This window comes from Rheinheimera lutimaris (assembly GCF_013283795.1).
Lineage (GTDB): Bacteria > Pseudomonadota > Gammaproteobacteria > Enterobacterales > Alteromonadaceae > Alishewanella > Alishewanella lutimaris.
In genome coordinates this window covers 1-57,671 of record NZ_JABSOD010000005.1, presented here as the reverse complement: position 1 = coordinate 57,671, position 57,671 = coordinate 1, and the positions used below count along the sequence as shown (strand labels likewise).

Sequence of the window (57,671 nt, the reverse complement as noted above, 5' to 3'; positions counted from 1 at the left end):
ATCTTGTATGTCGGCAGCCTGGATCACAATAAAGGCATGGATCGCTTACTGGCATTGTTACCTGCATTACAGGATAAAAAACTGGTGATTGCCGGCTCCGGCCCCTGGCTGGATAAGTTGCATGCTGCTGCCAGACGTTTCCCTAATGTGTTGGTGGTGGGGCCGAAAGACAGCCAGGCATTAAAGCAGTTATACAGCCAGGCGCGGTGTTTTATCAGCTTGTCACGCCACGAAGCCTTTGGCCTGGTTATGGCCGAAGCGATGGCCTGTTACACCCCGGTTATTGCCAGCTATACCGATGGTGCAGCAGAGCAGATTAACCACGGCGACAATGGTATTCTTATCAGCCAGCAGGGCACAGAGCAGCAACTGCTGACTGCGCTGGAACATGCATTGGCGCAGTTTTTTGCCCAATCTGATGCGCAATACCGGCAAATGCAGTTGGCCGCCCGCCACAGTGCAGAGCAATATCTGTTGGGGCGCGTGGTCAGTGAATTACAACAGCTTTATCAGGATGTTTTAAGATGAATGCAAACAACGCCAACAGCATAACGCCGGACAGCGCTGTGACCACAATACAGCCGCCACAGGTGAGCATAGGGCCGGTGCAGGTGTCCGCTTTTGCCGGCATGGCGCAACTGCTGGCTTATATAGTGCGCGACGATGGCAGTGTGTATGCCGGTTCAGCCATTGCCATTAACCCGGAAAAAATTCTTACCGCCATACGCGAGCCACAAATTGCGGCGGTCATTGCCGCAGCTGATATCCGCTATGCCGATGGTATTGGTGTGGTAAAAGTGATGCGCAAGCGGTTGAAGAAAAATGTACAGCGTATCCCCGGCTGCGAGTTGTGGCAGCAGTTGATGCTGCGTGCAGCACAGTACAAGGTGCCGGTGTTTATTGTTGGTGCTACACCAGAGGTTAACCGTCAAACGGAAACTAAGTTACTACAACAAAAAGTAAACCTGGTGGGCGCGGTAGACGGTTACTTTAAAGATGAAGCGGCACTTATTGCGCAAATTAAGCAAAGCGGTGCGCGCATTGTCAGCGTTGCTATGGGGTCGCCGAAGCAGGAGTTGCTGATCCAACGCATCCGTGCACAGCACCCTGATTGTTATTATATGGGCGTTGGCGGTACTTACGATGTATTTACCGGCAATGTAAAACGGGCACCTGAACTTTGGTGTAAGCTGAATCTGGAATGGGCTTACCGGCTGTTATCACAACCCAGTCGCATTGGCCGGCAACTTGGTTTGCTGCGCTACGTCTGGTGGTATTGGACCGGTAAAATTTAACGCTATGGAAGCCAACAACATGAGCACGCAATCGTTACCGCTGATCAGTGTTTATATGCCGACCTTTAACCGTGTGCAGATGGCAATCCGTGCTATTGAGTCGGTGCTGGCACAGGATTACAGCAATATTGAGCTGCTGGTAGTGGATGATGCCTCTACCGACGATACCTGGGCGGTGTTAACCAACAAATACATTAATGACGAGCGCATCCGCTTTTTTCGCCAGGCCAGCGGCCAGGGCGCCTGCGCTGCACGCAACCGTGCCATTACTGAGGCCAAAGGGGAATTTGTTACCGGTATAGATGACGACGATGAGTTTTTACCGCAGCGCTTAAGCAATTTGTATAACGCTTATGATGATAAATACAGCTGTGTCTGCTCCGGCTACATTTGGGATTACGGCACGCTGCAAAAAAAGCTGTATGCTGAGCGCCGGGTGGTTGGCTTAGCTGAATTGCTCGATTTACATACTTTGTCTAACCAGGCTCTGGTGCGTCGTGAACGTATGCTGGCCTTAGGTGGCTTTGATACCGGGCTGGCAGCATTTCAGGATTATGATATGTGGGTCAGGGTAGTGCAGGCATATGGCCCGGCACTGCGTATTGCGGATGCCAGCTACAAAGTAAATGTTGGCCACGAACTGGGGCGTATCACCAATTCGCCGAAGCGCTTGGATGCGCACAAGCAATTTGTCGCCAAGCACCGTGTGCACATGAGTGCGCGTAACCTGCAAAACCAGATGTTTTACCGCCAGACGATGGAACAAATTCCGCTGACCTTGTCACAACTGCTTAGCAGCAGCCGTTACGGTTTGGTGCAACTAAAGTGGCGCTATTTTATTAGACATAAGCTGGGCGTGCTTAGCCGCTGGCGTATTAAAGTGTTTAGTAAGGGATTTACCGGGTTGTTTAAAAAATAATGCCGCTGTCGTTACTATCACCCGCACTGCGCGCAGCCTGGCTAAACAGCTGCGATAAACTGCTGTGCTGGCTTATACCGCTGTTTTTAGCCGTCGATTGCCTTAATGGTGCTGTACTGCAATGGCATGGCACCAGCTATGGTTTGTCGGTGTATTACAAACTTATAGTGTTACTGCTGATGGTGTTGGTGCTGTTGTTACAGCAGCCAAAACGCTTGGCGGCACTGCTGTTGCTGCTGTTACTGCTGTTGGCAGGGCCGGCAATGCATTGGCCGCAGATGGCCACACACTGGATGCTGGCCGACATGCAACTGGCGATTAAAGCGCTTAGCCCGCTGTTGGCATTAGCCTGTTTAGTGTCATTACAGCAACGCCGGCCGCAGTTGGCAACGCAGCTGTTAACACAAACGCTGTATATCAGTGCGGCGGTGCTGCTGCTTAATGCTCTGGCCGGGTTGGCGGGGTTCGGCTTTACGGCTTATCAGCCGCTGGATGGTGTGGCGCAATCGTTTCTGGGTATTAAAGGCTTTTTCTATTCCACCAATGAATTATCGGCGGTGCTGCTGGTGATCAGCTGCGGCTTGTTGGTGCTGTGCTGGCCACACTATAAAGTCGCTTATGTTTTGGTGAGCAGTTGTGCGCTGGTGTTGGCGCTGTTACTGCTGACAAAAACCGGATTGTTCGGCGTAGTAATGCTGGTTATTTTTGTGCCGCTGTTAATGCAGGGAGCCGTATTTTGGCAGCGCCAGCGCCGTGCTCTTGCCATAGCGACAGGGCTGTTATTGCTGTTACTGATGCTGCTGCTGTTAAACGGTGAATACCTGCTGAGGCTGCTCGGCATTTACGACAAACTGAGTTTTGTTTATCAGCAGCGTGGTCTTAGCGGCATATTGCTGTCCTCCCGCGATTATTATGCCGGCCGCATTTGGCAAACCGCAGCAGACAACTACAGTGAATGGCAGCGCCTGGCGGGAGTGGGGCAAGGTGGTATTGCCTTGTATTTGAAGAAATATTTTGCTGAGCTGGACTGGTTTGATTTACTGGTGTTTCACGGCATCGCCGGTTTGCTGACATTTTTGCTGGTATTTGCCGTATTTATCCGCCACAGCTGGCAGCAGCGCTTTAGTGGCGCCGGGCGCAGCCTGCTGCTGTTAAACCTGCTACTGCTGTTGGTATCGTCGTTGGCGGGGCATATTTTAACCTCCGGCATGCTGTGGCTGCCCTGGGCTTTATGTAATGCCTTATTGCTGCAAAGTACGGCCGGCAAGAGGAGTGCTGATGAAAGATATTCTTGAACCGATGATGTTTCCGCATAATCTGGTGTTGTATGCTCTGCTGTTGGCTTGTATTTGCTACCGCAAAAAAGGCCTGTGGTTGCTGCTGGCATTTTATTATCTGGCCGGTAACAGTTTTGTGGCTAATCAGGTACGGGCCTGGTACGGCAGTTACAGTGCAGTGTATACGTTAAGTGCAGCCAGCAATGTGGTTGTGCTGGGCTGCGGCGGGTCACAGCAGACCCTGCCGGCCTGTGCTAAGGCGCGTTTACAGCAGTTATCGGCGTTAATGCCGCAGGGTGGCAGCGTGATTATTACTACCCGTTACTGCCGGCCCTATGTCGATTACTTGTTGTCTATGCCGGGCAATTTCGCCATCGATTGTTTTTTTGGCGGCGACAATACTTATAAAGAATTTAACAGCCTGGCTGCTAAACCAGAGCTGAAACCAGACTACATTCTTACCAGCGATTTTCATGCCTGGCGGGTAACACAGCTCACCGCACACCATGGTTTCAGTGCCAAAGTGGTGGCCACTTCCAGCCAAACCTTTCGCCGTGTTAATTGCGGTATAAATTGTCCGGTGACGGTTAACCTGACCAATTTTGATTTTTACAGCAAGCTAATGGCAGAGTTTGCCAGCTACAGTGTGTTTGTACTTACCCGCAGTTGGACAGACTGGTATCAACCGGGCAGCGATTTATAGCCCGGAGCCAGTACGCTGCGGTTGCGGGTTATGGTAAGCCAGATGGCTAAGAGCCAGAATACTGACAAATAACAAAGCATTAGCCGGTGCCTGCAGATTAAAATCTACCGTGTTATGCAGCAGCATATGCAGGTTGGCCATCATGGCACCAAAGGCCACACCTTTGTATAAGCGCGTATTACGCGTACGCATAGTTTGGATACATAACCACAGCGCATACAATTGCCAGGCGCCTAACAGCAAAGTGAGCGGTATGCCCAGTTCTATACTGAACTGTAAATATTCATTGTGGGCATGGTCGTAAAAGCCGGTATATACGCCTTGCTGCTGTGCCGGAAATACGGTGTAAAAGCTGCCGGCGCCACTGCCGGTAAGCCAGTGTTGTTGCAGCAATGGTAAGCTGTGCAGTACTACTTCATCACGGGTTTCGCCGGCAAAGCTGGTTTCTGCCAGCCGTTGTTTTACCTTTTCTACGCCAAACATGGCGCCGACTATCAGTAAATCCAGCACAAAAATACTCAGCACTAAGGGTTTTAGTAAGCGCGGCGGTTTTTTATAACAAAAAATGGCCAGCAGCGCTGTTATACCCAGGCCAACAAAAAAAGCACTGTTACCCATGCGCGAGCGGCTTAAAATTAAGCCGATAATCATTATTATCACTGCGAGGCGTAGCAGCATTTTGGCACTGAGCAAGGTGCTGACAGCTTCACGCAATTTGGCTTTACGGCTGCCGCTGACTTTGTCTACGTTCAGTTCACTGATCATCCAGCCAATGGCCATGCTAAGACACAGTGCAAGATAATTCGCGTAGTGGTTTTGATAAACAAAGCTGCCACGGGCTTTATCTGCTTCGATAACGCCAAACAGAGGTGATTGCTCCAGCCCGGCCAGATTAATCATGCTGCCATAACAGGCCTGAATGCAGCCGGCAGTGACAATGGCAATTAACACTGCTTTCATCCGCGCAACAGAATCGGTGTATTGGCACAACAGCCATAAAAACAGCAGCAGGTAAAAGGTGCGTTGTGCCAGCATAGCGGTGTGATAGGCGTCAGCGCTAGACAGGCCGGGAATAACATCCAGCCACTGCAGACACATATACAAGGCAGTAAAGGCCGGTACAGCGAGAAAGCGGCCTATCCAGCGCTCACGCCATAATGGTTGACGCTGTTGAAACGCCACGACACAGTGCAACAACACCGCCACAGCAATTAAGCTGTGTAATATTGACCAAGCCCAGATACGGTTAGAACCCAACGGGATCGGGGCCCAGATAATAATAAAGCTTAACAGTAAGGGAATTAAGCGGCTTAAAGAGCTGTGCTGTGTTTTCATGTCAGAGACTGCATAACATCCGTATTAAAATAATCCTGCACAAAGAAAAAGGGCCATAGGCCCTTTCTTATGCAACAAACTGAGGCTTAGTTACCGGAAATGGTACCGCCGCCGCCACCGCCGCCGCCGCCAAAGCCAGGCGCGCCAGGAGCTGGCAGTGCAACCGGTGCAACAGCAGCAACGGCTTGCAGAGCTTGTGGTGCTGCCGCTGGTGCAACCGGAGCTGCAGCAGTTTGGGTATCAGCGACAACCTGAGCTACTACGCTTGGGTCAACGCCGACACTTACAGCAGAAGCCAGAATAACGTCAGCTTCAACGCCTGCGTCGGCAGCTGCTGCTAAAATAGCTTCAATAGCAGCTTCATCTCCGTTTGCAGCAGTAATAGCATTCGCAATTAATTGCGCAGCATTTTCCGGTGCTGCAGCTAATTGCGCAGTTAAATCAGCAGTAGTCTGAACAGCAGTAACAGTTACAGGGGTTTCCTGTACAACAGCAACATCAGTGGTTTGTGCAATGTCCTGTGCAAATACCGCGCCTGAACACAACATCATTGTGCAAGCGGTACCCAGCACCAGAGCTTTACGAAGCATCATAGGTATCTCCTTTGGGGTTAAAAACTTGTTTCAGAGTATATTGCATTTTGGTTTTGTTGACATCCCCTTTTTTGCTCAAAAAGGTAAAATTTATGATCTCACCCAAAACGAACCCCTGAAACCCATCTACATTCAGTGATTTACAGGCTTCCAGCCTGTCTATGCTCTCAAGATGTGTTGCCAAAACTTTAATACCGACACTGTGACAAATTTGTGTCAGTGTCATAATAAAGAAGCGGTTGCTTTCTTGCTCTAAGTCATTGATAAATCCCGCATCCAGCTTAACATAATCAATATTTAAGTGTTGAATATGCCGCAGTGAGGTTAAATTGGCGCCGAAACGCTCAATAACCACTTTTATGTTCAACTGTTGCAATTTGGTTATAAATTGAGCGGCTTGCTGCGGATGTTGAATAATGCTGTGCTCTGCTATTTCTACCAGCAGCGGTGGCAGTGTTGCGGCACCTTGAGCCAACTGTAACAACAACCATTGGCGCAAGTCGTCAGAGCACAATACTGCTTCACTGATATTAATGGCCACGGCGCCACCGGATAACTGCGGCAGTGATTGTAATATAAACTGCAACATTTGCCGTTCTAACGTATCGGCACGGTTTAATCTGGCGGCCATGGCCAGCACTTCAGCGGTAGATAATGGCTTATCATCAACCACAAAGCGCAGTAAACATTCGGCATAAACCAGCTTATGTTGCTGATCGGCCACCGGTTGTAATAGCAGTTCCATATTGGCGTCACTGCTGTCGTTATGATGTAACAACCGGTCAATCAGTTGCTGCCACTGCAACCGACCCGGCGCGCACAAGTCTGCTTCAGTATTGGCGCCGGTTAACAGTTGTACGTTGTCTTGTGCCTGCAGCGTGTCCAGCCTGGCCAGAATGTTACTAAATGACTCTGCAGCTTCTGCCAGTACACTTACCGCACGGCCAAAACCCTGGCTGTAGCACTGGCTGTGTTCTTGCTCCAGCGCCTGTATCAGCTTGTTGTCCAGTTCAGCTGCGCTTGTTCTGTCTGCTGCGCCGATAATGGCAAACTCTGAACCTGACAGCCGGAACAGCTGCAATGCAGGGTATTGTTGTTGCAGTTGCCGCAACAGGCTGGCGGCTTTTTGCACATACTGATCACCGCTGGCATAGCCTTGCTCGTCATTAGTTTGTTGCAGCGAGCTTAAACTAACCATCGCCACATAAAGCGCGTTGTGGTTCAGTTTAGCGTCTTGCTGCAGATTGCTTAGTTGCTGCTGCAGCGCACGGCGGTTTGGCAGGGAGGTTAGCGGGTCTAAATAAGCCTGTTGCATGAGTTGTTCGGCATAGCGGCTTTGCTCGCTAAACACCTTACTGATATTCAGCACCATGCTGTTTAACGCCCCCAACACCAGGTTTAACTCGCGGGTGACGGTGCGGCCAGGGTTTTGCCGGAATTCTTTGCGGCCCACGGCTTCGGCTTGCTGCACTATTTGCCGCAGCGGCTTGAGCAGGGCACGCAAAATAACATGAATTGCTAAGGCTGCCAGCGCAAACAGCAGCGCACTGCTAAGCAGGTTGCGGGTGGTTTGTTGCCACAGGCTGCGTTCAGCCAGCACAGTGTTAGATTGCACCGTTAGCGTGCCCAGCACTAACCAGCCATCGCTTATCTCACTTTGCATTATCGGTGCCTGCAACGCAAAAACATCGCTGAACCAGCGCGGAACGGCAGCATTGTTATCGTGACTCAGATTAACCAGTTCGCGTTCTTCATTATCAACAAAACGGATTTGCTGATAATAGCCGGAGTCAAACAAGGTGCTGGCCAGAGTGTGAATAAGCACCGTGTCGGCGCCACCGCTGCTGCTTATCGCCAGGCCCAGGTTATGGGCCGCATCCTGCGCGTGTGATCCTAATTGACTGTTAAGATAATCGCGCAGCGTCAGCGTGCTGCTAAGCAAACTGCCGGCAAAGGCAATAAAGGTCATTACAATGATCAGTGCATAAAACTGCGTACTTAAACTGATTCCATTCTTCAACACGCTTGTTGTCCCTTCAATATATACAAATTGTTAATTACCATGTTCTATCCGTTCAAGCAACTGCTGCCATTGCGATACCCCGGCGCTGTTTTCCACCTTATTGCCCAGGCCCTGGGCTTTCGCCATCCATAAACCGCTGCCGTTAAAGGCGTAAACCGGTCGCAAATCGGTGCGTTTATTCGCCGGCAAAATTTTCGGGTTAATATTGTCCAGTACCAGTGGATACTGACCGGGTTTTTCGGTGTAGGTTAGTACCATATGCGGTTCGTTCTGTGTAAGGGCCCGCACATACATTAACCGCAGTTTATTTTCCTCCACGCCCATAGCGCGCAGCATAAAGTACTTTAGTATTACGTAATCTTCACAGTCACCGGCACCGGTTTGCAGTGACTCCAGCGGCGTAGCCCAGTAATCGCTTTTGCCCCAATGCGCTTCATCACTGGCATAAGCTACTTCGCGGTTGGCAAAATCGTTAGCTTTGTGCAGCTTATTCCAATCGCTGTTACCACGGCTGTTGTTGATTAAGGCTTGCCAGCGCAATACCCGTTGCAGCGCGGCCTCACCGTAGCCTTGTTCTGTTTGCTGTAACAACGTATCGCTTAGCGCAAAAGGCTCTACCCGGGTAAATACCTGAAAACTGAGCAATATGCTAACAGAAAGTAACAGGCAATAGCCAAAGCACCGGTAAAAACGGCGAAAGCGTTCGGTAAGAAACCATGGGCAGGAGAGCTGCAGGCTAGAGGGCAATATGTAACACACCAGCGTTATCAGTAAGTTATTGCCAAACTATAGCGGCTGTGGCTAAGCGCTGCAATTACCACTGCGGCAATTTGCCATCAGAGCGTCATAAATAGCAGTTAAAATACTTTGACTTTACAATTTGTGTACGTAAAATTGCGACGCTCGACAGGATGTAACATTTCAGCCATGGACGATTACCGCACCAGCATCGCGCTTTTGCCGCTTACTATCGCTTTTATCCGTGCTCGCTTTGTCTATTTGCACATAATGTTGTAATGTTGTGTTGATTTTTGTTAATTAATTGTCATTCACCACAAGGACCGGTACTATGCCTTCATCGTTATCTGCAGTAAAAACCTCTGCCATCACTAAGGCTGTTATTCCGGTTGCGGGTCTGGGAACCCGTATGTTGCCCGCCACTAAGGCGATGGCAAAAGAAATGTTACCGGTAGTAGACCGGCCTCTGATTCAGTATGTAGTGCAGGAAGCGGTAGCCGCCGGTATTACTGAAATTGTATTAGTAACGCACTCGTCGAAAAACAGCATTGAAAACCACTTTGACACCAGCTTTGAGCTGGAAGCCACGCTGGAAAAACGCGTTAAGCGCCAGTTGCTGGAAGAAGTGCGCGCCATAGTGCCAAAAAATGTCACCATTATTTCCGTGCGTCAACCGGTAGCGTTGGGCCTTGGTCATGCCATTTTATGTGCACGGCCGGTAGTAGGTGACAACGCCTTTGCGGTATTGCTGCCGGATGTATTAATTGATCAGTACCACAGCAACCTGAAAAAAGACAACCTGGCGGCAATGATAGCGCGCTATAAAGAAAACAACGCCAGCCAGATCATGGTAGAGCCGGTGCCGCACGACATGGTAAACCAATATGGTGTGGTTGATTTAAACGGCACCGATTTAGGCGCCGGTTGTACCGCAAAAATTTACGATATGGTAGAAAAGCCGGATCTGGACGAGGCGCCAAGCAATTACGCCATTACCGGCCGTTATGTGCTGTCTGCTGCCATTTGGGACCTGCTGGAATTTACGCCGCCAGGCGCCGGCGACGAAATTCAGTTAACCGATGCGTTGCATCAACTGCGGTTACTCGAACAACTGGAAGCCTACCGCATTGTGGGCAAAAGCCATGACTGCGGCACCAAATTGGGCCTGTTAACCGCCAATATGGAATACGGCCTGCGCCACCCGACACTGGGCGCTCCGTTAAAAGCACAGATGCAAAAGCTGATTAACGAGCCACTGAAAAGAACTGAATTGGAACTGGCGATAGCGCAGTCTTAACAATAGTTGTTTATACGACTGCAGTGCGTAGTTAGGATTTTTTATAAATCTGCATTTTGAAAAGCTGGGTTTAGCAACCGTAAGGGTATTCAGCAGTTTCTGAGGTTAACTCCGAGGCTGAAGAAAACAGCTAACCAGTTTGGTTATTTTAATTGTCAAGAAAATTAACATTGGTGTGTAATTGAATTTCGCTGCTTTGGATGTAAAAACAGTATGAAACATACGAATTTACTGTTGGTAAACTCAGATTTTAGACCTTCATCAATTAAACCAGGTGGTTGCTACTCATTTCTGAATTTAGCTTCGTTAAGTGCATTTTTTAAAGATAGTAATGACGGTGATATTACTTACTATTGTGATGGTTTTTTAATGTGCATGTTAATTGGTTTGGTTAAAAGAAAAAATATTAACAGAGCAAGTTTTGATTTTACCTCTATTGCTGAAGATGTATTTCAATTTGCTGAGGAAAATGAAAAATCAGTTTTTTTTGTAGGCGCTACTGAACAAGAAGTTACAGCATTCCAAGTGAAAATTTTTAAACGGTATCCGAACATCGTGATAAAAGGCTACCAAAATGGATTTTTCTCCCAAAAAGAAGAGCATCAACTGATAGATAAAATTAAAGAACTTTCAGTAGACATTGTGGTTGCTGGCTTAGGGGCGGGAAAGCAGGAGCAGTTTGTCTTAAAACTTCAAAGGGCAGGTTATCAGGGCTGCTCATTTACATGTGGTGGTTTTATTAGGCAGGAAGCTGGTAGTACAGGAGATTATTATCCTGAATGGATAAACCGGTTGAGTTTAAGAGCTTTTTACAGAATGTATAAAGAACCGCATACCATTAAAAGATATGTACTCGATTATCCCAAAAACGCATTTAGCTTTCTTGGCAAAGTGGTCTCTAAAAAACTAAATGTGCAAGTGCTTTAAAATATGGATCTTAACTTGAATTTACAAGAAAAACTCTCATGTACGAGGGGGCATCGGCGATAGAAGGCACAGCAGGGATTTCTGATTTGGAAAATATTAATATTGTAATTACTGATGTGGATTGTTCTGTAATATCTAATTATATTTGAATGAGCTTATGCCAGCTCAAAGTACCTAACCTGAAACTGCCTAATAAACAACACATAAAGTGCCGGTTATTACGTCTCGTGGTGATTTTTACAGCTAAATTACAGGTGAATGCCATAGTGCTTCTATTTGCTGAGGAATATGAGGTTATAACGGATGTGACTTATGCTGAACGATCTGGGTAATTTTTTTAATCGTTATTACATTTATTGTATTGATATTTTCTGAGTAATTAATAGCTACATAGCTTTATAAGGTGTAACTAAATGAATAAAATAAAAGTTGTTATCGGTATACCTACGTTTAAAAGACCTCAGGGATTAAGACGGTTGCTTGAATCAATTGCAAGACAGCAAGCGGATTTTTCTCCAATAGTATTGGTTGCTGATAATGAAGGTGAGGGGGGAAGTGGTCATGTTACTGTGAACGAAATGAAAGCAGGTTACCCTTATCAGTTAGTTGTTATCGCAGTACCCGCTCGAGGCATATCACATGTTCGTAATGCTTTAATGTTGCATGCTTTTGACAAATTTGAGGCTGATATGCTGGCTATGGTCGACGATGATGAAGTTGTTGAGCAGAAATGGATTGCAAGTTTAGTAAAAATGCAGCAATTGGAAAATGTTGACGTTACTGCAGGAACTGTTTTGCCAGAATTTTCAGTTGAACCCCCAGTGTGGACTGAGAAACTTAATCTTTACTGGCGCACAATTCATCCTGCTGGGCGAATTGACTTAGTTCAGGGAACGGGTAATGTTCTGCTTAATCGTTCTGTCTGGGTTAAATTTAAAGGCCAACACTTTGATCCTGTTTTTGGTCTCACTGGTGGCGGTGATAAAGAGTTTTTTACCCGACTTAAAAGTGCTGGTGCAACTTTCGCTTTTACACCTGATGCTGTAAGTCATGAGTTCATCGATAGCTCAAGATTGACCAAAGAATGGGCAAAACAACGCGCCTATCGTATTGGATGTGGTGATGTTCGGATAATGAGAAAGAACAAAATGAGCATGTTAAGTTGGCTCAGCGAGGCGGTAAAAACATTATCGGCATTCGTATATTACTCAGTTCTATATATTTTCTGCTTTAATTCAGAAAGAAAAAAAATGCATGCGATATTTAAGATCATGCGCCAAAGGGGGAAATTAAATGGTATTTTTGGTACAGCCCCTGAAGTTTATAAGAACGTACATGGTGCCTAAAATGTTCTTAATCTGCAGGGAATATTGATGCTTTCCGTATCCAATGGTTATTTGAAAGTTAATTATTATCATCTGGCACATTTTTTACTATGTGCTTTACTGGTGTTTGCTGATGTTGGATTAAATCCGTTTTCCTCACAAGTTTCCGAGTTAAGGTTAGATGAGACAGGCTTTAGCAATGCTTTGCGGCAGATTGTTTTTCTTCTTATTTGGGTATTGTCAGTAGTTTGCTTTTTTAAATTAGGTAGTGTTAAAGACCTACTTAAATTTAAAGGACTAATTCTGATCTTGCTTTGGTGTGCATTGTCGGTTAGTTGGGCTGCTGAACCAGCGATATCTTTTCGTAGGATTATACTGCTTTCTGTTACTACAACAACACTCATGATGCTGGTTAGTATCATTAAAGCAGATAGTTTGTTTAAAGTTTTAGCTGTTTTATATGCAGCGCTACTAATTATTAGTATTGTTTCAATACCTGTTTTACCCGGAGCAGTGCACGGGGCTTCTGAATTGTTTGATACTGGACTGGTTGGGAATTGGAAAGGGGTATTTCCTCATAAGAACCTTGCTGCACCAGCAATATGTTTCGGAATAATTTTTTTTATATATAGCATAATCAAGACTAAAAATTATTTTTACGCTCCTTTTATATTGGTTGGAATAATTTTTATCTATTTCACTCAATCAAAAACCTCCTTTGCTCTGCTCTTTCCAAGTGTTTTTTTCGGCTTAATGATGATGTTGGTTATAAAAAGAAGCCTCATCAAAAATATCGTTGCTATAGTGATTTTTGTCTTTCTAGTTTTGCTTGTCGTCTTGTCAGAGCAAATTTTGTTCTTATTTTTGGATGTTCTTAATGACCCTCAGGCATTCACTGGTCGTGCGACAATTTGGAATCTTATGTATTTAGCCATTCAAGATCATTTTTGGTTTGGCTTAGGATATGGCTCAGTTTGGCACGTTGGTGAAGACATGGTAGTAGCGAAATATGCATTTGGCTGGGTTGATTGGGTTTTTACACAAACTCAAGGACATAATAGCTATCTGGATCTTATTCTATCAATAGGGTTTATAGGTTTTTGCTTGGTTTTTTTTATACTCGTCATAAAGCCATTCTATGATTTATTATATGCTGACAATCCTGATCCATATTTTGTATTCCTGTATTTTTCGCTATTTTTCTTTGTTGTTTTTCATAGCTTGCTAGAAACAAATTTTTTATACGCGGATAAAGGTAGATGGTTCTTGTTTTTAATAATGTACTTACTGCTGATGAAAAATTCACGGAGGACTTGTGAAGAATGATTTATTTTTTAGTGTGGTAATTCCCGCTTTCAACAGAGCGCATAGTTTAAAACGCTGCATAGAGTCAGTTTTAAATCAGACTGAACAGCGATTTGAAATTATAGTCGTTGATGATGGTTCTACCGATAATACGAAAGCTGTCATAGACACGATTGCCGACTCACGTGTTCGTTATATATATAAGGTCAATGGCGGAGGCTCTAAAGCCCGCAATACGGGTATTGATATTGCAGAAGGTCAATTTATCGCTTTTCTCGATTCTGATGATATTTTTCTGCCGCATCATTTAGCTAATGCGCTACCAGCTTTAGTACAAGGTGATAACGTTTGTACTTTTACGCAAGTTATCGTTGATCGTGGCGAAGAACTTAATTTCATTAAGCCTCATCGCCCTATTAAAGAGCATGAGCATATTTCTGAATATTTGATGCGAGACAGAGGATTTGTACAAACAAGTACTTTAGTAGTTCCTAGGGAGCTAGCATTGAAATCTAAGTATGATGAAGTTATTACTTTTGGTCAAGATACTGATTTTGCAATTAAATTAGTTTTTAATGGTGGCGTTTTGCGCATGTTATCTGAGCCAGGCGCTATTTGGGATGACAAATGGAGTGCTAACCGACTTTCTAGTAAAAGTAACCCCCAGCAACGTTTAGAATGGTTACGTAGAATTAAGCCTATGCTAACTGATAAAGCATATTTAGCAGATACTGGCTGGCCAGTAGCCAAAGGTTTTGCACAAAATGGTCAGCGAACGAGGGCTTTAAATCTGTTCTTCAAAGCTCTTGTTCGAGGCTGCTATCGTCCAAAAATGGCAATTGTTATTTTTCTACAAGTAGCCTTATCGAAAAGTGCTTATCGTAAAATGTCAGATGTATTAGCTAAGTTTGGCGTACAACCTTAAATTGGGTAGGTTTTTTTGCTGGTTTTGAATAAAGATTTAAAATTAAAAATTAAAAGCTATCCGAATGTTGTAGCTACAGCAATTAAATCATGCTGGTTATTTGGCAATGAAACGGTTTGGGATACTAAAGCCTTACAAGATAACGCTGATTATATCTATACCAGAAAATTACTCGGTGATACTGGTTGGTTTGTTGCTGAAGCTGTTTCAAAATACATATATGTTATAAAGCAAATGTCTTTGGCTGTTAAAGCTCGGGTGGAACAACCGATGCTACCGCATCTCAACGCGTATCTATTAGGATCGCTGAATTTTCTGGCTCATGCAGACACGGACTTACGAGCTGAAGTACTTGGCTCTATAAAGTTAGATTTAAGCAAACTGAACGATGCAAAGGCGTATTATAGAGCAGCGCACTCTAAAGTTCTTAGATGATTTAATGATCTTTGTATATGCAATCCCATCGGAAGATTATTTATTACACAAATTTCCCAGCCCTTTGGTTACTTTTTATGAGGCATCCTTGCTGCTTAAGCAAACACAGGTACTGGGATTGGATGTAGCTCCAGTGGATATAGTGAACCTTGCGTGCTAGTTATAAACGATTTTAAAGAGGCTACTGTGCTAAAGCGATTCAAAGAACTCACTAAAGGGAATTTGTTCCGTAATATTTTTACTGTCGCAACAGGTGCTGCCGGAGCCCAGGCTATTACCATGCTGGCGTCTCCGTTTATTACTCGGTTGTACGGCCCGGAAGCTTTTGGTGTGCTGGGCGCTTTTTTAGCATTGGTTATGGTGCTAAGCCCGATAGCGGCGCTTTGTTACCCTATTGCGATTGTACTGCCACGCCAGGACAGCGAAGCTAAAAAAATTGCGCAATTAAGTGCCTTATTGGCACTGACTTTGGCATTTGTCATTACCTTACTGCTGTTGGTCGCAGGTGAAACCATAGTTCACTGGTTAGGGTTAGAGGCTATTTATGCCTTTGTGTTGTTTATCCCGCTGGCGATGTTTTTCTCGGCACTACATCAAATTTTGCAGCAATGGTTAATCCGCAAAAAACAATTTAAGGTTACCGCCAAAGTTGCTTTTATGCAGTCGGCTATTGTTAACAGCGCTAAAGTTGGCTTTGGTTGGTTTAACCCGGTGGCGGCAGTTTTAATAGTTATTGCCACTCTTGCTCATGCTTTGCATGCCGTAATGTTGTTTGTTGGAGCTAAAGCTACGTTAGCAAGCCAAGCCGTTGATGATAACTCTAATGCCGGTATTTGGGTGTTAGCAAAGAAATACTACGATTTTCCGTTGTTTCGCGCGCCGCAGGCATTAATCAATGCAGTGTCGCTGAGTCTGCCGGTATTAATGCTGATGAGCTTTTTCGGGCCTGCGGCAGCAGGCTTTTATGCGTTGGCTAAAACCATTTTAGCCATGCCGGCAAACTTACTGGGTAAAGCTGTGGCCGACGTGTTTTATCCCCGCATTACTGAAGCTGCCAACAACGGAGAGAACGTTGCTGCCTTGTTACGCAAAGCCACGTGGGCACTGGCCGGTGTCGGAGTGTTACCCTTTGCGTTAATTGTAGTAGCAGGGCCGTGGTTATTTGGGTTTGTCTTTGGTGCTGAGTGGACTGTATCGGGTGAGTATGCCCGTTGGATGGCGTTGTGGCTATATGCCGGCTTCCTGAACCGACCCAGTGTAGCGGCAATTGCCACCTTATCCCTGCAAGGCTTTTTCTTGTGCTATGAAATCGTCAGTGTACTGCTTCGGGCTGCAGCCCTGGTGGCGGGTTTTATGCTGTTTAACAGCGATGTTATCGCCGTTATGCTGTTTTCTTTGGTTAGTGTCGCACTGAATGTATTTTTGATTGGTTTCACCTTTATCAAAGCGGCAGCTGTGGAGCAACGTACCCGATGAGTGATTTTATTTTTTCCGCTGCACCGCTGGCAGAAACTACAGCGAAAACTGCCTTGCAAGGGATTTATAGTTCGGCGCCACCTGCTGTTGAATTTATCAGTGGTACCTGGGGCAGCCTTGCCTATACGCCGAATTTGTATTGCGGCTTTAAACCGCTGCAGACAGAGCAACATATCTTTTTAGTTATTGGCGGCCCGGTTCTGGGTTTTACTGCTAACAGCTTTTTAGCTGACGCCGATAGTGATAAAGGTACGCAAGCGCTGTACCAGCGCTGGTTAAGTGGTGAGCTGCAATGGGATAGCGATCTGAGCGGACCTTTTGTGGTGTTAATTGTTGATAAACAGCGTCAAACGCTGAGCTGTATCACTGATTTAATGATGTTTATACCGGTGTATCAGTATCACACGCCGGAGCAGTTGGTTTTATCTACCCATGTTGATGTGTTGGCGCAATGCACAGGACAAACTAAGCAGATAGATATGGTATCTGTAGCCGATTTTGTGTTGAATGATGTTGTAACCTATCCGTACACCCTTTACCGCAACCTCCGGCAATGTGCACCTGCCGCTTTGCAAATGTATAGTTTGGCGCAGGATTTCACGCTTGATGTGCAGCCTTACTGGCAGCCTGAAGAAGTTAACCCGTATAAAGACATCAGTACGGCCGCGTATGCTTTACGGCAAGGTTTACAACACTATGTCAGTAATGTTGTGCAAACTGGTAGCAAGGTGGCCCAGTTTATCAGCGGGGGGGAGGACTCCCGCGCCATGTCTGGCCTGCTGGCAGAGTATACACAGCGGGATGCTTTTGTCTTTCTTGATAGCTACAACCGCGAAGGCAAAATAGCAAAACAGGTAGCCGATGCTTACGGCTCGTCATTCAATTTAAAGTTACGCCACCCTTGCTACTATATCGATATTTTGCCGGCGGCAAGTAAGTTGGTGGGGGCTGGTCACCAGTATATGCATGCACATACGCTGGGCTTTTATCAGGACTGCAAATTGCCGCAATATCAGGCGGTATTCGGTGGTTATCTTGCGGATTCTTTGCTAAAAGCGCCGTATGCCAATAAAAAAGGTGGTAGCCGAAAGTTTCCGTTTGTTCCGGAGCGCTTTGTGCACGGCGAAAGCCGCACCAAGCCAACTAAACATGCTTTTTTTAAGGCGGAAATTTTGCAGCAGCTTGATACCCGACGGTTGGCACATTTTCAGCGTATACAGCAGATCCGGCCTCATACGGCACATGAATGGTTTGTATTATGGCCAACTACTATGCGGGTGGCATTGCCTAACTTGTACTGCAACAGACGTTTATTCCGATCTTATGAACCTTTTATGTGTCAGCAAGTCGTAAAACTTGCCGCAGCTGTACCTACTGAGTGGAAGTTAAACCGCAAATTGTTTCACAAAGGCTGCAAGCCTTTTTTAAACAAAAGTAAGTGGTTACTTCATGGCGATGGCCGTTTGCCTTACCTGAGTTGGTGGCAGAATATGCCGCTTCAGTTTGTGATTTGGAGTTGGCGTCATCTATTGAAAAAGCTTGGGGTAATAACAGGTAATCAAGAGTCTTGGGCTGATTGGAAAGCCATCTTTAAATCTGATAATTGGAAAAGCATGGTGGCTGACAAACGCGTTATGCTGAACTGTATTACTATATTCTCGAGCGACATAGATGTGCAAAGTTGCTTTGAAAGCAAGCGGCTAAGTCAGCGCCAGAAGGTTAATTTAGCTCAGGTTCTGGAATATTACACTAAAGTGTAATTATATTTTTTATGGTCCCTCTATTTTTAATTTAAAACACTATCTTACAAAAGAATGCTTTAAAAAATGAAAAGATTACAAAATAGAAAATTAAACATAGCTGTTGCTAGGTTGCGTTGTGATGACATACTGCTTTCTGCTGGGTTTGGTAACTGTTAGTGCTTAAAAAATTTTACTTGATAACAGCGATCTTGTTTATGTTTTGCCTACCATCAATGGCTGGCGAAACAGATTTGCAAATAGCCAAGAATAACTGGTTGAATTGGCATTCTGTTAGTAAAAGCCCAGACGAAGTTAATTTTGGTTTATTAGCGTGGTCTGATACACAAGAAAGCATTTTTTCTGATATGCCTCTTCTAGTCGACGATGTCGCAGTTGACGAGTCAGTCATTACACATAGTTTAGTTAGGATTAATAAAAGCTTATCTTCTAACATGTCTCAAAGTCAGAAGCAGGTTGTTGAAGATGCGTTAGGTAAAGTTCTCCAAGAATATCGGGTTGGTCGGTTAAAATCTGGAAATTGGTGGCATTGGGAAATTGGAATTCCATCACAAATAAACCAAATTTTATTGCGAGCGGGACCTTGGCTCGATGAAGCACTATCTGCTGAGCTACTTAAAGCCAGTCACTATTATCTGCCAAAGCCAGGTTTCCAGAATTTTGGAGCATCTTCTAATACTAAAGCTTTTTTAAACACTGGAGCCAATCGAGTTGATACAGTATTAATAGTTCTTCAAAGAGCTTTACTGGAACAAGATGAAGAAGCCGTTACTTTAGCAATGAATAAGTTATGGTCAGTGATTGATTATGTTGATTCTGGTGATGGGTTTTATGTAGACGGTAGTTATATTCAGCATAGTGATATCGCATATATTGGCTCTTATGGGTTGGTGTTATTTGAAGGTTTAAATGAGGTATTAGCTCTGGTTAAAGGCACAAAATGGCAACCGGAGATAGGTATTTTTCATCGAGTGATGGATCTGTATGAATCTGCGCTTTTGCCCTTTTCGTTTGAAGGAAGATTGCTAGACATTGTTGCCGGTAGAGCGGTAAGCAGAGGATGGGAACAAACAGATCGCCGAGGCAGTAAAGTTCTTAGGCTGCTCTATGATTTTCATAAGGTAGCGCCTAATGAGTTAAAGGAAAGAATTGAAGTTTCAACTAATTCGTTCAAATTAAAGAGTAATCAATTTAAAGCCTTAATGTTTCCCTCTATGGACCGGTTTGTGTATCGAGCGCCAACTTATATTTCTGCCATTGCCATGCATTCCTCAAGGACGGGTAACTTTGAATGTTTGAATGGTGCAAATTTGAAAGGTTGGTATACCGGCGATGGCATGATGTATTTACAGATTGATAATAATGACTACGTTGATGTTTGGCCTTTACTTGATGCAACTTCGCCTCCTGGTACTACAACAGATAGGCAAGTGCTTGAGCCTTGTGCTGGGCAAAGCAATCATTATAACAGTCCGTTGAAATCTCAAACTTGGGTTGGTGGCGCAGTATTAGGACGTTATGCTGCTATTGGTATGGATTTCCAGAGTTTAAACGGAAAAACATTCGCTAAAAAATCTTGGTTTTATCTTCCCGATAGGATCGTCGCGCTTGGTTCAGGGATTCAAGGTGCGAAGAACACTAATATTTTCCAACGTTTTGCTGACAAGGCTGAACAACTTAGTTGGGAATCGATAAAAGGTGACGAAGTGCTTTGGCTCAACAATGCTCACTCAAATACAAGTTTAGGTGTTTTATTGCCCTATACTCAGCAAGCAAAATTTGCTTTGGAGCACGTAAAAGGCGATTGGCAAGACATCAATAAACATAGCAAACGACATATGAATAATACTCAGATTTCAGCATGGAGAGCCAGATTCGATCTTAGCCACGCCGAAAACGATTCTACTGATTACGCATATGTATTATTGCCAAATATTTCAAAAAAAGAAATGAACGAATTCTCAGAAAATCTAGATATTGAGGTCCTTAAAAAAGATCGTTTATTTCATGCTATCTGGTATAAGAAAGACAATGTGTTTTTAGCTAATAGCTATTCGATTGAGTTAAATGAAATAATCCCTGGCAAGCTATCCGTAAAAGGATCTTCGAGTATTTTAGTGCATTTTAATGAGAAAGTTATAGACGTAAGCGCTGCAGATCCAGAATGGGGAGAAAAACCAATTGAGCTGTTTTTCTCAGGCAAAGTAAAGCTGGTGAAAAGCAACGAACGAGTACAAATAAACAACAATCAGGTATTGATAAACACAACAGGTCTTAAAGGACTGAGTGTGCAGTTTGGCTTAGAGATCATGTAAATAGAGTCAGAGTAAAATACATTTTATTCTGACTCTATTTACGGTTTGGTTATTTATTAAAGAACGTTTTAAAGGATGAAAATGCTACAAAATAGAACATTAAACATTGTTGTTATCGGTTTGGGATATGTTGGCTTGCCGCTGGCTGTTGAGTTTGGTAAAAAGCATTCTGTTATTGGTTTTGATATTAACCAGAATCGTGTTAATGAACTGCGCTCTGGTAGCGATCAAACATTAGAGGTATCTTCATCTGAGCTATCAGAAGCTGCATTTTTAACCTTTACAACAGACCTTGCGGATTTAGCAGCGGCAAATACCTTTATTGTTACTGTGCCAACCCCTATTGATGAACACCGCCAGCCAGATATGACACCTTTAGTTAAGGCTAGCCAAACTATAGGTAAGGTGCTGAAAAAAGGTGATATTGTTATTTACGAATCTACTGTTTACCCCGGCGCTACAGAAGAAGTATGCGTACCGGTGCTGGAGGAGGTGTCTGGGCTTAAGTTTAACGTCGATTTTTTCGCTGGTTATAGCCCAGAGCGGATCAACCCCGGTGATAAAGAGCATCGCGTAACAAATATTAAAAAGGTAACAGCGGGTTCAACGCCTGAAGTGGCCGATATCGTTGATAGGCTTTACGCTAGTATTGTTAAGGTAGGCACCCATAAAGCCTCCAGTATTAAAGTCGCGGAAGCCGCTAAAGTCATTGAAAATACTCAACGTGATTTGAATATTGCCTTAATCAACGAACTGGCGGTCATTTTTAATCGTTTGGGTATAGATACTGAAGAAGTACTGTTGGCTGCGGGCACTAAATGGAACTTTCTACCTTTTCGCCCAGGTTTAGTGGGAGGCCATTGTATAGGGGTAGATCCTTATTATTTAACGCACAAAGCCCAGGCCATTGGTTATTACCCGGAAGTTATTCTGGCTGGTCGGCGGATAAACGACAACATGGGGCGTTATGTTGTTAGTCAGCTGGTGAAAAAGATGATCCATGCTAAAACGCTAATAGCAGGCAGTAAAGTACTGGTATTAGGCTTAACCTTTAAAGAAAACTGCCCGGACATTCGTAATACCAAAGTGGTCGATATTTTGTCTGAACTAAAAGACTACGGCATGAGCTTCGACGTGTTCGACCCTTGGGTGAGTGCGCAAGAAGCTGAGCACGAATACGGCATTACCCCAGTAGCCGCCCCACAAGCTGCCGGCTACGAAGCGGTAATACTGGCGGTGGCGCATCATCAATTTAAAGAACTTGGCGCTGCAGGTATACGCAAATTCCTGAAACCGGGCGGCATCATTTACGATTTAAAATATGTACTGGATAAAGCTGATTCCGATATTCGTTTGTAAATGTACAGTGGTGTCAGACCTTGTTGCAAATATCAAGACTTACCAGTTATGTTAAAAATGAGACATTGAAATCAGCTTAAAACACAAATCTATATTGCTGATATTCACCGAGATAGTAGCCGTAATGTTTTTACTTACTGCTGTATCTCTGGTGCTGTTACATGCACACCCTACCAGTTTTAAGCTGATTTCGCCGCTGGCGATGGCACTGGCCGGTACCGACAACGTGCTGCATGTTTTTGTTGGTGCTGTGCTGCCGTTTAGCCTGGCGATAATATGCCGGGTGGCGCAGCGTTCTGTCAGGTTTAACCTGATATTTTTTATGGTGTTTCCTGTGTGTTATGCACTGGATGAGTTTATTCAGTCTTTTACACCGCACCGCAAATCGGACTGGGCTGATTTTGGTATGTCCTTAGCTGGCTGGTTAATTGCCATCAGCGTCTGGTGTTTGCTGCATGTGTGTAAAACAAGGTTAAACCGACGCTAGCGCGGCTGATGTTTATGTAGCGCTGTAGCCGCTTGAATCGCCATAACCTCCTTACCCACTTTGGCCAGCCAGCATAAAACATATGTAACAACAAAAATGCAAAAGCCCCCGCATAGCGGGGCTCTGTCGTAAGAGTAAGCTGCAGTTAAACCGCGGCTTTTTTGCGATACAGGCGTAACGCTAACAAGCCCATCCCTAACAAAGCGATAGACGCCGGCTCTGGTATATTGCTGATAGCCGTGTTTTGCGGGCGAAAGTTATTTACAGCGCCATTTACGGTTAACTGGTATGGTAAGCTGCGATATAGCAGAGGGTTGCTATAGCTTGCTGCACCATTCCATTGCATGCCGTCAGTAATATCCGTTGCGCCATAATTGCAGCAGCTGCCTACGGCCAGCAGATAATTACCGGCTGAGAAATTAACACTTAAATATGCATCTAACGAGCTATAGCTGCCGTCGGTAAAGCCGCGGCCAGATATGGACCAGAAGTCATCATTTTGTGTAAGTAAATCTGACACATCTAAAATACCATCATCCCGAAACAGCCACAGCATGCTGTCCAAACTGCTTGCTTGATAGCCCCTGGCGAATATATCAAAACTGGCAAAACCGCCGGCGGAAGAAAACTGATAAAAATCAACAGTACGATAATAACCCTGATTACTTTGGTAATCGTGCAAAGCAGCATCGATAACAATTGGCGTGGCGTGGGTTTTAACAGCGAAGGCAGATACTGCACAGGCTAATACAAACAGCAGCTTAGCGGTGGTTTTCATTTTTACTCCTGGTGGCTACAACAAATTTCAGCTAAACCAGTAATTAGCACTATTTGTGCCATAATTTAAGTTTATGATATTTAACAGGTATTTAGTGAGCGCTGTATGGCGCTGTAAAAAATACTGACATTAAAGATGCAGCAATAAAAAAGCCCCGCCGAAGCAGGGCAAATTGCAGCGAGGTTTGTTACGCCTGTTTTTGCTTTCTGCGGCGGATGCCAATGCCGGCTAACGCCAGGCCAAACAGTGCAATGCTGGCTGGCTCGGGCACAGCAGCCGGGTTGCGTATTGAGAAAAAGGTGTTGTTTACTGTGCTGGTTGCACCTTCAAAGCTGGATACCGCTAACCAGTCGCCGCTTAACCAGCTGCTGTCGGCAAGAAATCCGCGTACGTCGCCGGTCCAGAAATCAATACCGCTAAGCTCCGGATCGGCTTGCCAGGTTTCTACCTGATCCCAGCTGATAAAAGCATACCAGGAGGTAACTTGCTGCCAGTCATCAAGCAAGGTGTCAAAGTAGTAAAACTCGGTGAACCACTCTAATTGATCCACGTCCCAGCCGAGTGCTGGATCGCCGTTGTCAGTGCTGCGATCCAGCGCAGAGAGGTCCAGCCGGCTGGCAATACGGATGTCGTCCATACCATCGAACAGATTTTGCGGTTGAATTAGTGAACCCGGGCTGTAAGGAGTAGGGAAGCCACCTACATCACCGGCACCCGGTGCCAGATAGCTGCTGCTGCCTGGCGCAGTGTCGGTAGCAGACACCTGAATTAGTGCTGCGTGGCTACTCAGGCTAAAACACAGGGCAGTGGCAGATAAAACCTTAATTAACGTTTTTTTCATAATGCATCACCTTATTTTGATACTCAAAATTTACAATGCAATAATTGTTCCTGATTTTAAGTTGTTGAAAAGTAGTGGCTTATATTTTTACGTTTTTATAACTGTAAGATTTTATGACATATTTTAACGTGGTGTTGCATGCGGCTTATCTTGGCTTTCTATTAACATTGCGACTGGTTGCAAAGTGGCTTTTTGCCATAACTGTCGTTTTATTGTAATAAATTTGTGTTTACATGGAGTTTTGTGGAACAAAACTTGTATCTGTAAAGTGCGGGGGTTGGTGCTTTTGTTTATTAACTTGTTGAAATATATTGGTTTATTTAACTTGTATAAACGAGGCCTACATTGAAATTATCAGCGTTATGCACCGCATTGGTGAGTAATGCCGTTATTTGGTGATATTTAAACCAGTTTGGTTATTTTTTAATCGATCTATTTCAATGAAAACCTTATGTAAAATGTTGGTTTATATATGTTGGTGTTTTTGCTTGCATTGAGCGCCTGATGTGATAAATTGTCGGCGTTTTAAGTACAGCATGCATTAACAAATCACCCCGCAGAAAGCAGTACAAGCTTAGCTTGAGCGGCGGTATTGGTTAGCGATAGACAGGTCTGAAGCGGTTTGCTTTATCCGGCCTGATGCAGAACGGCATACTTTTCTCAGCGACATTGTCCCTTGCAGTGTCAGATGCCAATGCTTTACGAATAGTTAAATGGAGTTAACACAGTGAACAAGCAAACGTTTCGATATACCGGCCATGCCTCGTCCGTTTTTTACCGGTTGATAGATTTACTGATCCTTGCCGCGGTGTTTGTATTGGGGGCGACACTTTACGACGTTACGTTAAACAGCAAATACGGTCTGCTGCTGTGTGCTTACCTGGTGTGCTATTCCTATTTGGCAGAATCGGTGCAGTTGTATCGCTCGTGGCGGGTAGGGCGTTTTTCCCGCATGCTGGTGCTGCTGGTGGTGGCACATACATTGGCGTTTTTGTTGGTGCTTGCCGCATTATTCCTGTTTAAACAATCAGAAGCCTTTTCACGCGCTGTTTTAATTGGCTGGTATGTAGCGTCTTTAGTTACGCTGGCGTTGTGGCGTATTGCTGCAAGGGGTATCAAAACCATGCAGCGTCGCCGTGGTTTGGCGATGCAAAAAGTCGCCATTATCGGTGCCACCGGCAGTGGTTTGAATTTATACCATGAAATTACGCGGCATCCTGAGTTGGGATTTGAGTGTATTGGCTTTTTTGATGATAGAGCCACAAACCGGCTGCCGGTTGAAACGCAGCGTTATGTGCGTGGCAGTATCGAGCAAGCTGTGGCACTCGCCCGCAGCGGTGAGTTAGTCAAATTGTATATATGTTTACCGATGCTGGCTGAACAGCGTGTGGCAGATATGATTACCGCCCTGGGTGACAGTACGGTAGACGTGTTATTGGTACCGGATTTTCTGATGAAAAACCTGATGCACGGCCGTATTGGTAATGTTGGCGATGTCGACACCATCAGCGTGTTTGAATCACCGGGTTTTGGTATCCAGGATTTTTACAAGCGTAGTTTTGATATTGCTTTCAGTAGCGCGGTATTGCTGGCTATAGCTCCGTTGTTACTGTTAATTGCCGCTGCAGTTAAGTTTACCTCTAAAGGGCCGGTACTGTTTAAGCAAGACCGCTATGGTTTGGATGGTCGCCGCATTGGTGTGTACAAATTCCGCTCGATGCGCACTATGGAAAATGGTGGCAAGGTGATACAAGCCACCCGCAACGATAGCCGCATTACCCCGGTAGGGGCTTTTTTACGCCGCACCTCTTTGGATGAATTACCGCAGTTCTTCAATGTACTAATGGGAGACATGTCTGTAGTTGGGCCGCGCCCGCACGCTGTTGCACATAATGAAGAATATCGTAAGCAGGTAGCATTTTATATGTTGCGCCACAAAATGCGCCCCGGTATTACCGGCTGGGCGCAGGTAAATGGCTGGCGTGGCGAAACGGACACCCTGGAAAAAATGGAGATGCGCGTCAAGTTCGATCTCGATTATATCCGTAACTGGTCACTGATGTTTGATATCAAAATTATCCTTAACACCTTGCTCAAAGGTTTTATTAACAAAAACGCTTATTAATAAGGACGTTCAATGTTTAAAATTTCACGCTTAACGCTGGCTATCGCTGCTGTTGGTTTGTCGGCAAACGTGGCTGCTAACGAGTTAACTGCAGCTGCTATTACTACAGAAAGCGGTATTGATTTTACGCCTATGGTGCAAGCGCGCTTAGCGCATAATGACAATATCGCCAGCACCAGCACTAACGAAGAGTCCAGCTGGATTTTTGCGGTAACGCCAAGTCTGCGTGCCTTGCTGCAAGACGGTGCTAATGTATACAGCTCTACGTTAAGCGTAGCCAGCGGCACTTATTTCTCCAGTTCAGATGACAACTACCTGGATTTTTATGCCGATGGCAAGGCCAAAGTAGAACTGAACCAAAGTAATCGCTTTGAAGCCGGCGTGGAATATGTTTCCGGCCATGAAGACCGTGGTACCGGGGTATCTGAAGGTTTAGGTAACCTGCAGGATGAACCGGCTGAATTTGATACCTGGAACCTGAATGCCCATTACGAGTACGGTGCTATGTCTACTCCGGCCCGCGTGCGGGTAATGGCAGGTTATTTTGATAAAGAATTTACTAATTACGAAGCGCTGACCAGTGTGCGTAACTTTGATAAATTCTCTTACGGTGCGGCGTTTTACTATGATACTCAGGCCACTACCAGTGTAGTTGCAGAAATTATTCGCGAAGATATCGCTTATGACCTGGTTGACCCTACCGGTAAACGCGACAGTCTGACGACTAAATACCGTGTGGGTATGGATTGGGAAGCTACGGCATTAACCTCTGGTAGTTTTCGTATTGGTTACCAGGACAAGAATTTTGACAGTGCTGAGCGAAAAGATTTCAGCGGTCTGACCTGGGAAGCGTCTGTAGTTTATGCGCCGCTTAGCTATTCTACGTTCCAATTGACTACCGGTCGCCAGGCGAAAGATCCTAACGTTGAAGGCGATTTCGTAAAAGAAACACTGCATGGTGTGGCATGGGTACATGATTGGTCAGAGTTATTCTCCAGCACAGCGGCGTTTAACTACAGTAATGAAGATTACTCAGGTGCAGATCGTACCGATAAAACCAAAACGCTGAGCTTAGCGGCAAACTATTTGTTGCGTACCAACATTATGTTAACTGCAGGAACGGATCTGACGCGTAAATCTTCTACTGTGCAAAATATCCGCTTTGACAAAAATGTATTCTATGTTGGTGTACAAGCAGGTTTCTGATGTTAACAATGAAGCAGTTGTGGTTAATAGGCGGGCTGGCATTTGCCAGCCTGAACGTTTTGGCAGATGACGGTTATCTGCTGGGCGCCGGCGATAAAATCAGTATTAAAGTGTTTGGTCAGGATGATATGGCACTGCAAACCCAGCTAACGGACAGTGGCACTATTAACTATCCGTTTTTGGGCAGCATAAAAGCCAGCGGCCGTACATTAAAAGAACTGGAACAATTAATTTATCAGGGCCTGAAAGGCGACTACCTGATAGAACCGAATGTTTATGTTGGCATTGACGAGTACCGGCCGTTTTATATTCACGGTGAAGTGAAAAAACCCGGCGCTTATCCGTATCAACCGGGTATGACAGTGAACCAGGCTGTGGCGTTGGCCGGTGGCCTGACAGAGCGCGCCTCCCGCGATCGTATTGTTATTGCCCGCGAAGCGAAAAAAGCGGAAACCGAAAACGGCACACTGAACAGCCGTGTGTTGGCTGGTGATACCGTCACTATTTTACAGAGATTCTTTTAATGCATGTTGAAACAGCGCGCGCTGACGGGGCCGATCAGGCAGTACAGGTTATTGATTTAAAGAAAACCTTTAATGTGATCTATCGCGCCAAGTGGCGCATTATGGCGTTTACCTTGCTATGTGGTGTGCTGGCAACATTTGTGTTGCTGAATATGGCGCCGGTGTACCGCGCTACGTCAACTTTATTGCTTGAAGCCACCCAGGCCAGGGCGATAAAAATTGAAGAAGTATACGGCTTTAACTCTTCTCAGCAGGAGTACTACCTGACGCAATTTGAAGTGTTGAAGTCGCGCTCTATTGCAGAGCAGGTATTTATCACTCTCGATGTTGCCAACCACGCTGAATACCAGCCTAAAGCCGGTTTGAAGCAACAACTTATGGCACTAGTACCGTTTTTGCCGCAAAGCGATGCAGACGAAGACCCTGAATATGCGGCCTTTTTGCTGCGCAAAGGCCAGTTAGATGCCTTTGTTAAAAATATCGACATAGTTCCGGTGCGCCGTACCCAATTAGTTAAGCTGAGCTTTAGCTCAGAAGATCCCAAGCTGGCGCAGGCAGTCGCCAATGCGTTGGGCGATGCATATATTAACAGCCAGTTAGATGCCCGCTTAGGTATTACGCAAAAAGCTAACAGCTGGTTGGGCGGTCGCGTGGCTGAGCTACGCGAACGGCTGGAGCAAAGCGAGCTGAAACTGGAACTGTTTCGTGCTGAGCATAACCTGGTTGATGTAGCCGGTGTTACCTCGCTGGATCAACAAGAACTGGAACGGCTGAACGAGCAATTGTCGGTAGCGCGCGCGCGCAAAGCTGAAACCGAAGGCTTTTTAACCCTGGTGCAGCGTTTTGGCCGCGATGATATCCGCCGGTTGGAGAGCTTGCCGGAAATCACCTCGCATATTTCAGTACAAAACGTAAAGCGTGAAGTGTTGTTGGCCGAGCGTAAAGTGTCAGAGTTTGGCAAAGTATATGGCCCTAAGCATCCGAAGATGATCTCTGCTCAGGCTGAATTAAGCTCGGTACAGCAAAGTCTGACCCAGCAAATTTTACGCTTGATTGATGGCGTGGAAAAAGAAGCCCAGGCTGCAGCAGAGCGGTTGGCTGCGTTGGAAGTGCGCTTTGAGCAAGCCCGCAGCCGCTTTTCCGGTATGGGCGCGGTAGAGTCTGATTATCGTCGTATTAAGCGCGAGGTAGAAACTAACCGCTTATTATTCGATAACTTTATGGCACGGCAAAAAGAAACCGAAGTAACCGGCGATTTTGACGCGCCGATAGCCCGGTTTACCGACCTTGCAGAGCTGCCAACCGAAGCAGAAAAACCAAAGAAAAAGCTGATTTTATTGCTGGTGTTAATTGCTGCCGGTGGTTTAGCCACGGTAATGGCGCTGGTGTTTGATGCGCTGAACGATACGGTAAAACATCTTACCGACGTAGAAAAAATGCTGAATCAGCGTGCACTGGGCTTTTTACCCAAAGGCGGTAAGAAAACCGGCGAAACCGACCGTGCGCGCGCCTTTTTTGACCGCGGCCAGCGCCAGCATATTGAGGCGGTGTCGAATATCCGTACCGGCTTATCCTTACTGTCTATTGATAAGCCGTTGAAAGTGATTGAAATTACCTCGTCTTACCCTGGCGAAGGTAAAACCTCCACCAGCTTAAACCTGGCATTTGCTTTTGGTGCACTGGAGCGGGTGCTGCTGATTGATGCCGATATGCGCAAGCCCACTTTGGGTACTAAGATGGGTTTGCCGGGCTATCAGCCTGGCCTGGCCAATGTATTGTCCGGCACTGAAACGGTAGCCGACTGTATTGTAAAAGATGAGCAGAGCGGCGTAGACATACTGACCGCCGGTGCGGTACCGCTAAACCCGCTTGAGCTACTGGCCGGTGGGGCTTTTGAGCGCTTGCTGGAGCAGTTGAAAGCCGATTACGACAAGATTATTGTTGATACGCCGCCGGTGCAAATGGTTAGTGATGGCTTGTTGCTGGCCCCGATGAGTGATGCTGTGCTGCTGATTGTAAAAGCCGACCATACCCGCAGCCCGGCGGTGAAAAACTCTATTGCCAAGATTAACCAGGCACACGGTAATTTGTATGGTGTTATTTTAAACCAAATGGATACCGAAAAAGCGGCCAGTTACTATGGTTCTTACGGGCAGTACGGCTACTACGGCACAGAGCAGAGCTAAACGTGATTGATCTGCATTGCCATATTTTACCCGGTATAGATGATGGCGCAGCCGATTTAGCTGAGTCATTAGCACTGCTGCGCCTGGCGCAGGAGCAGGGTATCAGCCATATGGTTGCTACGCCGCACGTACAAAGCGGCTATTATGACAATACCGTGCAAAGCATCGGTGCTGCATTAAGCAGCCTGCGTGCAGCTGCGCTGGCAGAAGGCATCATGGTGCAAATAGCCGCGGCAGCCGAGCTTAGGGTAGAGCCGCAGTTAATTCAGCTGGCAGAGCGTAAAGCGCTGCCGTTGCTGGGGCATTATCAGGGCGATAAGGTGTTGTTACTGGAGTTTCCGCACAGCCATATACCGCCCGGCAGCGATAAGCTGATTAAATATCTGGCCAGGCTGGGCTACCGTATTATGGTGGCGCACCCGGAGCGTAACCGCGAGTTACAGCAAGATCCCGCTAAAATTATTCAGCTGCAGCGGCTGGACTGCTTGTTTCAGTTAACAGCGTCTTCTGTACTGGGTGGCATGGGCGATAAACCGTTACACCTTGCCAGGCAGTATCTGGCAGAGGGTATCTTCAGCATAGTGGCGACAGATTGCCATTCATTAAAGCGGCGACCGCCCTTATTGGCAGAGGCAAAGCTGCAAATCAGTAGCTGGACCTCGCCTGAACAGGCACAGCAATTGGTGCTGGATACCCCGGCGCAAATCAGTCAATCGCTGTTTACTGCCGGTGGCATGCTGGTGGCAGCCTGATGCAAAGCCGTTGGCTGTACCCGTTGCTGGCGATACTGATGCTGGCGGGTATCACATTGGCATTGCGCCAGGGACTTGCCAGTGCATTTCATTTTAAATCAGTGTTTTATCTTGATAGCTGGCATAACGGCAAAGTGCCGGCCGCGCCGCTTTATCAGGATGCCAAAACCGCGGCACAGCAAGCGGTAAAGCTTGATGCTGCCAACCCGCATTACCGTTTAATGTTGGCGCGTACGCTGGAGTGGGGCCATTATCAGCAACTGGACCAGATTGACAGCGACACTTTGCACGCGTTGTACCAGCAGGCATTGGCACAAAGGCCCGGTTGGGGCGATGGTTATGCCGCTTATGCCTATGCGCTGGCGTGGGTATTAAATCAACCTGACGCGGCGGCTGAACAACTGCTGTTGGCCGATGCACACGGCCCTTATATGCCGCAACCTTTGCTGTTAAGTGTAAAGCTGGCAAACGATTTTTGGCCGCAACTGCCGGCCGGATTTAAAGCGCTGTACTTTCGTAACCAGTTAAAACTGGCGAAAGCCTATTACCCCGTCTACCGTGATTTTGTTTCGTTGTCCCGCAACAGCAAGCTGCAAAGTGTGCAGTGCGCTTATTTGCGTCAGCAAGCGCTGAGCAATGCCGAATTTAAACGGTTACAGCGCGATTTATGCCGGCATTGGCCTAAAGCACACGGCTGAGCCATTGCCGCAGTTGGTCATTAGCGTATACTCTTGCCTTTGATGAATCTGCTTTTTCAGCTCATGCTTCGTACTGTAAGGCTAAAACTATGTCCGTTTGTTACCTGTCTGCCCGTTATTCCGGGGCGATTATCTGATGCAAGCTAATGTCGCCGTATTGCCCTGGCTGGGCAGTTTTTTACGGCCTTACCGTAGTCGCGTTATGCTGGCATTGTTGTTTTTACTGATTGGCTCGCTGAGTTGGCTGGCGTTGGGCCAGGGCGTGCGTTTATTGGTCGATGAAGGCTTTGTGGCTGATAACAGTGCGCGGTTAAATCAAATCACCCTGGGTATTTTGCTGTTGTGTACCCTGGCGTCTGCTGCGGTATTTTGCCGGTTTTATTTAATGACCTGGTTGGGCGAGCGGGTGAGTGCCGATATCCGTAACCGCGTGTATCAGCATATGCTGAAGCTGTCGCCGGCGTTTTACAGCCAAATGCGTACCGGCGAAGTTATTTCCCGTTTTACCGCCGACACCACCTTACTGCAAAGTGTAGTGGGCTCCGGCTTGTCGATGGCATTGCGTTCTACCCTGACGGCCATTGGCGGTTTGCTGATGATGGCACTGACCAGCTTTAAAATGACCGGGCTGGTGTTGCTGGCAGTACCGCTGGTGCTGTTGCCGATTATTGTGCTGGGCCGCAAGGTGCGCAAGTTGTCACGTGCCAGCCAGGACAGGTTAGCCGATGTCGGTGCCTATGTAGATGAAAGCCTGCATGAAATTCACACCGTACAGTCGTACGGCCACGAGATGCGTGATCAACAGTTATTTGCCGGCCATATTGAACAAGTGATGCAGGCGGCAAAGCAGCGCATTGTTTACCGTTCATTGCTGATAGCAGCGGTAATGCTGCTGAGTATCAGTGCCATGGTGCTGATAAGCTGGGTGGGCGCGCGTGATGTGATGGCAGGAAGTGTCACCGCCGGAGAGCTGACCGCTTTTATGTTTTATGCGGTAATGGTGGCCGGCAGCGCGGCCACTATCAGCGAAGTTATTGGTGATATTCAGCGTGCCGCCGGTGCTACCGAGCGCTTGATAGAGCTGGCTACCGCGCCTGTAGACATTTGCTCACCGGCGCAGCCGCAACACCTCAGCCAGCCGGTTAGCGGGGCGCTGAGTATCCGTCAGTTAAGTTTTGCCTATCCGCAAGCCGCCGATAAAACCGTGCTTAGTCAATTAAATGTCGATATTAAACCCGGTGAACGCATTGCGCTGGTTGGCCCCAGCGGCGCCGGTAAAACTACCTTGTTTCAGCTGCTGCAACGTTTTTATCAACCCGCTGACGGGCAAATTTTGCTCGATGGTACTGATATCAGCCAACTGGATCTGGCCGAACTTCGCGCCCAGTTTGCCCTGGTGCCGCAAGAGTCGGTGATCTTTGCTACGACAGTACTGGAAAACGTGCGCTATGGCCGGCCGGATGCAACGGAGCAAGAGGTCATTGCCGCCTGTGTTGCGGCGCGGGCCGATGGTTTTATCCGCGATTTTAGCGACGGCTACGCGACAGAGTTGGGTGAGCGCGGTGTGCGCTTGTCCGGTGGCCAGAAACAACGTATTGCTATTGCCAGGGCTATTTTGGCCGACCGGCCGGTATTACTGCTCGATGAAGCCACCAGCGCACTGGATGCTGTCAGCGAGCAGCAGGTACAGCAGGCGCTGGACTATTTAATGCAAAATAAAACCACGCTGATTATTGCCCACCGTTTAGCAACCGTTATTAATGCTGATCGGATCTTACTGCTGGATCAGGGCCGCCTGACAGACAGCGGTACGCATCAGCAACTGCTGCAAAGCAGCCCTTTGTATCAGCAATTAGCGCGTTTACAACTGTTAAGCTGACAGGTTGTTGCCGCGGCTACCGGCGGCTATGCAGTAACAGCATGGCTGTCGCATCTTAACGCCACGGCGGCTATAGTTAATTTACTCAATTAACAGCACCCGCTATCGACAGCGATCTGAAGGAATGCCCTATGTCGCAGGACTCTGACGGCCGGCAGCCTGCCGGGCCGGATGATAATGTAATGGTGTTTGCGGCTGACGCCGACGTAAACGACGCCCCGCTGGCCAGTTGGACGGTACTGATTGTTGATGACGACGCCGAAATTCATCAGATCACCAAATTAGCGCTACGCGACTTTAATTTTCAGCAGCACAAACTTAATTTTATCAGCGCTTACAGTGCTGCCGAAGCCCGTGAGTTGCTGGCAACAACGCATGATATCGCGCTGATCTTGCTTGACGTGGTAATGGAAACCGACGACGCCGGCTTAACCCTGGTGCGCTATATTCGCGACAACCTGCATAACAATCAGGTAAGAATTATTCTGCGCACCGGCCAGCCGGGTCAGGCGCCTGAGCAGCGCGTGGTGCAGGACTACGATATTAACGACTATCGCGCTAAAACTGAGCTAACGGTGCAGCGCCTTACCACCTCGGTCTTGTCAGCCTTGCGGGCTTATGTCGCTATTGAGCAGTTAGCCCGGTTAAATGCCAACCTCGAGCAACAGGTACAGGCCAGAACCGCAGAGCTTGAAGCCAGTAACCAGCAGTTGCAGCAAACCCTGGCTGAACTGGAAGCCGGCGAGCGTGCCGGCAAGCAGGTGCAGTTTAAAATGCTGCCGCCACAGGATTTTAGCGTGGCACAGTTTCACTTTAATCATGCTTTATACCCGTCTGAGTTTATGAGTGGTGACTTTGTCGACTACTTTGCCGCCGACGAGCACAAGGTGGTGTTTTATATTGCCGATGTGTCGGGCCATGGTGTGGCGTCAGCCTTTGTTACCGTGTACTTAAAACGTTTTATCAGCGCCAATCTGGAACGTTACCGCCGTGGCAGTTCGGCTAAGCTGGTAGACCCTGCAGCATTACTCACAGCGCTGAACGCGGAACTACTGCTGGAGAAAATCGGCAAGTATATCGCCTTGTTTTACGCCGTGCTGGATACCCGCAGTGGCGACATAACCTACGCCAATGCAGGTGCCTTCCCCTGGCCGTTGTGGTTGCAGGCGGCAGATGCCGGCTATTTGCCGTTAAAAAGCACCCCGGTGGGTATGTTCGACTTTGCCGCTTATACTAATCAATGTTTGCAACTGCAGCCGCGTAGCCGCGTGTTACTGTTTTCTGACGGTATTTTAGACTTACTGCCACAGCAAACTACCGAGCAAAAGCTGCAATATTTGCAGCAATGCAGCCAGCAGCACACTGACATCAGTGCATTGCTGCAGGCATTGGCGATTGATCCTACGCAGCCTTTGCCGGACGATTTAACTATACTGACACTGACACACTGCTAGCCGGCCGGAGGAATGATGACAGAGCAAGAGCAAATTTTGTTTGCCTGTGTTGATAACTGCTGTTATTTCAAACTACGTGGCGCACTGCGCTACACCAATGCGACCGGCATGGACGACCTGGTAGAGCGGCTGTTCAGCCACCACACCGGTTGCCACCGGGTGGTGGTCGATTTAAACGAAGCCAGCTTTATGGACAGCACCTATATTGGCCTGTTAGCTGGCCTGGCGCGTTATTGTCAGTTGCAACAACTGCCACGGCCAACGCTGTTTTCTACCAACGCAGAGGTGAATGAGCTGCTGTTTAGTCTGCGCCTGGAGCAGGCGTTTGATATCGTGCAACAACCAACCCATCAGGTGTTTGCTATGGCGGCAATAGGCACGCAGCAATACACTGAGCAGCAGCAGGGAGAGATGATCCTACGCGCGCACGAGGCACTGATTGCGCTGAACGATAGCAATAAATCGCAGTTTCAGCCGGTAGTCGATTTACTGAAACAACAATTAAAATAACCGCCGCACAGGCCAATTACCTGTTTTATCGCAAACGGGCGGCGCAGCTGTTTGGCAGGTGCTACAGTGGGCCAACGGTTTTATGGCAACGGAGCTAAGATGAACAAGCAGTTTTGTATTTGGCTGTCGCTACTGGCAGTGCTGGCACTGACAGCTTGCAGCAACAGCACAGGCGTAACGCCACAAACTTCCGGAGCATTACAGAGCAGCGCAGCACAGCTGCTGCGGCTGGATTATCAAAGCAGTATCGACAACGCCGGGCGGCAGTATTTTGTTTATTTGCCGGCCGGTTATCAGCAAGACAGTGCCAAAAAATGGCCGGTAATGCTGTTTTTACACGGTAACGGCGAGCGCGGTAACGGCCTGGACGAGCTGGACTACACCTTACTGCACGGCCCGTTGTATGAAGCCTGGATACAAAAGCGTGACTTGCCGTTTATTATCGTGGTGCCGCAGCTGCATATGTTTGATATGGGGCAGGTACCTTATATTGCGAACCGCTCGCGTGCTGATATTCCCCAACGCTTAACTGATGGCGTACCGCCGCGGCCGGACATGTTTCCTTCTACCAAGCCTATTGCCCCGGCTGAGCCCGTCAGCGATATGAGCACAGTGCCACCGTTACTGCCTGATGGCTGGGAGCGGGCAGAGCAGGACTTGCTGGCCATACTGCAAAACGTACAAGCCAATTACCATACCGACGCCAGCCGCCTGTACTTAACCGGTATTAGCTATGGTGGCTTTGGTAGCTGGTTTATGGCCGCTAAGCACCCGCAGCTGTTCGCCGCTGTAGCACCAGTCGTTGGCTGGGGCCATCCGGATCTGATGCCGCCGATAGCCAAAGCACAAACGCCACTATGGGTGTTTGCTGCGGGGCGCGATTCGGCCGTGAATAAAAACTACTTTTACCCCGGCATTGAAACTCTGCGCCAGTTGGGCCACAGCAAGGTGCGTTTTAGCATGTTGGAGCAAGCCGAACACGATGCCTGGCGCCAGGTTTATGCCGGCCAGGACGTGTATAGCTGGCTGCTGGCGCAGCAAAAGCAGTCAGCCGATCCCGCTGTTACGGTATTTGATCAGGTGCATGTATTACCGATGGACTCAAATCAGCTGCTGCGCAATCAACGCGTAGTGGTGCAGGGCGACCGCATCGTCGCAGTGGGGCCCTCGGCAGAACTGGCAATACCACAGGGCGCCACGGTGATTGACGGCGCTGGCCGTTACCTGATGCCGGGCCTTGCCGAAATGCACGGCCATGTGCCGCCGCTGGCTGACTTTAGCGGCATGCCGGCGCGTTATTTAGACGATGTATTAACGCTGTATCTGGCCGGTGGCGTGACCACAGTGCGCGGCATGTTGGGGCATGACCAGCAATTGCGCTTAAAAGACGATATCGCCAGCGGCAAGCGGCTTGGGCCAACGCTGTACCTGGCCGGCCCCAGCTTTAACCAGCATACAGTAACATCAACCGAACAAGCGCGTGAACGGGTGCGCCAGCACAAACAGCAGGGCTGGGACTTACTGAAAATTCACCTGGGTTTAAGCCTGACGCATTATCAGGCGATAGCTGATGAGGCAAAACAGCAAGGTATTGATTTTGCAGGCCATGTGCCACAAGACGTAGGCATTGAGCAGGCTATTCTGCTGGGTAGCCGTACCATCGATCATCTGGATGGGTATATGGCAGCGCTGGGTGGTTTTGATAAAGAGCTGAGCGAAGCTGATATGGCGCCACTGGTGGCGCTGAGCAAACAACATAATGTGGCGGTAGTGCCGACTCAGGCGCTGTGGCAAACCATTATTGGCGCCTCTGATGCCAGGCAGTTACAAGGCTATGACGAGCTGAAATATATGCCGGCGCGGGTAATCGCCGGTTGGCAACGTTATGTGCAGCAGCCGGGTGGTGCCTATTACAGCGGTGATACTGCAGTGCTGCATGCACAAAACCGCCAGCGCTTGTTGCAGGCGTTACATGAGGCCGGCGTCACCATTTTAATGGGTACCGATGCGCCGCAGCTATACAGTGTGCCCGGCCTGTCGCTGCGCCGCGAACTACCGCAGATGGCCGCCGCAGGCATGAGTAATTACGATATTTTACGCAGCGGCACCGCGCTGGTGGGCGAGTATTTTGCCGATAAAGACCGCTTTGGCCAGGTAAAAGCCGGCCAGCGTGCCGACTTGCTGCTGGTTGAGGGGAACCCTTTGGATGACTTATCTGTACTATATCAGCCGGCCGGGGTCATGGTGCGTGGTCGGTGGTTGAGCAGGGCAACGCTTGATAGTAAATTAGCTGATATAGCGGCAGCACGGCAGGCAGAAAATAAACAGTAAGGACACCGGCTTATTATGACCACAAACGACAGCTACTCTGAGTTCTTTGCCACTGTACTGAGCCCGGCGCAGTCTGCCGGTGCCGGGTTAACGGCTTTTATCGTGCTGCCCAAAGCGGCCAGTGAAAAACTGCCCCGCCGCGGCAGAGTCTCGGTAGATGGCAGCATTAACGGCCAGCCGTTTGTCGCCACCCTGGAGCCGGATGGTCAACTTAGCCATTGGTTAGCGCTAAGTGAGCGGTTGCTTGCTGGTGCCGGCGCTAATATTGGCAGCGAGGCGCGCCTTCATATTGCCGCGCTTAAGCAAGAGCCTGAGCCGGAAGTGCCGGCCGATTTACAGCAGGCGCTGGCCGCTTCAGCTGAGGCCAGTGCGGTTTGGCACGACACTACTACCATCGCCCGGCTGGATTGGATCCATTGGATCACGTCGGCCAAACAAGCCAAAACCAGAGCGAAACGCATCAATGATGCCTGTAATATGCTGGCAGAAGGCAAACGCCGGGTGTGTTGTTTCGACCCGTCTGGTTTTTACAGCAAAGCCTTTAGTGCGCCCAAAGCCGCAGATGATACCCTTTAGCTTCCAATAAGCTGGCTTCAATCCGCTGCCTGTGGTGCTAGTGCCGCCAATATTGCACAATGTGGCGAGCTATCGGCGCTGCAGCTATCGGCCAGTTGTTGTAACAGCTGTTGCATGTTTTGCAGCTCGGCAATCTTGCGGGCAATGTCGGCCAGATGCTGTTCGGCCAGCTGTTTAACTACCCGGCTTTCACGCTGCGGGTTTTGCCACAGCTGCAGCAGCGACTGGATTTCGTGCAGTGAAAAGCCCAGTTGGCGCGCCTGGTGAATAAAGCTCAGTTGTTGCACCTGTTGCGAGTTGTACAGCCGGTAACCGGCGTCGGTGCGCGCTGGTTTTTGCAGCAAGCCGCTCTGCTCGTAATGGCGGATCATTTTTGCCGTTAAGCCACTGGCTTTTGCGGCATCACCGATAGTCAGTAATGTTGCCATGTGCCGCTCCTTATTTAAATGACATACGTTGTAAGCGCAGCGCATTGCTGACTACCAGTACGCTGCTGCTCGCCATCGCAGCTCCGGCAATTATAGGATTTAAAAAGCCCAGCGCTGCCAGCGGAATACCGATGGTGTTAAAGGCAAACGCCCAGAACAGATTTTGTTGGATATTGCGATAGGTGGCACCGGCCAGCTTAAGTGCCGCGGCAACTAACTGCGGATTGCCGTGCATCAGAGTAATGGCAGCGGCGCTGACGGCGACTTCGGTGCCGGTGGCCATGGCAATACCCAGATCGGCCTGTGCCAGCGCAGGGGCATCGTTAATGCCATCACCCACCATAGCCACTTTAAAGCCTTGCGCCTGATAAGCGGCCACGGCTTGCGCCTTGCCTTGCGGCAGCACTTCGGCCTGCACATTATCCAGTCCGAGCTGTTTGGCTATGTAATCGGCACTTGCTTTTGAATCACCGGTCAGCATGGCGACTTTAATGCCGCTTTGTTGCAGCTTATGCACCGCTGCTTTGGCTTCGGCTTTAGCCTGGTCGGCAAAGCACAGCAGACCAAGCAGTTCAGTGCTTTGGTTTTTTATTTCTGCCAGCCAGGATATCGACGCGCCTTGAATGCGGATTTGCTCGTCCGGCAGTGTCAGCCCAAGCTCACGCATCCAGTTGCCTGAACCCAGCAGCAGCTGGCGCTGGCCAACGCTGGCTTGCACGCCTCTGCCGGCTACCACGCTAAAGTTGCTGGCTTCTGTTAAGGCTATCTGCTGTGCTTGCGCATACTTCACTACGGCTTTCGCCAGCGGGTGTTCGCTGTTGTCTGATAATGCATACGCCAGCACGACAAGTTGATGCTCGCTGCCTTGCAGCGCGGTTACCTGCATCAGTTCAGGCTTGCCTTGTGTCAGAGTGCCGGTTTTATCAAACACGACGTAGTCAATTTTTGTCGCCTGCTCCAGCGCTATCGCATCTTTTACCAGGATACCATGCCGGGCGGCCGTACCTGTGCCTGCCATAATGGCCGCCGGTGTGGCCAGGCCCAGCGCACAGGGACAGGCAATAACCAGCACGGCCACAGCGTTTAAAATACCTTGTGTCCAATCATTGAACGCATAACCCCAGGCCAGTACCGTTACAACGGCGACTAACAGCACTGCCGGTACAAAGATGCTGCTGATTTTATCCACCAACGCCTGTACCGGGGCTTTAGCGCCTTGTGCTTGTTCGACCAAACGGATGATTTTGGCCAACGTCGATTCGGCGCCCACCGCTGAGGCGGTAAACTCCAACACGCCATCCAGGTTTACCGCGCCGCCGGTAACCTGGTCGGCAACGGTTTTATGCCGTGGCATACTCTCACCGCTGATCAGCGCTTCATCAACCTGGCTATTGCCTTTAGTGACCACACCATCTGACGGGATGCGCTCGCCGGGTAATACTTTAACCTTATCGCCTTGTTTCAGCTGTGCGGCGTTAATGCTTTGCCACTTATTGTCACGCCAGACACTGGCCGAGGTGGGTTTTAAGTTCTCCAGCGCTTTTAGCGCATCGGTAGTGCGCTGTTTGGCGCGTTTTTCCAGCAACTTACCCAACAATACCAGGGTAAGCACAGCGGCACTGCTTTCAAAATACAAATGCGGGCCACCGTGGTGACCATCAAAGCTATACCACAGATAAAGTGATAAACCATAGGCCGCACTGGTGCCGATAGATACCAATAAATCCATATTGCCGGTCATGGCTTTTAAGGCATGCCAGCCCGCTTTATAAAACCTGGCGCCAAAATAAAACTGCACCGGTGTTGCCAGCAACCATTGCCACAAAGCTGGCAGCATCCAATCTGCGCCAAACAGCAGGCCCACCATCGGTAACACTAACGGCAGCGTTAGCAAGGCAGCACCCATTACCGGCCAACTGTCACGGCGATAAAACGGCTGCTTGTTTTGTTCTTCGCCGGCTGTGGTCGCTGTTTGCTTAAGCACCAGCTCATAACCTGCAGCAGCGACAGCTTGTTGCAATACGCTATGCTCAGTCGCCGCTGACAAGGTGACGCTGACTTGCCCGGTTGCCAGATTCACCGCGGCACTGCTTACGCCGGGCACGTGTAACAGACTTTTTTCTACCCGGCCGGCACAGGACGCGCACGTCATACCGTTAATTGTAAATTGTAAAGGGGCGGCCATAGTACTTACTCCGGCTTGATAAATGTTTTCAGGTATCACAGGCTAAACCTTACCATTGTGGCAAGGTCAAGCAACTTTATAATTTATCAGCCGTGTCACTACAACCGGCGCAGTTTGGCTTAAGCACTGCCGGTTGCGCCTTATGTGTTACCCTTAATGTAGTACTGCAATCACAGGAGACATTATGGAAGCCAATCATGTTGAAGTGCGCCATCTGACCCATGAGGATATGTCGGCACTACGTAAAGCATCGGAGCAGGTGTATCAGGATGCGCCGTTGCTGGCCTGGACCGAGCCGGTGGTTAATACCTTACTAACCAAGTTTCCCGACGGCCAGTTGTGTGTTTGTGTCGATGGCAAAGTGGTCGGCTGTGCCTTTTCGCTGATTATCGACTACAGCAAATTCAGTGACGAGCATACCTATGATCAAATTGTCACCGGTTTCTCTTTTAAAAATCATGATCCCAACGGCGATGTGTTGTACGGCATAGAGGTGTTTATCCACCCGGATTACCGTGGCCTGCGTTTGGCGCGGCGCTTGTACGATGCCCGCAAAGAGCTGTGCGAAAATCTGAATTTGCGCGCCATTATGGCCGGCGGCCGGATGCCGAACTATACCGATTACGCCGATAAACTCAGTGCCAAGCAATATATTGAAAAAGTGAAAGTGCGGGAAATTCACGACCCGGTACTCAGTTTTCAGCTGGCCAATGGTTTTCATGTGCGCAAATTACTTAAGGGCTATCTGCGCGGTGATACTCAGTCGCAGGAATACGCCACCTTGCTGGAATGGGCCAATATCTATTACACCAAGTCGGTTAAGCTGATTAATGCGCCCAAGGCCGAAGTGCGGCTGGGGCTGGTGCAGTGGCAAATGCGGAATATGAAAGATATCAATCAACTGTATGAACAAATGGAGTTTTTTGTTGATGCGGTATCGGATTACAAAAGCGATTTTATCCTGTTCCCCGAGCTGTTTGCTGCGCCGTTAATGGAGCACTACAACCATTTAAGCGTCACCGAAAGTATCCGCCAGCTGGCAAAATATACCGAAACCATCCGTGATAAATTTATCGAATTTGCCATTGCCTACAACATCAATATTATTACCGGCAGTATGCCGTATCTGATCGACGGTAAACTGTATAACAGCGGCTTTTTATGCCGGCGTGACGGCAGCTGGGAGCAGTACGATAAGGTGCACGTTACCCCGGCAGAGAAACGCAATTGGGCGATGACCGGTGGCAATAAGGTTGAGGTATTTGACACCGACTGCGGCAAAATTGGCATTATGATTTGCTACGATGTCGAGTTTCCGGAATATGCCAGGCTGTTGTCCGATCAGGGCATGAATATTTTGTTTGTACCGTTTTTAACCGACACGCAAAACGGTTACACCCGGGTACGGCACTGCGCTATGGCCCGTGCGATAGAAAACGAGTGTTATGTTGCCATTGCCGGAGCAGTAGGTAACTTAGCCAGAGTAAATAATATGGATATTCAGTACGCGCAGTCAGCATTGTTTACGCCGTCAGACTTTGCCTTTCCCACCACCGGCATTAAAGCCGAGGCCACACCCAACTCTGAAATGCTACTGATAGTGGATGTTGACCTGGATGCACTAAAAGAGCTGCACACCCATGGCAGTGTTAATACCATGAAAGACCGGCGCCACGATGTGTATCAGTTGTCGTTGGTAAAAGCGTCGGATAAAAAATAACGCCAACAGCGCAGAGCGATGAGCAGGCGAGCTGGTATCGCCGCTTTTCGCCCGGCGCTAAAGTTGTTGTAGAATCGGCTGTCAGTAAAAAACGGAAGCAAGCAGATGTCTGAGCCGCTACAACCAGCAGAGCAACAACCAGTACAACAAAAAATCGGCAATATCGCGCTGTTGGTGGCCGATTACGACGATGCCATCGCGTTCTACACCACTAAATTGCAATTTAGCCTGGTAGTCGATACCGATTTGGGCGGCGGCAAGCGCTGGGTGGAAATTGCACCGCCCAACAGCAGTGGCAGCCATTTACTGTTAGCCAAAGCCAGTAACGCGCAGCAGCAAGCTGCCGTGGGCAACCAAACCGGCGGCAGGGTATTCTTGTTTTTACACACCAACGATTTTTGGCGCGACTATCATGCCATGCAAGCCAAAGGGGTGACGTTTAACGAACAGCCCAGAGAGGAAAGTTACGGCACTGTGGCAGTGTTTCAGGATTTATACGGCAATAAATGGGATTTGCTGCAGTTGAACCAGCATTAGCCGCAACACTTTACCCGGATGGCCGTAGCGCATATGTTTAACCATCACACCCATCACCGCGGCCAGCTAACCACGCTATTGCACCAGCTTGGCCATGACGTTGGTGTCACCGATTTTGTTGCTTATGTCGCATAAAAAGACAGCAATATGTCGGGACTGTGTTGGTAATGTCTGGTAAATAAGTTGTTCCTTTAAACCGCTAATTCTAATAGCATCGATCCCATTCAACTATTTTGTTATGCCCTTATTAATCATGAAACAAAAGTTCTGTTTACTTGCTGTTTTGGTTCTTCTATTTAGTTTCAGCAGCAATGCTGATTTTAATAAAGGGGCAGATGCGTATAGCGCAGGGGATTTCGCTACCGCAGTTAAGGAGTGGCAGCTGCTTGCAGAGCAGGGAAACAGGACTGCGCAATATAATCTGGGGGCCATGTATGCCAAGGGGCAAGGTGTCGTACAGGATGATCAAGTGGCCGTAAGCTGGTATCGCAAGGCTGCCGAACAGGGGCTTGCCGGAGCGCAAGCTACTCTGGCTTGGAAATATAGCACCGGGCGCGGTGTAGCACAGAATATACAAGAGGCAGTGGCTTGGTATCTTAAGGCTGCTGAACAAGGACATATCATTGCGCAATATAGTTTAGGCGTGATTTACGCCACCGGACGCGGTGTGTTACAGGATGACCAGGCGGCAGTGGCCTGGTATCGTAAAGCTGCTGAGCAGGGGTATGTTGACGCACAATATCAACTGGGGATGAAGTATGCCGCTGGGTTTGGAGTGGCGCAGGATGAACAACTGGCAGTGACATGGTTTCATAAAGCCGCTGAGCGCGGGAATGTTGCTGCGCAATTTAATCTGGGCGTGATGTATGCCACTGGCCGCGGCATAGCACAGGATAATCAAGTTGCTGCAGTTTGGTACCAAAAGGCTGCTGAGCAAGGGCATGCCGCTGCACAATATTATTTGGGGGTGATGTACGCCTCGGGACAAGGTGTTACCCGGGATGAGTACGCTGCAGGGGTCTTATATCATAAGGCCGCTGGCCAGGGACATATCTTGGCCCAGGCTAGTTTAGGCTGGATATTTAGTACCGGGCGTGGTGTAAAACAGGATGATCAAACCGCAGTGCACTGGTATCGCAAGGCTGCTGAACAAGGGAATGCTATTTCGCAATATAGTTTGGGCCTGATGTATGCTTCGGGACGTGGAGTAACGCAGGATGAGCAGGCGGCAGTGGTTTGGTATCATAAAGCTGCTGAGCAGGGATATACCGCTGCACAATATCAGCTGGGGGGAATGTATGCAAAAGGGCAAGGTGTAGAGCAGGACGAGCAAGCGGCGGTAGCTTGGTATCATAAGGCCGCTGAGCAAGGGAAAGTCGCTGCTCAGACTGCTCTGGGCCTGATATATGCCACGGGACGCGGTGTGGTAAAGGATTATAAAACAGCTGAGGCTTGGTATCGTAAAGCGGCTGAGCAGGGAAATGCCAATGCGCAATATAATCTGGGTTGGATGTATGCTTCCGGGCATGGTGTGGCACAGAATGAGCAATCGGCAGTGGTCTGGTATCAAAAGGCGGCTGAGCAGGGAAATGTTAGCGCGCAATATCAGCTGGGCCTGAGGTACTACAACGGGCGAGGTGTGGTGCAGGATGATCAAATCGCAGCAGTTTGGTTTCATAAAGCCGCTGAGCAAGGGGATGCAGCTGCCCAATTTAATCTGGGCTTTATGTATACCAAAGGACGGGGTGTGGAGCAGGATGATAAAACAGCGGCAGCCTGGTATCACAAGGCAGCTGCGCAGGGACATGCCGAAGCACAAAGCACTCTGGGCTTGTTGTACGCGAATGGGGTGGGAGTTGAGCGGGACGAGCAAGCAGCAGCGGCTTGGTATCGTTTGGCTGCAGAGCAAGGTTACGCTGCCGCACAAACTTATCTGGGCGAAATGTATGCCAATGGGCGCGGTGTGGCAAAGGATTATAAAAAAGCTGAGGCTTGGTATCGTAAAGCGGCTGAGCAGGGGAATGTTAGCGCGCAATATCAGCTGGGCTTGATGTACTACAACGGGCAAGGTGTGGTGCAGGATGATCAATTCGCAGCAGCTTGGTTTCATAAAGCCGCTGAGCAAGGGGATGCGGCTGCCCAATTTAATTTGGGCTTTATGTATACCAAAGGACGGGGTGTGGAGCAGGATGATAAAACAGCGGCGGCCTGGTATCACAAGGTAGCTGCGCAAGGACATGCCGCAGCACAAAGTACTCTGGGCTTGTTGTACGCGAATGGGATGGGAGTTGAGCGGGACGAGCAAGCAGCAGCGGCTTGGTATCGTTTGGCTGCAGAGCAAGGTTACGCTGCCGCACAAACTTATCTGGGCGAAATGTATGCCAATGGGCGCGGTGTGGCAAAGGATTATAAAAAAGCTGAGGCTTGGTATCGTAAAGCGGCTGAGCAGGGGAATGTTAGCGCGCAATATCAGCTGGGCTTGATGTACTACAACGGGCAAGGTGTGGTGCAGGATGATCAATTCGCAGCAGCTTGGTTTCATAAAGCCGCTGAGCAAGGGGATGCGGCTGCCCAATTTAATTTGGGCTTTATGTATACCAAAGGACGGGGTGTGGAGCAGGATGATAAAACAGCGGCGGCCTGGTATCACAAGGTAGCTGCGCAAGGACATGCCGCAGCACAAAGTACTCTGGGCTTGTTGTACGCGAATGGGATGGGAGTTGAGCGGGACGAGCAAGCAGCAGCGGCTTGGTATCGTTTGGCTGCAGAGCAAGGTTATGCTGCCGCACAAACTTATCTGGGCGAAATGTATGCCAATGGTCGCGGTGTGGCAAAAGACGAGCAAACAGCAGCCGCTTGGTATAGTAAAGCCGCTAAGCAAGGGGACAGCAAAGCGCAATATAATTTGGGTGTGCTGTATGCCAACGGGCGGGGAGTGAAACAGGATGATAAAGTGGCAATGGCTTGGCATCGCAAGGCGGCTGAGCAAGGCGATTTCCTTGCCCAATTTAATCTGGGCGTTATGTATGCCAATGGGCGCGGTGTGGAACAGAATGAGCAAGCCGCAGCGGTTTGGTATGGTAAAGCAGCAGAGCAGGGTTATTCTGCGGCCCAAACTAACTTGGGTAGGCTATATGCCAATGGTGTTGGTATGGCGCGGGACTACCAAGCAGCATTAGCTTGGTATCGCAAGGCAGCTGAGCATGATGATGCGCTTGCACAATTTAATCTGGGTTGGATGTATGTCAATGGTCTGGGAATCGCGAAAAATGATAACACAGCAGCGGCTTGGTTTCGTAAGGCTGCTGAGCAAGGATATATTGCTGCGCAAGTTAATCTGGGCCTGATGTATGATTCCGGGCGCGGTGTAGCAAAGGATTACAAAGCAGCTGAGGTTTGGTATCGCAAGGCAGCTGAGCAGGGAAGTGCCAGTGCGCAATTTCAATTGGGTAGGATGTATTCCGATGGCCCGGATATAGCGAGGGACTATCAAGCTGCGGTTGGTTGGTATCTCAAGGCATCGGAGCAGGGGCATGCAACTGCGCAAACTTATTTGGGCCTGATGTATACTAACGGACGCGGTGTGGCAAAGAATAATGAAACAGCGGCTATCTGGTATCGTAAGGCCGCAGAACAGGGAACTGCCATTGCACAATATATTCTGAGCTCGAAGTATGCTGAAGGGCAAGGCGTTGAGAAAAATGATGTTATTGCCTATGTGTTAATCAGCTTGGCGGCTGCTGGCGGCAACAAGAACGCCACTGAAGTTAGGGAAACGTTACAACAGAAGCTAAACAGTGAGCAGTTGGAAGAGGCACTGTATATAGTTAGAACCTGGAAGCCCGGCTCTCCTATCCCGCTTAGCACAAAAAGTGTTGCTGTATCTGAATTGTGACCGATGAAACCTGGTACTTAGCAGGTGTACCGAAAAATAATCGGCAATATCGCACTTTTGGTGGCCGATTACGACGATGCCATCGCGCTTTATACGGCTAGGCTGCCGTGGGCAACCAAACCGGCGGCAGGGTATTCTTGTTTTTACACACCAACGATTTTTGGCGCGACTATCATGCCATGCAAGCCAAAGGGGTTAAGTTTAACGAACAGCCCAGAGAGGAACGTTACGGCACTGTGGCAGTGTTTCAGGATTTATACGGCAATAAGTGGGATTTGCTGCAGTTGAACCAGCATTAGACCGGCGCGTGGCAGAGGAGGACAGATGACAGCACATCAGCAGCAAATGCAGGCTTTTGCCAAATATAACCGCGAGTTTAACGCCAGGTTATATAAGCTGGTAGCCACTTTAACTGGAGACCAGCGCAAAAAACATCTCGGCGCGTTCTTTGGCTCTGTGCACGCTACGCTAAATCATATTCTGCTGGCCGATCGCATCTGGCTCGGCCGCTTCGCTACCGCCTTTCCTGATATGACAGCACTACAGCAGGCCGATTTAGTGCAGCAGTTTAGCTCGCTACGTGATGAGCTGTATGCTGATTTTACCGAACTTAGCGTGCAAAGAGTGGCGACCGATGACGTCATTAGCCGTTTTACTGATGAGCTAACCGCTGCGCAGTTGGCCGGTACTATGCGCTACAGTAATTCGCAGGGCCAGGCGCGTGAACACCCTACCTGGGTTGCCGTAGCGCATATGTTTAATCACCAAACCCATCACCGCGGCCAGCTTAGCACGCTATTGCACCAGCTCGGTCACGATGTTGGTGTTACTGATTTTGTTGCTTATGTTACCTGAAAAGGCAGCTACATGTATGACGATGCGATTATTAGGGTCAGAACAAAATTAAACGGCATCTCCGTTTTCGCTAAAAACAGACTCTCACTTCCGAAAGCCGTCCGTTGCCGTTTCCCTGCCCTGCCTTGCCATTGCATTCGTTGCTGACATTATCATTTCACGCCGGTTTCACAAGCCCGGCGTTATGTTGAGTGCCTGTTTGGTTTATCAATAAGGCACAGTATGGCTAAAAAATATTATCGGTTGCTGCTTGGCATTGGCTTGGCGGCGCAGCTGCAGGCAGCAGATATCAGTGGCACAGAGCATGCGGCGGTTGATGAGTTGGCCACAGCAGCGGCAGATTTGCAACGCACTGTTGCCGCAGCTATCAGCCAGTTTGAACAACGCTCGCGGCGGGATTGGGCTTATCGAATTGAACGCTATGAAAACGAAGAGGGCGATATCAGCAGCAGTATCGAGCTGTATGAGCCGGCAAACGCACCTGATAGCCAATGGCAGTTGCTCAGCATTAATGGCCGAACACCGGATAAGAAGCTGCAGCGAAAGTTTGCCGCGGCAAAACAGCAGCAGGCTAAAGAAGTCGGGCAACAGAATTTTTCTGTCAAGCTAAGTGAGCTTATTCAACTGGATAGCTTGCAACTGACGTTTGACAGCCCACAACATCTGCAAGCCAGTTTTGGGGTGTATCTTAGTCAGCTGGGAGAGGATGTCAGCAAAAAACTGCAAGGCTCGCTGCGCTTTGATAAACAACAGCACTATATCGACAGCATTGAAATTAGCAACACGGCACACTTTTCGCCGCTGTTTAGTGCCAATATCAGCGAATTTAACCTGACGCTGCGCTTTATTAAAATTGACAGCGCAATACTGCCACAACAGCAGCAGATGAAGATGAAAGGCACCTTTGCCTTTTTTACTCAAATTGATGAAGTCTCAACCGACACCTTCTCTGATTATCGCTATGTCGGCGGTGGTAAGGTTAGTGACTAAATCCGACACTGACTAAGGTGCCGGTATTAATTCTAGCAGGGCCGCTGCTACCTTGAGCGCCGCTGCCCTGATCGTTACTACCACCGCCGCTGCTAACGCTCATCTGCCAGCCCTGATGTTCACACAATCGTTTGACGATGGCTAAGCCAAAACCAAAGCCGGTACTGTGCCGGCCTTTTACTCCGGCCTCGGTAATATGCGGGTAAATATCGGCCGCTATGCCAGGGCCGGTGTCGCGGATCTGCAGGCAGTTATCACTAAAGGCAATGCTGACCTCGCCGGCTTCAGTGTATTTAAAGGCATTACTCAGCAGATTATCCAGCAGCACTTTTAGCATGTCGGCATTGGCATTAATGTTAACCCGGCAGCTGTCACACAGCTGCACCGTCACCGGCTTGTCATTTAGTAGCATGCTGTTGTCCAAAATTGCCCGCTCGAGCAGCGGCATCAGTGCCGTGCTGCTGTGTTTAGCGGCGGCATGCTCTTCTCTGGCCAGAATCAGCAGGGTTTGCACGGTTTTCTCCATTTGCACCGCGGCATCATAAATGCGCGCCATTAGCTGCTGATCAGCGTCAGGTTCTGCCTGTTGGCTTTGCCATAGCTCTACTGTGTTTTTTATTACGGCCAGCGGGGTGCGCAGCTCGTGGCTGACATCAGCGGTAAAGCTTTTTTCGCGCTCAAGCGCGCGGGCGATACCGCCCAGGCTTTGCTGCAGTGTGCGGGCTAAAATACCTACTTCGTCATTGGCAAATTGGCTGGCAAAATGTTCAGAAAATCGCTGCGGCAACTGCTGTGGAGCAGCGCTATCGACCAGTGCCGCCAGTTGTTTCAGCGGCCGGGTGGTGCGGCGGCTGACAAACCAGGCGATAAGGCAGGCAATGCTGCTGACAAGCAGGGCGCTGATCAGCAGAAACTGCAACACTCCGCCACTAATAGGCCGCACCAGTAACTGCTGGCTCACTTCGGCCAGCAGCAACACCTCTGGCTGAGTACTCACCGTGTGTAAGTGATAATGCCGGCCCTGCTGGCCGAAGAACTCTTTGCGCTCTGGCTCTGCCTGTGCTTTTGGCCGTATCTCACCGGGCAGGCTGTCACGGCTAAAGTGCAGTTGCATCGACTGGCTTCTTGGCGCGGGCCAGTTACTTGTTTGCTGATATTGCGCACTAAGATAGGCCGCTTCTTGCTGCAATTGCTGTTCAATAAAGCTGTCTTCCAGCGTATACATCAGGGTAAAAGAAATAAGGCTGTAAACGGCTGAAATCACCAGGGTAAAAACACAGAACTGCACGACAATACGCCGGCTTAAACTGTGAAATTTGGTGCTGTTGTTGGCGGTTTTTGCGCTCATGCTGCGGCTATCTCCAGCGTAAAACCGACGCCAAATACCGTTTTTAACAGCGGATAAGCAAAAGGCTTATCCAACACGGTGCGCAACTGATAAATATGCGAGCGCAGCGCGTCAGATTCTGTCGGTTCATCACGCCACAAATGCTGGCTTAGTTCGCTGCGGCTGACCACCTGCGGGTAGGCCTCGGCCAATAGCAGCAGAATGTTATAGCCCATCACGTTGAGTGCCAGCTGCTGGCCATCGCGTTTGGCTATTCGGCGCTGTTTATCCAGCACTAACGGCCCCAGGGTTATCGTGTGCTGCTGTTGCAACAGATGACGGCGCGACAACGCCAGGCAACGCACTTCCAGCTCCTGCAGCGAAAACGGTTTGGTCAGATAATCGTCGGTGCCGACATGAAAACCAGCCAGCTTGTCATCGATGCTGTCGCGGGCGGTAAGCATCAGAAGCGGAATATGACGGTCGGCCTGTTGTCGCAGCGCTGTGCATAACTGCAGGCCGTCCATACCCGGCAGGTTCAAGTCCAGAATGATCAGGTCGTAATGCTGTTGCAGCGCCAATGCCAGCCCCTGTTTGCCATTGCCGGCAAAATCAAAGATATGGCCTTTTTGCTCCATATAGCCGGCAATGTTTTTCGCAATACTCAGCTCATCTTCAATCAGCAGTACCTGCAGGGCGGCGGGCTTGTTCATCACTCAATCCATTCGGGTCTAAATCAATAAAGTTTAAAGCTACAAAGTCGCTAACAGCGCTGTTGCTGCGGCAAAGTCGGGCTTAGCGGCCAAAATCTGCTGCAGGGTGGCCCGTGCTGCGGCCTTATCATTCAGTTTAAGCTGAGTTTGTGCAATAGCCATATCCAGCGACGGGTTGTTAATGGCGCTTTGGCCCGCTTGCATCAGCGTTAGCGCATGCTGCCACTGTTGTGTGGTGTTGGCAGTATTAACATAGTAATACCCGTACATGCCGAGCAATTCAAGCTGATACTGCGCGGCATCGGCCGCTAACAGCCGCGTTGCAGTAATCTTGCCGTTTAAAAGCTCAGCCACCAGCGCCAGGGTGGCGTCATCCTTGTGTGGTGTCATCGGCTGCGGGGTAATACCCAAGGATTCCAGCAGCGCCCGGGCAGTCGCCACCGTTGACGCCGGGTTTTGCCCGGTGATCAGCCGGTTATCCACCGCCACATGGCTTAGCATCATCGGGCTGTGCTCAAAGCGGCCGCCGCGTTCAATCAGCTTGTCTTGCAGCATAAAGTCAAATTTGGCCAACCACTTTTTACCAAATAAGCGCTCTTCCTCGTTAGTAAAACCGTTTACCGCTTTATTGGCCACCAGATAGCTGCCATCGGCTAATGTAACGTTAACCAGTGCCGCCGGGCCATGACATACCGCGGCCACTGAACCTTGCTGCTGATAGACAGCGGCGATCAGTTGCTGCAGGGCAGGATCTTTTGGTAAATCAAACATGGCACCTTTACCGCCTACGATAAAAATACCGTGATAGTCGCCGGCCTTTAGCTGCGCGGTACTCAGGGTATTGTTTAACTTCGTCATAATCTCCGCGTCGTTCAGCACCTGCTGATTATAGGCTTTGGTCGGGTCGTATTTATCAGCCTCTACTGCGCCGCCTTGCGGGCTGGCAATATCGACGCTAATACCATGGGCAGTAAATACCAGATAGGCTTTGGCAAATTCATCAAACTCATAGCCCGGCGCTTGCTGTTCCGGCTGGCCGTAGCCACTAAGTACCATAACAATACGCTTGCTGTCGGGCACTGCGGCAAAGGCCGGGCGACTGGCCAGCGTGCAAAGCAAGGCGCTAAGCAGGGTAGCGAAAATCAGGATATAAATTTTAAGTTGTTTCATTTTAGTGCTCCAAAAATGGGGTTGCGCTGCCAGCATGGCAAAGTCGCTGTGAAACGAATGTGAAAAAGCCATGTGAAAAGACGCATGTGAAAAATGGCGGCGCTGTTGTTGCGCCACGGCAGTTACTCCGCCAGCAGCTGGCGCACCGAGCCGGACAAACTGTGTTTACTCAGCGCCATACCCAGTGCTGTCACCAGCGTGATAATGACGGCCAGAGTGCCCAGCAACCAGCTAAGATCAGGCTGGTAGGTCAGGGAAAATTGCGACTGATAAATCAGTAAACCGGCCAGCCAGGTGGCAACAATGGCGCCACAGGCGGCAATAGCGCCGGTTACCAACCACTCAATCATATTCAGCTGCAGGCAGGTGCGTTTTGACAGGCCAAAACTAAGAATAATGCTGTTCTTTTTCTGCTCTTTGGCTTCAACGGCATGCACTGAAGACAGCATCACAATGCCGGCCAGCAGCATAATTAAGCCGGCAAAGCCGCTGATAAGCCGGGTTGCCATGGCAAGGCTGCTGTCAAAGCGTTGCGTTAGCTCTTGCAGCGATACCATGCGCAGCGACGGGTGTTGCTGCCACAGCTTTGGTAGTAACGAAAACTGCTGTGGCTGCAGCTCCAGGCTGGCCATGCTGTAATGCGGCGCGCTGATATGGATAAGCGCTGCAGGCGGCATTTGCAGCCAGAAGGTAATAGCGCCGGCGCCGCTTTGGTAGGCATGCGAGGCGGTAATGCTGAACTCGATATAGTGCCCTGCTATCATCAGCCCTAACTTATCGCCCAGCTGCAGGCCAAGGTCGGTCATCACTTCCTGCTCTACCGACAGCTGCTGCCAGTTGTCAGTTGTGCTGTGCCACCATTGGCCGTTAACCAGCCGGTTATTGCCGGGCATATCAGCGCTCCAATGCAGCCGCACCGGGCGGTTAAAGCTTGCCAGGCTGTCGCTGGGTTTTTGTATCACCTCAGAGAGCAGGCCACCGTTGATATGGCTTAGTTGAGCATAGATAAACGGCTTATGCTGGCGAATGGTAATATTATGCTGCGCCGCCCATACCTGAATGTCGGCCATTTGCGCTGCACTTGCCTGCGTCACCAATAGGTTGCCATCATGCGCCCGCTGATGGGCCGCCATATTGTCGCCCAAATCTTTTAGCAGCATCAGGGTAAACAGCAATAAGAAGGCGGCCAGCCCTATGCCTAAAATCTGTGTGGTTTTGCTCAGCAGGCGCTGCTTCATCATATAAAGTGCAAACGGCAGCAAACCGGAAAACGGCTGGCTCAGCTTTTCGCCCAGCGACAGTGCCAGCCAGCTCAGCACTAACAGCAGCACAATGCTGATCAGCATCGAGCCGAGCAGCATAGCGGTAAGCAGGCCGTTATCCGAGTAATGTGCCGCCACGCCCCCCAACACCAGCAAGGCGCAGCCAAACAGCACGGCGTTACTGATGCTGCGTTGCTGTTGCTGAATTAACTCCCGCACTGAGCATTGCCACAGCGCCAGCCACAGCGGTAAGTTGAACACAAAAAAGATCACCGCACTGGCAAACACCGCTTTTGCTGCCAGTGCTATGTCGGGCTGCCAGATTAGCGTGGCGAAGCTGCCGGTCAGCTCTTGCCCGGCAAAGACGTGCGCCTTTAGCCATTGCAGCGCCAACCAGTGACACAGCGCAGACAGCAGCAGTACCGGCGGCAATAACAACAGCAGGCCGAACAGCCACTTCAGCAACGATATTTGCAGCACCCTTTGTTTCGATGCGCCGAGGCTTAAGCACACCGCACTGAAAAACTGCTGTTGCGCCAGTTGCGCCCGGCTAAGTTGCTGCATGGCGATGGCGGCCATAAAAAATAATAATATCGAGGCTAAACCAATAAAGTTTTCGGTACGCTGCCAAAACAAGGCTAAAGGGTGGGCGCCGTGCTTATGGTGCAACTGCGCCGCCGGTAAATGCGTTTTTTGCCACTGCCGGATAGCAGCAATTTGCTGTGCATTAGCGCCAACCAGATAGCGGTGCTGAATAATATCGTCCAAAGCAGCGAACTGCTGTAGATCCTGACGGTGCAGCAGGGCGCGCATCTCCACGTTGTGGCCCTCCATCAGCCGGTCCGGCTCATGCAGTAAAATGCGCGTTACATTCAGCTGTTGGCCGCCAATACGCAGCTGTTCGCCAATCTGCAGCCCTAAGGCGGCCAGTAAGCGCGAATCAAGCCAGATTTCACCGACCGCCGGGCCCTGGCTGCCGGCGCTATCCGGTCCGCCGGGAAATGCCGCGCTTCGCAGTTCACCCTGCAATGGGTAATCTTCAGCCACGGCTTTTAGTGTTGCCCGTTGCCATTGGTTGTTGTGGGTCAGGGTAGTGGTTAAGCTTTCAGTGAGTACAATTTGCTCTGCCATCGAAGCGAGTTCTGCGTATTGGCTGGCCGTTAGCGCGCGCGGTTGGCTTAGCACTAAATCGGCGCCCAGCAGGTTGGCCAAGTTCTGCCCCAGATAAATCTGAATACTGGCGCTGGTCTGGCTTAGCGTAACAATAAACAGCAACAGAATGCCTTGTACCCAGCGCAGCACGCGCTCTTTGCTGTGCCGCTTTTGCTGCTGATAAAAATGGCAGGCCAGCTGCAGGTTCTGCCGTAATTGCTCAGTAGCACGCATCTTGCACCTCCAGCTGCGGCGTTGCCAGCAAGGCACAGTTGCCATTATTAAAAGCCAGCACCTGCTGTGCCCTTGCGGCCAGTGGCGGGCTATGGGTTACTATTACCAGCGCCGCACCGTGTTGCCGGCAGCAGTCAAACAACAAATCGGCCACGTCTGCGGCACTTTTGCTATCCAGATTGCCGGTGGGTTCATCGGCGAAAATAAACTTCGGTTGAAATACTAAGGCTCTGGCGATGGCAGCACGCTGCTGCTCGCCGCCACTTAGTTGCTGCGGTTTATGGTTAAGCCTGTGGCCCAGGCCAACTTTTTCCAGCCAGGCGCTGGCGGTGGCTTCGGCATTTTTTTCGCCGCGTAATTTAAGCGGCAAGGCCACATTGTGCAGCGCGGTTAGCTCCGGCAATAAATGAAACTGCTGAAACACAAAGCCAATGTCGTGTCGCAGCTGCGTCAGCGCCATGCTGCGGCCATGCTGCAGATAGGCCACCTGGCCGGCGCTTGGCTGCTCCAGCCCTGCCATCAGCATTAATAAACTGGATTTACCCGAGCCCGACGGCCCGGTAATGGCATAAGAGCGGCCTTGTTCAATGCGCAGGCTCAGCTGCTGAAACAACCGCACCTGATGGCCGTGGTGGCTGAAGCTTTGACTGACATTCGTCAGTGCAATGGTACTTAAAGCAGATAGCGGCATGCTGTTACCTCTTCAATGATTTAGGCATCGAAGCGTAACGGCTGCGGCGTGAAACAGATGTGAAATAACGCCGGGTATAAGTGGGGGGCTGCCCGGCTATAGGGATAAACTGTAAAGTACTTCGCAAAGTAGCACTCTGCTTAACCATCAGCGCAAACCAGCGCTATCCAGCGATCTGAAAGCATGCTATTTAAATGCTTGACCAAGTGTGGTTTTCCGGTAAATGTAACAGCTGGTTTAAGGTTAAATCACGTATTTATTTTGTCGCAGTGGGGCATGTCAAAAAGCAAAACCTGACCCTTAGGCAGCGCGTTGTCGGCTGGACTTGTCGTTTTGCACAGTATCGAAGGAAATAATGCTAATGCTTCACCACATCTCATTTGGTGTCACAAACCTCCGGCGAGCAACGGACTTCTACGACGCCGCCCTCGAACCTCTCGGCTACGTTCGCGTGTGGACGGATTTCGAAGGCGATGAGGACACTCAAGCCGTAGGCTATGGAAAGCCAGGCGGCGGCGACAAACTCGCGCTAAAGCAGCATCAGAATGCGTCAGTAGCCCCCGGACCCGGATTTCATCTTGCTTTTTCGGCTCCAAGTCGCGAGTCTGTCGACCGCTTCTACGACGCCGCAATTCGCAATGGAGGTAAAGACAATGGCGCACCGGGTCTTCGCCCTGACTATGGACCCAACTACTATGCGGCGTACGTCGTGGATCCAGAAGGCTTCCGCATAGAAGCCGTTATCAACACCGCGGCCTAACCCATCGCTCAAGCGGACCCGCAACGGCACGCTCTAGGGTCTTGTCTTTTGACTTTGGTGGGCAAAAAGCAAGGCCTGACCCTGAGGGGCGGGCTTTTATGTTACTGCCGGCAAACTAACTTACGCTATGCTTTAACCTAACTGAAACATTATTCGTCCGGGGCTATTATGAATCCAACACTGCGCGATTTACCGTTGCAGCAACGAGTGCAATTGGTTGAAGATTTGTGGGACAGCATTGCGCAAGATCAGCAAGCGCTGCCGGTTACCGATGCGCAACGGGCAGAATTGGATCGCCGGCTTGACGCTTATGAACAGGACGGCAATCAGGGCCGTGATGCAGCAACGGTATTAAATGAAATCCGTCAAAAGCTGTGAGTTTTATTAAGCAGATCCGGGCAAGTAAGTTGGAGTGCAAGATGTCTGATGTGAAAGAAAAGATAACTGAGATTGTTCAATCCCAACCGGATGATGCCAGTTATGAAGAGATTTTGCGCGAATTAGCGTTTGAGCATATGGTTCAGCGCGGCCTGAAAGATGTCCGGGAAGGGCAGGTAGTCTCGAATAGGGTAATGGAACAACAAATACGTGCATGGTCGAAATAAATTGGACTACAGAGGCGCAGCGCTGGATGCGCAATAAACAGTAACTACGGGCTTTTATGTTACCGCCGGCAAACTAACTACTCTTCATTAAATCGCCAAGCACCACTCTGCTTAACCACCAGCGTAAACCAACGCCATCCAGCCATACAAGCACACGCCATTTAAATGCTTGACCAAGAGTGGTTTTTCGGTAAATGTAACAGCTGGTTTAAGGTTAAATCACTTATTTTTTGTAGTGGTAGGGGATGGCACAAAGCAAGACCAGACCCCTGAGGCGCATGCAATTAAGTAAACATCATCAATTACAAGGAGAGTCAAATGGGATTGCCAAGGGCATTCGTAGGTTTCAGTAGTACCGATATCCACAATTACTGGCTAATGCTGGCATGGAAAGCAAATAAAAATATCAATTTTAACTTTGCGGATTGTCAATTAAATGCTGCCGTTAATTCGGAAAATGAACAGTATATAAAACGTAAATGTCGAGAACGTATAAACTTGGCAGGAAAATATGTGCTCCTTATTGGTCAGGACACTAAAAGTAAGCATAAATATGTTCGTTGGGAGGCCGAAGTAGCAATTGAGAAAGGGTGCACAATTATTGGTGTTAACTTAGATGGAGCAAGGTCTATGGTGAGGGACACTTGTCCTCCAGTAATTCGCGATATTGGAGCAATATTTGTACCTTTCTCTCCGAAGATAGTTGCTTACGCAATTGGAAATTACAAAATGCATAATGACAATGACAACTATCATTATGGTAATACACCCATTTTTAATTGACGCTAAAAGT

51 protein-coding genes (1 of these 51 running past the window's edge) are annotated in these 57,671 nt (G+C 48.9%); 38 read left to right on the top strand and 13 right to left on the bottom strand.

What is annotated here, in order from left to right; all coding sequences use genetic code 11:
* The 5 genes in view from HRH59_RS06270 to HRH59_RS06250 are tightly spaced (at most 19 nt apart) and all read left to right on the top strand, a layout consistent with a single transcriptional unit that may run on beyond the window.
* Positions 1-528: the 3' portion of a glycosyltransferase family 4 protein gene (locus HRH59_RS06270; protein WP_331460154.1), read on the top strand. 528 nt of this gene lie to the left of the window's left edge; the window shows 528 of its 1,056 coding nt (coding positions 529-1,056); the start codon falls outside the window, past its left edge; its stop codon occupies positions 526-528.
* Positions 525-1,295, top strand: a complete 771-nt coding sequence (locus HRH59_RS06265) for a WecB/TagA/CpsF family glycosyltransferase (protein ID WP_173500418.1) — start codon at positions 525-527, stop codon at positions 1,293-1,295. Before HRH59_RS06270 ends, HRH59_RS06265 begins: the two co-directional genes overlap by 4 nt.
* 19 nt (positions 1,296-1,314) lie before the next feature.
* Positions 1,315-2,214, top strand: coding sequence for a glycosyltransferase (locus HRH59_RS06260; protein WP_173500417.1), 900 nt, complete (start codon positions 1,315-1,317; stop codon positions 2,212-2,214).
* Positions 2,214-3,509 carry an O-antigen ligase family protein gene (locus tag HRH59_RS06255; RefSeq protein ID WP_173500416.1) on the top strand — a complete coding sequence of 432 codons (1,296 nt, stop codon included), beginning with the start codon at positions 2,214-2,216 and terminating at the stop codon, positions 3,507-3,509. Before HRH59_RS06260 ends, HRH59_RS06255 begins: the two co-directional genes overlap by 1 nt.
* Positions 3,493-4,194 (top strand): hypothetical protein, encoded by a 702-nt coding sequence (locus HRH59_RS06250; RefSeq protein ID WP_173500415.1) that lies wholly within the window; start codon positions 3,493-3,495, stop codon positions 4,192-4,194. The genes HRH59_RS06255 and HRH59_RS06250 overlap by 17 nt, the downstream gene beginning before the upstream one ends.
* On the opposite strand, the gene HRH59_RS06245 is transcribed toward HRH59_RS06250, so the two are convergent.
* The 4 genes from HRH59_RS06245 to HRH59_RS06230 form a co-directional block, all read right to left on the bottom strand.
* On the bottom strand, positions 4,189-5,529 hold the full coding sequence (locus HRH59_RS06245) for an O-antigen ligase family protein (RefSeq protein WP_173500414.1): 1,341 nt from the start codon (positions 5,527-5,529) through the stop codon (positions 4,189-4,191). The genes HRH59_RS06250 and HRH59_RS06245 overlap by 6 nt on opposite strands.
* Before the next feature lie 86 nt (positions 5,530-5,615).
* On the bottom strand, positions 5,616-6,122 hold the full coding sequence (locus HRH59_RS06240) for a hypothetical protein (protein ID WP_173500413.1): 507 nt from the start codon (positions 6,120-6,122) through the stop codon (positions 5,616-5,618).
* Entirely contained in the window at positions 6,109-8,145 is a 2,037-nt protein-coding gene (locus tag HRH59_RS06235; RefSeq protein ID WP_173500412.1) for a bifunctional diguanylate cyclase/phosphodiesterase, read from the bottom strand. Before HRH59_RS06235 ends, HRH59_RS06240 begins: the two co-directional genes overlap by 14 nt.
* Before the next feature lie 30 nt (positions 8,146-8,175).
* Positions 8,176-8,892, bottom strand: a complete 717-nt coding sequence (locus HRH59_RS06230) for a transglutaminase-like cysteine peptidase (RefSeq protein ID WP_218573476.1) — start codon at positions 8,890-8,892, stop codon at positions 8,176-8,178.
* A gap of 322 nt (positions 8,893-9,214) precedes the next feature.
* Between HRH59_RS06230 and galU the strand changes: the two genes are divergently transcribed.
* From galU to HRH59_RS06175, 11 genes are all read left to right on the top strand, one after another.
* Positions 9,215-10,180 carry a UTP--glucose-1-phosphate uridylyltransferase GalU gene (gene galU, locus HRH59_RS06225; protein ID WP_173500411.1) on the top strand — a complete coding sequence of 322 codons (966 nt, stop codon included), beginning with the start codon at positions 9,215-9,217 and terminating at the stop codon, positions 10,178-10,180.
* A 213-nt stretch (positions 10,181-10,393) separates the two neighbouring features.
* Entirely contained in the window at positions 10,394-11,107 is a 714-nt protein-coding gene (locus HRH59_RS06220) for a WecB/TagA/CpsF family glycosyltransferase (protein WP_173500410.1), read from the top strand.
* A 413-nt stretch (positions 11,108-11,520) separates the two neighbouring features.
* Entirely contained in the window at positions 11,521-12,453 is a 933-nt protein-coding gene (locus HRH59_RS06215; RefSeq protein ID WP_173500409.1) for a glycosyltransferase family 2 protein, read from the top strand.
* Between the two features lie 27 nt (positions 12,454-12,480).
* The gene (locus HRH59_RS06210) at positions 12,481-13,758 is read left to right on the top strand and encodes an O-antigen ligase family protein (RefSeq protein WP_173500408.1); all 1,278 of its coding nucleotides are present in this window, start codon (positions 12,481-12,483) and stop codon (positions 13,756-13,758) included.
* Complete coding sequence (locus HRH59_RS06205; RefSeq protein WP_173500407.1) at positions 13,748-14,662, top strand: glycosyltransferase family 2 protein; 915 nt, start codon at positions 13,748-13,750, stop codon at positions 14,660-14,662. Before HRH59_RS06210 ends, HRH59_RS06205 begins: the two co-directional genes overlap by 11 nt.
* A 24-nt stretch (positions 14,663-14,686) precedes the next feature.
* On the top strand, positions 14,687-15,097 hold the full coding sequence (locus tag HRH59_RS06200; RefSeq protein WP_173500406.1) for a hypothetical protein: 411 nt from the start codon (positions 14,687-14,689) through the stop codon (positions 15,095-15,097).
* Between the two features lie 186 nt (positions 15,098-15,283).
* Positions 15,284-16,573 carry a lipopolysaccharide biosynthesis protein gene (locus HRH59_RS06195; RefSeq protein WP_173500405.1) on the top strand — a complete coding sequence of 430 codons (1,290 nt, stop codon included), beginning with the start codon at positions 15,284-15,286 and terminating at the stop codon, positions 16,571-16,573.
* On the top strand, positions 16,570-18,333 hold the full coding sequence (locus HRH59_RS06190) for an asparagine synthase-related protein (protein WP_173500404.1): 1,764 nt from the start codon (positions 16,570-16,572) through the stop codon (positions 18,331-18,333). Before HRH59_RS06195 ends, HRH59_RS06190 begins: the two co-directional genes overlap by 4 nt.
* A 158-nt stretch (positions 18,334-18,491) precedes the next feature.
* Entirely contained in the window at positions 18,492-20,648 is a 2,157-nt protein-coding gene (locus HRH59_RS06185) for a polysaccharide lyase family 8 super-sandwich domain-containing protein (RefSeq protein ID WP_173500403.1), read from the top strand.
* Positions 20,649-20,723: 75 nt separating this feature from the next.
* Positions 20,724-22,007, top strand: a complete 1,284-nt coding sequence (gene tviB, locus HRH59_RS06180) for a Vi polysaccharide biosynthesis UDP-N-acetylglucosamine C-6 dehydrogenase TviB (protein ID WP_218573475.1) — start codon at positions 20,724-20,726, stop codon at positions 22,005-22,007.
* Between the two features lie 124 nt (positions 22,008-22,131).
* On the top strand, positions 22,132-22,494 hold the full coding sequence (locus HRH59_RS06175) for a VanZ family protein (protein WP_173500402.1): 363 nt from the start codon (positions 22,132-22,134) through the stop codon (positions 22,492-22,494).
* A 145-nt stretch (positions 22,495-22,639) separates the two neighbouring features.
* On the opposite strand, the gene HRH59_RS06170 is transcribed toward HRH59_RS06175, so the two are convergent.
* Positions 22,640-23,272, bottom strand: coding sequence for a DVUA0089 family protein (locus HRH59_RS06170; RefSeq protein ID WP_173500401.1), 633 nt, complete (start codon positions 23,270-23,272; stop codon positions 22,640-22,642).
* Between the two features lie 187 nt (positions 23,273-23,459).
* Positions 23,460-24,113, bottom strand: coding sequence for a PEP-CTERM sorting domain-containing protein (locus HRH59_RS06165; protein ID WP_173500400.1), 654 nt, complete (start codon positions 24,111-24,113; stop codon positions 23,460-23,462).
* Positions 24,114-24,840: 727 nt separating this feature from the next.
* Between HRH59_RS06165 and HRH59_RS06160 the strand changes: the two genes are divergently transcribed.
* The 11 genes from HRH59_RS06160 to HRH59_RS06105 all read left to right on the top strand — a co-directional run bounded on the left by HRH59_RS06160 (position 24,841) and on the right by HRH59_RS06105 (position 38,354).
* Entirely contained in the window at positions 24,841-26,238 is a 1,398-nt protein-coding gene (locus HRH59_RS06160; RefSeq protein WP_218573474.1) for an undecaprenyl-phosphate glucose phosphotransferase, read from the top strand.
* Positions 26,239-26,250: 12 nt separating this feature from the next.
* Positions 26,251-27,444: an outer membrane beta-barrel protein gene (locus HRH59_RS06155; protein ID WP_173500399.1), complete on the top strand. Its 1,194-nt coding sequence runs from the start codon at positions 26,251-26,253 to the stop codon at positions 27,442-27,444.
* Positions 27,444-27,968 carry a polysaccharide biosynthesis/export family protein gene (locus HRH59_RS06150; protein WP_218573473.1) on the top strand — a complete coding sequence of 175 codons (525 nt, stop codon included), beginning with the start codon at positions 27,444-27,446 and terminating at the stop codon, positions 27,966-27,968. The genes HRH59_RS06155 and HRH59_RS06150 overlap by 1 nt, the downstream gene beginning before the upstream one ends.
* Complete coding sequence (locus HRH59_RS06145; protein WP_173500398.1) at positions 27,968-30,154, top strand: GumC family protein; 2,187 nt, start codon at positions 27,968-27,970, stop codon at positions 30,152-30,154. The genes HRH59_RS06150 and HRH59_RS06145 overlap by 1 nt, the downstream gene beginning before the upstream one ends.
* A gap of 2 nt (positions 30,155-30,156) precedes the next feature.
* Positions 30,157-30,906: a tyrosine-protein phosphatase gene (locus HRH59_RS06140; protein WP_173500397.1), complete on the top strand. Its 750-nt coding sequence runs from the start codon at positions 30,157-30,159 to the stop codon at positions 30,904-30,906.
* Positions 30,906-31,604, top strand: a complete 699-nt coding sequence (locus HRH59_RS06135) for a hypothetical protein (RefSeq protein WP_173500396.1) — start codon at positions 30,906-30,908, stop codon at positions 31,602-31,604. Before HRH59_RS06140 ends, HRH59_RS06135 begins: the two co-directional genes overlap by 1 nt.
* Before the next feature lie 136 nt (positions 31,605-31,740).
* Positions 31,741-33,483 carry an ABC transporter transmembrane domain-containing protein gene (locus HRH59_RS06130; protein WP_173500395.1) on the top strand — a complete coding sequence of 581 codons (1,743 nt, stop codon included), beginning with the start codon at positions 31,741-31,743 and terminating at the stop codon, positions 33,481-33,483.
* Positions 33,484-33,614: 131 nt separating this feature from the next.
* Positions 33,615-34,937, top strand: a complete 1,323-nt coding sequence (locus tag HRH59_RS06125) for a PP2C family protein-serine/threonine phosphatase (protein WP_173500394.1) — start codon at positions 33,615-33,617, stop codon at positions 34,935-34,937.
* Between the two features lie 15 nt (positions 34,938-34,952).
* Entirely contained in the window at positions 34,953-35,447 is a 495-nt protein-coding gene (locus tag HRH59_RS06120; protein ID WP_173500393.1) for an STAS domain-containing protein, read from the top strand.
* Between the two features lie 99 nt (positions 35,448-35,546).
* Positions 35,547-37,778, top strand: coding sequence for an amidohydrolase family protein (locus HRH59_RS19180; RefSeq protein ID WP_218573472.1), 2,232 nt, complete (start codon positions 35,547-35,549; stop codon positions 37,776-37,778).
* 15 nt (positions 37,779-37,793) lie between these two features.
* Positions 37,794-38,354, top strand: coding sequence for a YdeI/OmpD-associated family protein (locus HRH59_RS06105; protein ID WP_173500392.1), 561 nt, complete (start codon positions 37,794-37,796; stop codon positions 38,352-38,354).
* Positions 38,355-38,371: 17 nt separating this feature from the next.
* On the opposite strand, the gene cueR is transcribed toward HRH59_RS06105, so the two are convergent.
* Both cueR and HRH59_RS06095 read right to left on the bottom strand, forming a co-directional pair.
* Entirely contained in the window at positions 38,372-38,782 is a 411-nt protein-coding gene (gene cueR / locus HRH59_RS06100; protein ID WP_173500391.1) for a Cu(I)-responsive transcriptional regulator, read from the bottom strand.
* A gap of 10 nt (positions 38,783-38,792) precedes the next feature.
* Positions 38,793-40,967: a heavy metal translocating P-type ATPase gene (locus tag HRH59_RS06095; protein WP_173500390.1), complete on the bottom strand. Its 2,175-nt coding sequence runs from the start codon at positions 40,965-40,967 to the stop codon at positions 38,793-38,795.
* 184 nt (positions 40,968-41,151) lie between these two features.
* Between HRH59_RS06095 and HRH59_RS06090 the strand changes: the two genes are divergently transcribed.
* From HRH59_RS06090 to HRH59_RS06060, 7 genes are all read left to right on the top strand, one after another.
* Positions 41,152-42,687, top strand: a complete 1,536-nt coding sequence (locus HRH59_RS06090) for a carbon-nitrogen hydrolase family protein (protein ID WP_173500389.1) — start codon at positions 41,152-41,154, stop codon at positions 42,685-42,687.
* A gap of 105 nt (positions 42,688-42,792) precedes the next feature.
* Entirely contained in the window at positions 42,793-43,224 is a 432-nt protein-coding gene (locus tag HRH59_RS06085; RefSeq protein WP_173500388.1) for a VOC family protein, read from the top strand.
* A gap of 18 nt (positions 43,225-43,242) precedes the next feature.
* Positions 43,243-43,359 carry a DinB family protein gene (locus HRH59_RS06080; RefSeq protein ID WP_269435439.1) on the top strand — a complete coding sequence of 39 codons (117 nt, stop codon included), beginning with the start codon at positions 43,243-43,245 and terminating at the stop codon, positions 43,357-43,359.
* Between the two features lie 103 nt (positions 43,360-43,462).
* The gene (locus HRH59_RS06075) at positions 43,463-47,119 is read left to right on the top strand and encodes an SEL1-like repeat protein (protein ID WP_331460153.1); all 3,657 of its coding nucleotides are present in this window, start codon (positions 43,463-43,465) and stop codon (positions 47,117-47,119) included.
* Positions 47,120-47,226: 107 nt separating this feature from the next.
* Positions 47,227-47,418 carry a VOC family protein gene (locus tag HRH59_RS06070; protein ID WP_231702413.1) on the top strand — a complete coding sequence of 64 codons (192 nt, stop codon included), beginning with the start codon at positions 47,227-47,229 and terminating at the stop codon, positions 47,416-47,418.
* 25 nt (positions 47,419-47,443) lie between these two features.
* Complete coding sequence (locus HRH59_RS06065) at positions 47,444-47,974, top strand: DinB family protein (RefSeq protein WP_173500386.1); 531 nt, start codon at positions 47,444-47,446, stop codon at positions 47,972-47,974.
* Positions 47,975-48,196: 222 nt separating this feature from the next.
* A complete protein-coding gene (locus HRH59_RS06060) occupies positions 48,197-48,964 on the top strand; it encodes a hypothetical protein (RefSeq protein WP_173500385.1) in 768 nt (255 codons plus the stop codon).
* On the opposite strand, the gene HRH59_RS06055 is transcribed toward HRH59_RS06060, so the two are convergent.
* The 5 genes from HRH59_RS06055 to HRH59_RS06035 form a co-directional block, all read right to left on the bottom strand.
* Positions 48,954-50,312, bottom strand: a complete 1,359-nt coding sequence (locus tag HRH59_RS06055) for a sensor histidine kinase (protein WP_173500384.1) — start codon at positions 50,310-50,312, stop codon at positions 48,954-48,956. The two genes, HRH59_RS06060 and HRH59_RS06055, sit on opposite strands and share 11 nt — an antisense overlap.
* Positions 50,309-51,004 carry a response regulator transcription factor gene (locus HRH59_RS06050; protein WP_173500383.1) on the bottom strand — a complete coding sequence of 232 codons (696 nt, stop codon included), beginning with the start codon at positions 51,002-51,004 and terminating at the stop codon, positions 50,309-50,311. The genes HRH59_RS06055 and HRH59_RS06050 overlap by 4 nt, the downstream gene beginning before the upstream one ends.
* A 39-nt stretch (positions 51,005-51,043) precedes the next feature.
* The gene (locus HRH59_RS06045; protein WP_173500382.1) at positions 51,044-52,174 is read right to left on the bottom strand and encodes a type 1 glutamine amidotransferase domain-containing protein; all 1,131 of its coding nucleotides are present in this window, start codon (positions 52,172-52,174) and stop codon (positions 51,044-51,046) included.
* A 122-nt stretch (positions 52,175-52,296) separates the two neighbouring features.
* Positions 52,297-54,822 (bottom strand): ABC transporter permease, encoded by a 2,526-nt coding sequence (locus HRH59_RS06040; RefSeq protein WP_173500381.1) that lies wholly within the window; start codon positions 54,820-54,822, stop codon positions 52,297-52,299.
* Positions 54,809-55,513, bottom strand: coding sequence for an ABC transporter ATP-binding protein (locus HRH59_RS06035; protein ID WP_173500380.1), 705 nt, complete (start codon positions 55,511-55,513; stop codon positions 54,809-54,811). The genes HRH59_RS06040 and HRH59_RS06035 overlap by 14 nt, the downstream gene beginning before the upstream one ends.
* 361 nt (positions 55,514-55,874) lie before the next feature.
* Here HRH59_RS06035 and HRH59_RS06030 point away from each other — a divergent pair, with 361 nt between their 5' ends.
* From HRH59_RS06030 to HRH59_RS06015, 4 genes are all read left to right on the top strand, one after another.
* Positions 55,875-56,273, top strand: coding sequence for a VOC family protein (locus HRH59_RS06030; protein ID WP_173500379.1), 399 nt, complete (start codon positions 55,875-55,877; stop codon positions 56,271-56,273).
* Positions 56,274-56,441: 168 nt separating this feature from the next.
* Positions 56,442-56,651 (top strand): addiction module protein, encoded by a 210-nt coding sequence (locus HRH59_RS06025; RefSeq protein WP_173500378.1) that lies wholly within the window; start codon positions 56,442-56,444, stop codon positions 56,649-56,651.
* Positions 56,652-56,692: 41 nt separating this feature from the next.
* Positions 56,693-56,878, top strand: a complete 186-nt coding sequence (locus tag HRH59_RS06020; RefSeq protein ID WP_173500377.1) for a hypothetical protein — start codon at positions 56,693-56,695, stop codon at positions 56,876-56,878.
* Between the two features lie 318 nt (positions 56,879-57,196).
* Positions 57,197-57,661, top strand: coding sequence for a TIR domain-containing protein (locus tag HRH59_RS06015; RefSeq protein WP_173500376.1), 465 nt, complete (start codon positions 57,197-57,199; stop codon positions 57,659-57,661).
* The last annotated feature ends 10 nt before the right edge of the window (positions 57,662-57,671 follow it).

What these genes read in the sequence shown, in the direction of transcription:
- HRH59_RS06265 (WP_173500418.1), top strand. Translation starts at nt 525, where the DNA reads ATGAATGCAAACAACGCCAACAGCATAACGCCGGACAGCGCTGTGACC.
- HRH59_RS06260 (WP_173500417.1), top strand. Translation starts at nt 1,315, where the DNA reads ATGAGCACGCAATCGTTACCGCTGATCAGTGTTTATATGCCGACCTTT.
- HRH59_RS06255 (WP_173500416.1), top strand. Translation starts at nt 2,214, where the DNA reads ATGCCGCTGTCGTTACTATCACCCGCACTGCGCGCAGCCTGGCTAAAC.
- HRH59_RS06250 (WP_173500415.1), top strand. Translation starts at nt 3,493, where the DNA reads ATGAAAGATATTCTTGAACCGATGATGTTTCCGCATAATCTGGTGTTG.
- HRH59_RS06245 (WP_173500414.1), bottom strand. Translation starts at nt 5,529, where the DNA reads ATGAAAACACAGCACAGCTCTTTAAGCCGCTTAATTCCCTTACTGTTA.
- HRH59_RS06240 (WP_173500413.1), bottom strand. Translation starts at nt 6,122, where the DNA reads ATGATGCTTCGTAAAGCTCTGGTGCTGGGTACCGCTTGCACAATGATG.
- galU (WP_173500411.1), top strand. Translation starts at nt 9,215, where the DNA reads ATGCCTTCATCGTTATCTGCAGTAAAAACCTCTGCCATCACTAAGGCT.
- HRH59_RS06220 (WP_173500410.1), top strand. Translation starts at nt 10,394, where the DNA reads ATGAAACATACGAATTTACTGTTGGTAAACTCAGATTTTAGACCTTCA.
- HRH59_RS06215 (WP_173500409.1), top strand. Translation starts at nt 11,521, where the DNA reads ATGAATAAAATAAAAGTTGTTATCGGTATACCTACGTTTAAAAGACCT.
- HRH59_RS06210 (WP_173500408.1), top strand. Translation starts at nt 12,481, where the DNA reads ATGCTTTCCGTATCCAATGGTTATTTGAAAGTTAATTATTATCATCTG.
- HRH59_RS06190 (WP_173500404.1), top strand. Translation starts at nt 16,570, where the DNA reads ATGAGTGATTTTATTTTTTCCGCTGCACCGCTGGCAGAAACTACAGCG.
- tviB (WP_218573475.1), top strand. Translation starts at nt 20,724, where the DNA reads ATGAAAATGCTACAAAATAGAACATTAAACATTGTTGTTATCGGTTTG.
- HRH59_RS06175 (WP_173500402.1), top strand. Translation starts at nt 22,132, where the DNA reads ATGTTTTTACTTACTGCTGTATCTCTGGTGCTGTTACATGCACACCCT.
- HRH59_RS06170 (WP_173500401.1), bottom strand. Translation starts at nt 23,272, where the DNA reads ATGAAAACCACCGCTAAGCTGCTGTTTGTATTAGCCTGTGCAGTATCT.
- HRH59_RS06165 (WP_173500400.1), bottom strand. Translation starts at nt 24,113, where the DNA reads ATGAAAAAAACGTTAATTAAGGTTTTATCTGCCACTGCCCTGTGTTTT.
- HRH59_RS06155 (WP_173500399.1), top strand. Translation starts at nt 26,251, where the DNA reads ATGTTTAAAATTTCACGCTTAACGCTGGCTATCGCTGCTGTTGGTTTG.
- HRH59_RS06150 (WP_218573473.1), top strand. Translation starts at nt 27,444, where the DNA reads ATGTTAACAATGAAGCAGTTGTGGTTAATAGGCGGGCTGGCATTTGCC.
- HRH59_RS06145 (WP_173500398.1), top strand. Translation starts at nt 27,968, where the DNA reads ATGCATGTTGAAACAGCGCGCGCTGACGGGGCCGATCAGGCAGTACAG.
- HRH59_RS06135 (WP_173500396.1), top strand. Translation starts at nt 30,906, where the DNA reads ATGCAAAGCCGTTGGCTGTACCCGTTGCTGGCGATACTGATGCTGGCG.
- HRH59_RS06130 (WP_173500395.1), top strand. Translation starts at nt 31,741, where the DNA reads ATGCAAGCTAATGTCGCCGTATTGCCCTGGCTGGGCAGTTTTTTACGG.
- HRH59_RS06125 (WP_173500394.1), top strand. Translation starts at nt 33,615, where the DNA reads ATGTCGCAGGACTCTGACGGCCGGCAGCCTGCCGGGCCGGATGATAAT.
- HRH59_RS06120 (WP_173500393.1), top strand. Translation starts at nt 34,953, where the DNA reads ATGACAGAGCAAGAGCAAATTTTGTTTGCCTGTGTTGATAACTGCTGT.
- HRH59_RS19180 (WP_218573472.1), top strand. Translation starts at nt 35,547, where the DNA reads ATGAACAAGCAGTTTTGTATTTGGCTGTCGCTACTGGCAGTGCTGGCA.
- HRH59_RS06105 (WP_173500392.1), top strand. Translation starts at nt 37,794, where the DNA reads ATGACCACAAACGACAGCTACTCTGAGTTCTTTGCCACTGTACTGAGC.
- cueR (WP_173500391.1), bottom strand. Translation starts at nt 38,782, where the DNA reads ATGGCAACATTACTGACTATCGGTGATGCCGCAAAAGCCAGTGGCTTA.
- HRH59_RS06095 (WP_173500390.1), bottom strand. Translation starts at nt 40,967, where the DNA reads ATGGCCGCCCCTTTACAATTTACAATTAACGGTATGACGTGCGCGTCC.
- HRH59_RS06090 (WP_173500389.1), top strand. Translation starts at nt 41,152, where the DNA reads ATGGAAGCCAATCATGTTGAAGTGCGCCATCTGACCCATGAGGATATG.
- HRH59_RS06085 (WP_173500388.1), top strand. Translation starts at nt 42,793, where the DNA reads ATGTCTGAGCCGCTACAACCAGCAGAGCAACAACCAGTACAACAAAAA.
- HRH59_RS06080 (WP_269435439.1), top strand. Translation starts at nt 43,243, where the DNA reads ATGGCCGTAGCGCATATGTTTAACCATCACACCCATCACCGCGGCCAG.
- HRH59_RS06075 (WP_331460153.1), top strand. Translation starts at nt 43,463, where the DNA reads ATGCCCTTATTAATCATGAAACAAAAGTTCTGTTTACTTGCTGTTTTG.
- HRH59_RS06065 (WP_173500386.1), top strand. Translation starts at nt 47,444, where the DNA reads ATGACAGCACATCAGCAGCAAATGCAGGCTTTTGCCAAATATAACCGC.
- HRH59_RS06060 (WP_173500385.1), top strand. Translation starts at nt 48,197, where the DNA reads ATGGCTAAAAAATATTATCGGTTGCTGCTTGGCATTGGCTTGGCGGCG.
- HRH59_RS06055 (WP_173500384.1), bottom strand. Translation starts at nt 50,312, where the DNA reads ATGAGCGCAAAAACCGCCAACAACAGCACCAAATTTCACAGTTTAAGC.
- HRH59_RS06050 (WP_173500383.1), bottom strand. Translation starts at nt 51,004, where the DNA reads ATGAACAAGCCCGCCGCCCTGCAGGTACTGCTGATTGAAGATGAGCTG.
- HRH59_RS06045 (WP_173500382.1), bottom strand. Translation starts at nt 52,174, where the DNA reads ATGAAACAACTTAAAATTTATATCCTGATTTTCGCTACCCTGCTTAGC.
- HRH59_RS06040 (WP_173500381.1), bottom strand. Translation starts at nt 54,822, where the DNA reads ATGCGTGCTACTGAGCAATTACGGCAGAACCTGCAGCTGGCCTGCCAT.
- HRH59_RS06035 (WP_173500380.1), bottom strand. Translation starts at nt 55,513, where the DNA reads ATGCCGCTATCTGCTTTAAGTACCATTGCACTGACGAATGTCAGTCAA.
- HRH59_RS06030 (WP_173500379.1), top strand. Translation starts at nt 55,875, where the DNA reads ATGCTTCACCACATCTCATTTGGTGTCACAAACCTCCGGCGAGCAACG.
- HRH59_RS06025 (WP_173500378.1), top strand. Translation starts at nt 56,442, where the DNA reads ATGAATCCAACACTGCGCGATTTACCGTTGCAGCAACGAGTGCAATTG.
- HRH59_RS06020 (WP_173500377.1), top strand. Translation starts at nt 56,693, where the DNA reads ATGTCTGATGTGAAAGAAAAGATAACTGAGATTGTTCAATCCCAACCG.
- HRH59_RS06015 (WP_173500376.1), top strand. Translation starts at nt 57,197, where the DNA reads ATGGGATTGCCAAGGGCATTCGTAGGTTTCAGTAGTACCGATATCCAC.